We start from the raw sequence: 57,671 nt of genomic DNA, 5'->3' as shown, positions 1-57,671 counted from the left end.
CCTGCGCCTGCAACTCGCCCGCCTTGGCGACGTTGATCAGGTTGGGCTTGAAGCTGCCCCAGCCGGCCACGATGCTGTCGGCCTTTATTTTCGGGTTGGCAGGATATTCCATGTTTTTGTCGGCATAGAGGTTTTGCGCCTTGTTCGAGGACAGCCATTCGATCAAGCGGATGGCGCCCTTCTCGTTCCTGGCATGGCGCGTCACGCCCGCACCCGACACGTTGACATGCACGCCGCCGGCTTTCTGGTTGGCCCAGAAGATGCCGACCGGCAGGTTCGGTTCCTTGGCGATCATCCGGCCGTAGTAGTAGGTATTGGCAATCCCCACCTCGCACTGCCCGGCGGCAACGGCCTTGAGCATCGCGGTATCATCGGAGAATGGCGCGGTCGCCAGGTTGGCCACCCAGCCGCGCACGATCTGCTCGGTCTTTTGCTCGCCGTGCTGGGCAATCAGCATCGCCACCAGCGACTGGTTGTAGACCTTCTTGGAAGTGCGCAGGCACAAGCGGCCTTTCCACTTCGGGTCTGCCAGGTCTTCATAGCTGCTCAGACTCGCCGGCTGGACGCGGACCTTGTTGTAAAACATCGTGCGCGCGCGCACCGACAATCCGAACCATTCGCCATTCGGATCGCGCAGATGGGCCGGGATGTTGCTCTCCAGAACAGCGGACTTCACCGGCTTCAACACGCCCTGATTGGCCGCCAGCCACAGGTTGCCGGCATCGACCGTCAGCAGCATGTCGGCCGGCGAATTGGCGCCCTCGGCCTTGAGCCGCGCCAGCAAGGCGCCTTCGGTGCCGGTCACGAAGCGCACCTGAACGCCCGTCTCCCTGGTATACGCATCGAACAGCGGCTTGATCAACTGCTCGTTGCGCGCCGAATAAACGGTCACGGTTTCGGCTTGCGCCAGCGCGCCAACAGACAACAACACCGACAGCAACACTTTGGTTTTCATCTGGGAACTCCTCAAACTGAATGGCTATGAACCCCACTCTACATGCAAATGAGAATTAGTGTCAATTGCTCGATAGCTGTAGCGCCCCGCCCGGTTTGCCCGTGACTACGGCCACGCCTCACCGACTCTCGCCACACCTGCCTTTACCTGCCCCGGACTCACGCCGAAGCAGCGCCGAAAGGCCGTGGAAAAGTTGCCCTGACTGCTGTAACCCGCCAGCTCGGCAGCCAGGCCAATGCTGATTCCCTCCCTTTCGATCCGCTCCGCCACCCGGCGCAAACGGCTTTCCCGCAAGTATTCACAAATCGTCTTGCCAAATACACGCCGGAACCGGCTCTGCAGCGTGCTGACATTACTGCCTGCATGGCGGGCGATGTCCGCCAGTTGCATGTCATCGGCATCCCCGCTGTCCAGAAAGTCCTTGAGCATCTGCAGGCGGGACTGTTCCGCCGGCATTACTGCGACAGAATCCGTTGCCCCGCGCTGCTCGATCAAATCAGCCACGATACTTAACAATAGAGCTTCCACGCGCAGAGACAACACCTCCGCGGCCACCTCCGGCCGATCCATCCATGCCGCCAGCCCCCGCACCTTCCCCTGCAACACGGGATCGAGCGCCTCGGTCAACAACCCCGCTGGCCATTTTTCTGCCGGCAGCCCCCTCTCCCCGAGCCACGCCCAAGGCAAGACAAACACCAGCAGCTCGTTCACCTGCCCCGGCGGGGATGCCGACAAAGAAAGTCTCACCGAATGCATCTCCGGAACATAAGGCCCACACACCAGCGCCGGCGACGATCCACCCGTCCGGAAGGTGTCGCCACTCACCGATAGCCCGTACCTGCCGTCCAGTTTGAAAAAAAACCGCAGCGCGGGCGCAAGCATCAGGTGAAGCATTCCGCCGCCCCCCTCCCAGCGCACACGAAAGATGCCTGCCCCCTGGCGCAAACCAAGGTAATCCGACTCACCGGAAAAAGCCGGAAAAAGCGGCGTCGAATCCAGCTCCAGCTCGGCCATCGACGCCAATGGGCTCCAGAGCCGGGAAAAATCGTGCGGGCTTTCCAGTTTATTCATTCTCGTCTGCATCCTTTCTCGCGGGCCGGAGAAGTGAAACATTCCCCCTCCTGGCAAACAAAACCCGCCAAATCGCAAAAAACAAACTTCATTTCTCAAACATGCAACCGGGCCGGGCATGGCATAATTCGCCGAAATTTTACATGAGAACGATTCTCTTTTTCATTAATTTACGCGGTAAATCTGGAACCCCTCCTCATGAAACCAGTTCACACACTCCGCTCAAGCGCCCCACCTACGCGCCTGACAACGCTGGCCCTGTTGCTTATCGGGCTGGGTTGCAGCGGCAATGCCCTGAGCGCCCCCGAGTCAACGGCCACACCTGCGAGCGATACGGTGCTGCCCGCTACCGTCGTCGAGGCCAGTACGGAACCTCCGCCCGGAAAGGAAACGCTGCGCGCCACGACCACATCGATCGGCAAAGGCAAGCAGGCACTGCGCGACATCCCGCAGTCCGTTACCGTCGTCACGGAAAAGCTGATCGACGATCGCAACCTCGACACCATGAAAGAAGCCCTGAAGAACACCTCGGGGGTGAGCTTCCAGGCCGCAGAAGGCGGGGAAGAGGACATCCGCCTGCGCGGCTTTTCGCTGCAATCGTCCGGGGATGTCTTCATCGATGGCATGCGCGATCCGGCCTTCTACGACCGGGACAGTTTCAACTGGGACCGCCTCGAAGTACTGCGGGGCTCGGCCTCGATGCTGTTCGGGCGCGGCTCGACGGGTGGCGCAGTCAATCAGGTCACCAAGAAGCCCCTGCTGAATACCCAGCATGAAGTCTCGCTGACCGCAGGAACGGGCGATTTCTTTCGCACAACGGGCGACTTCAACTTCAAGACAGGCGAGTCGGCAGCGCTGCGCATCAACGCCATGGCCAACACCGCAGACAATGACGGCGCGGGGATAAAGAAAGGGGGGATCGCCCCGACCTTCAGCTGGGGCATCGGAACGGCAGACGAGTTCACGCTCGGCTTTTACTACCTGAAGAACGACAACGGCATCAATTACGGCCTGCCCTGGCTGACGCCGGGCAAATCGGGTGGCAATTACCTCTGGAACACCGACCCCAGGAATTACTACGGCATGGCCAGCGACTACAACGTCACCGGCACTACCCAGTACAGCGCCAGCCACCTGCATCGCTTCATGAACGGGGATGAACTCAAGACCCAGTTGCGCATTGCCAGTTACCAGCGCGACCAGCGCGCCAGCGCCATCCGTTTTGCCAATGCCAGCCTGCAGCCTGATGGCAAGACCGTGACCTCCGATACCTTTGGCGATTCCACGGTTCTGACCCGCGGCACCAACATCAAGATCATGGACATGGATACGCAGTACCTGCAGAGCGATTACAGCGGAAAATTCAAGGTGCAGGGAAAAGAGCATGCCGTACTGGCCGGTGTGGACATGGCTCATGAAAGTTTCAGCAACTCTGCCACCAGCCTGCCAAGCGGCGTCACCCTGACCAAACCCACCACCACAGTCGGCACGCCGGATGACGGGGCATCGGTCAACGAATCGCTGCGCATCGTCACCGAAAACCGGCGCTTCGATTCCAGGGCGCTGGGCATCTACGCCCAGGACACCATCCAGATCGCGCCGATGTGGAAAATCCTCGGCGGGCTGCGCTGGGATCTGTTCAAGGGCAGCTATGAAAACCTGGCTTCGACCGCCACGTCGAACAACAATTGCGGCGTGGCGGCCAAAGCAGAAATCGGCCGCACCGACAGCCTGCTCAGCAAGCGCTTCGGTGTGCTGTTCCAGCCAACGAGCCGGCAGTCCTACCACCTCTCTTACGGTACGTCGTTCAACACTTCGGGCGATGCCTACCAATATGACGCCGGCACGGTCAAGGTCGATCCCGAGTCCAGCCGCAACATCGAACTGGGCGCCAAGCTCGATTCCAGCGATGGCCGGTTCACGACCCGCCTGGCGCTGTTCCACGCCACCAAATACAACGAACGCAACCGCGATTCGGATACCGTCAATGCCTGCAACTACGTCCTGTCTGGCGAAAGACACGCAGCCGGGGCCGAGATCGATCTTGCCGGCCGCCTGACGCCCGCCTGGGAAGTATTTGCCTCCTATGCCTACATCCCCGTGGCCCGGGTAGACAGCTCAACAGGCGCAACCGGAACCGAGGCCGTCGGCTCACGTCCCGGATTGACACCCCGTCATTCCGGCACGTTCTGGACGACCTACAAACTCACCTCCGAACTGCGCATCGGCGGCGGCATCAACTTCCGCAGCCGGGATACCCCGGCGGGCTCGACGATTCAGGCGCCCGCCTACGTCACCGGCGACCTGATGGCGGAATACGATCTGGGCAGCCATGCCTACAAGCTGAACATCACCAACATCACCAACGAGCACTACGCGGACTACCTCTACCGCGGCCATTACGTCGCGGGCAAAGCGCGCGCGGCGCAGCTCACCGTCTCGTTCCGTTTTTAAGGAGACAACACCATGCAACGACGACAATTCATGCAAGCCCTGATCGGAACGCTCGCTTGCAGCGCCATGCCGGCCTGGGCAACAGGCGCGCCCACCCAGGCCACCGCGACCTCATCCACACGCACCCGCATCGGTGCGGCATGGCGCGGGCTGGCGGCAACCAGCCCGCAAAAGGTCGGGATTCTCGACATCGACTGGATCAATAAAAAGGTGGATATCGCAGCCACGGTCACCGTACCCAGCCGGGCGCACGGTTTCCTCGCCGAAGCCGACGGCAATCTGCTCGCCATGGCCTTCCGCCCCGGCCCCTGGCTGTTGCGCATGAGCCCGACCGGCCAGCGGCTGAACTTTGTCCAGATCGCCGACGAATCGTCACAGCGCCGTTTCAGCGGCCACATGATCCACAGCGCGGATGCTGCCGTACTGCTGACCACCGAGTACGAGCCGCGTACCGGCGCAGGCTGGATCGGGGTGCGCGATCCGAGCACACTGAAGAAACTCGACGAGTGGCCCAGTCACGGCAAGGATCCGCACCAGCTCCTGCTCACCCCGCAGGGCGACATCGTCATCGCCAACGGGGGGGTACCACGCAGCCTCGATGGCCAGACCAAGCTGAGTCTGGCCGACATGGATTCCTCGCTGGTTCTGCTCGACGGGCGCAACGGCGCGCTGCGCGGGCAGTGGCGTTTGTCCGACTCTCGCCTGAGCCTGCGGCACATGGCCTGGAATACGCTGCCGGGACAGTCCGCGCCCGTGCTCGGCATCGCGCTGCAGGCCGAACACGATGACCGGGAAAAACGCCTCAAGGCGCCGATCCTGGCACTGTGGAATGGCCAATCCCTGACCATGCCAGCACTCACCGCCGATGCCGGAGGCTATGCCGGCGATATCGCCCCGGCCAAGGACGGCTTCATCCTCAGCGCCCAGACCTCCCACCAGGCGCTGTGGTGGCAACACGGCGCACCGGAAAAGCTGCAGGTCATCGCCCGCATGCAGGAGGCCTGCGCACTCTGCCCGACCCAGGCTTTGGCTGGCGGCGTACTGATCGCCGGCGCACGCGGCATCGGCCGCTGGCATGCGCAGGAACCCGCCAACCTGCTGCCCTGGCCGGAGCCCATTGCGCTCGACAACCACTGGGTCACCTTGCCGCAGGCTTGAGTGGCGAGCCTTACCATGCAGATCAACATCATGTCGCCCTCTTCCCCCATTCAGACAGCCCTGTTGCCCCGTTTTTCCCGTGCGGGGCTGGTTACGGCGCTAGGGCTGCATGCAGCGGCCCTGTCCGTTCTGTTTCTGGAACCGTTCCGCAGCGTACCGCCAGTCTTGCCCCAAGCGGCATCGGTGCGTGTCATCGTGTCCCAGCCGGAATCGCCGTCTTCCGTCACATCCGCCGCCCCGCGAGCCACTCCAATCAGTCAGCCGGCCAAGCCGGCGCCTGTCAGGCAACAACCCACATCCACAGCCCAGCCTGCGGAAACAGGAAAAACCGCAGCCACGCCGTCACAACCTTCGCCGTCGACAGGCATCGCGGCGCAGGCGCCTGCCACTGCGGCGAAAACCCATACCAGCCCGGCCACCGGCGCCTATACCGAGCCGCGCTTTGATACGGCGTACCTGCGCAACCCGGCGCCGGCCTATCCGCCTTTGTCCCGGCGCATGGGCGAGGAAGGGAAAGTGCTGTTGCGGGTCTTTGTCGAGAGCAATGGCCTGCCAAGCCAGGTGCAGATCAAGACTTCCAGTGGTTCACAGCGTCTGGATCAGGCAGCCCAGGATGCCGTACGGCGCTGGACATTCACCCCGGCTCGGCGCGGGGATACGGCACTCGCCGCCTGGGTCATCGTTCCCATCGTTTTCAACCTCAGAAACTGATTCATACAAGGAGTCATCATGGAAAACTCGCTGGGCTTTGCCCACTTTCTGCAACACTCGGACGGCGTGGCCCGTTTTGTGCTGGCGCTGATGCTGGTCGCCTCGGTCGGCACCTGGTATCTGATCGTTACCAAGGGCGTACGCCTCTATCGCCTGCGCCAGCGCAGCGAACAGTTCCTCAAGGCATTCTGGGATGCGCCCAATCTGGAAACCGTCGCCAGCCAGATTCGCGAAACCGGGGCCACGGAGCCGTTCTCGCACCTGTTGCACCACGGCTTTACCGCCATCGAACAGCAGAACCGCCCGACCAACGCCGCCCGTCTGGTCGACACCGGCGCGCCCGACGATCTGCTGACCCGCGCCCTCAAGCGCGCCATCGACGAAGACCGCCACCAGCTTGAGTTCGGACAGGCATTTCTCGCCACGGTCGCCTCCGCTGCGCCATTCATTGGCTTGTTCGGTACGGTTTGGGGCATTTACCACGCCCTGGTCGCTATCGGGCTGTCCGGCCAGAGCACGCTCGACAAGGTCGCCGGCCCGGTGGGCGAAGCCCTGATCATGACCGGCATCGGTCTGGCCGTCGCGATTCCGGCCGCGATTGCCTACAACACCTTCGCCCGGGCCAACCGCAACCTCATGGCGCAGCTCAATGCCTTTGCCTATGACGTCTTCGCCTTCCTCTCCACCGGGGTCAAAACTTCCCCGATGCGCGCCGACGCACGCGCAACCAGTGAGAAAGTCATCGCGCTGGCCCGCGCCCAGCGCCAAGGCTCGCTGGCAGGTCAAACATCCAATTAATCCATCAGGAGTTTTGTCATGGCTTTTGCAAGCATGGAACAGGGCGACGACAACGAACCGCTCGCCGAAATCAACATGGTGCCGCTGATCGACGTGATGCTGGTGCTGCTCATCATCTTCATGGTCACCGCTCCGCTGCTCACTCATTCGGTGAAACTGGATCTGCCGCAGGCCAGCTCCACGCCCAATGTCAGCAAAGCCGAAAACATCCAACTGGCGATCGACGCCCAGAACCGGGTGTTCTGGAACGGCAAGGCCATCGGGGCGGACGACCTTGCGGGGCATTTCAACGCCGCGGCCAAACAAAGCCCGCAACCGGAACTGCAACTGCGCGCGGAACGCAGTACGCCTTACGAAAAGGTGGCACAGGTGATCTCGCTGGCGACACAGCAGGGGCTCCACCGGATCGCTTTTGTCACCGACCCGAGGCCGCAGTGAGGCTCGTGACCCGGCCAAAAAATCCAGCTCGGCCAGCGATTCGCCCGTTCTGCTTATTGACGTTCGGAACGGATGCCAAACAGGTAGCCGATGAAGCGCATCTGGAATAACGGTTCTGGATCGACGGCCGGTCGTCTGCTATCGGCGCGGCACAGAAGTGCGGTGCGTTCCCGGGTGAAATCAAAGGGGGGGAGTGACCGGGGCTCATGCGCTGCCCGGAATCCGCATTTATCCGCATAAACGCCGGTTCCTGCGCGGCGCATCACCCCGCTGACGGCGTCCGCAACAGCGCGGGAACAGGTTCTCAGGGCCGGGCAATCCCCGGCCGTTTTTCCTGCATCAGCCGCCCTTCAACCCTTCAATGCCGCCGTTCAACCTTAAAAACAAGACAGCATCTTGTATTTTTCAGGCCGATATCTATAAGTAAAAGCTAATATAAATTCTTGCCAACGCGTAAGAATTGCGCCGAAATCGGGTCTGCAGGCAACAGGTGCTGACCGACAATCAACCATTTCCACTCCGGGAGCGAACGACATGCCGCTCAAGACCAAATCCGTTGCCACAAAACTGCTTCTATCGTCCTGCTTTTCGGCGGTCATCGTCATTGTTGCCATCGTGACCTTCATCAAGGCATCCATGATTCCCCAGCTCACCGACAAGGCGCTGGAAACCCAGACCCGCACCATGGCTTATGCATTGAAAGGCCTTTACGGGGATGCCACCCAATGGAGCAAGGATCAACTTGCCAAAGGGCATGCGCTCGAATCCTTCAGCGCCGGCAGCCAGAACGTTGCCACCCTGTTTCTTTATCAGGGCGGGCGCTATGTTCGTGCCGCCACGACACTGAAAAAAGACGACGGGACAGAAGCCACCGGCACCAGCCTCGATCCGAATTCGGATGCAGCCAGGTCGCTGCTCTCCGGACAAGCGTATTCAGGCCCCATCACGCTGTTCAAGCGCCCGCACATGGCCACCTACCTGCCCGTGATCTTCGATGACGGAACACGCGGCGCAATCTTCATCGGGGTCGACTACACTTCTGCCGCCCCGATGCTGGCACTGGCGCGCCAGATGGACTATGTCGTCATCGGCGCGGGGGTCTTGGGTATCATTCTGCTGACCATCGGGCTGGCATTTTCCATCCGCGTCGAGCGCGCGCACCGGGAAACCGAAGACATCATGCGAACCATGCAGGAAGGGATCTTCCTGCTCGATCACGATCTGAAAATGGGATCGCAAACCTCGCATGCGCTTTCCGGCATTCTGGGCTTCGATGTCAAACCCGGAGACAATTTCCTGGAACTGCTCAAGCCTTCCGTATCGCCCAAAACCTACGACACCGCCAAGGAATACATCGATCTTCTGCTGCGCCACGACGTCAAGGAAAAACTCGTCGCCAGCCTGAACCCGCTCGACTGCATCGAGATTTCCTGCATCCGTCCCAACGGCGGCATGGAGTCGCGTTTCCTCCAGATTCGCTTCAACCGCGTCATGAAGGCAGAGAAAGTGACTCACCTGCTCGTCACCGCCAACGACATCACCCGCCAGGTCAAGCTTGAACGCGAACTCAGGGAAAGCGAGCGCAAGGTGCAGGACCAGATGGGCATGATGGTGCACATCCTGCAGGCCGATCCCCGCCTGTTGCAGGATTTTCTGGTGCGCGCCACGACGAGCCTGAACCAGTTGAACAATGAACTGCGCACCAGCAACCCCAAAACCGGCATCACGATTCAACAGCTCGAAACCATGCAGCGCGAAGCGCACCAGCTCAAGGGCGATGCCTCCGCCCTGCAGCTCGATGCCATTACGCAATCGCTGCATCAACTGGAAACACAACTTCAGAGCCTGCACGACCAAAAGGAACGCAAAGGCGAAGACCTGCTTCCCGTGGCCGTACGCGCCAAAGCGCTCTATTCGGAAATCGGCGCCATTCAGGAAGTCATTGCACGCATCGGACAGGTACGGGGTCTCGTCAGTGTCGAACCGCCCAAACCGCCACGCGCCAGCGGTACCGAACCACCTCAACCACTCGTACGGCAATGGCATGGTTTTGCCCAGCAACTGGCCGAACGGCATGAAAAGCAGGTTGAACTGAGCTATCAAGGGCTCGACCTGGGCATCCTGGCCCCCAACCTGCGCGAAGCGTTGAACAGCATGATCAACCAGTTCATCCGCAATGCGCTGGTTCATGGCGTGGAAACGCCGCAAGAACGCAAGTTGCATGGCAAAACCGAAACTGCCCACCTGTCCGTCTACATCTCGGACCAAGGGGACGACTCGGTTGAATTGAGTTTCCGCGACGACGGGCGCGGCATCGATCCGGAAAAAATCCGCACAGCCGCGGTCCGCTCCGGGAGATTCACACCGGAGTTGGCACAAGCGCTCAGCCCGCGCCAATTGACCATGCTGATATTCGAGTCCGGCCTCTCGACCCGGGAAACCGTGGACGAAGATGCGGGCCGGGGAATCGGTCTGGATTCCGTCAAGGCCATGGTGGCGCGCATGGGCGGGCGCATCCGGATCGGGACCACACGCGGCGAATACTGCCATTTCCGCGTACAGCTTCCCTTGAAGACCGCACAAGAAACCACGCACAACCGAAACGACTCGCTTGAGGAGGCCGCCTGATGCCCGTCAAACTGATGATCGTGGATGATTCGAACATCATCCGCAGCAAAATCACCCGCACGCTCTCGCAACACGAGATAGAAATCGTCGCCGCCGCCAGCGACGGAGAAGAAGCGATCCGCCTGTTTGCCGCAACCCGGCCCGACGTCGTCACCATGGATCTGACCATGCCCAGAATGGACGGGCTGGAATGCATCCGCGCGCTGCGCAAACTCAAATCCAACGTCCGGATTCTGGTGGTATCCGCCCTGGCCGACAAAGCCACGGCCATCCAGGCGCTCAAGGAAGGCGCGCAAGGCTTCCTGTGCAAGCCGTTCACCGAAACCGAACTCACCGATGCAATGGAAGAATTACTGGGAGGGGCCTGACATCATGGACGAACAGGAACTGCGTATTTTCATCGACATCGTCAGCCAGTATTTCGAGAACCAGACCGGGCGCCCGCCGGAAATCGGCAGCCCCTATCTCGGCGACCACAGCGAGCTGCCGATTTACGAATTCACCGGCGTAATCGGCATTTCCGGCACCCGGCAAGGCTGCGTGTACTTCACCGCGCACCGTGACCTGCTGCGCCAGCTATTGCTGCACGTCGGCGAACCGGATGTATCGGACAAGAACCTGAAAGACCTGGTCGGCGAAATCGCCAACACCATCTCCGGCAACGCCCGCCGCCACTTCGGCCCGGATTTCATGATCTCGGTCCCCGTCGTCGTCGCCGGCAACGCCGACTCCATCCAGGTCCCGCGCAACGTCAAGGCCTACATCCTGCCGCTGCGCTGGCACAAGATGGATGCAGTATTAGTGGCGAGTTTGCAGTAGCCCACAAGGGACGCGGTATGCGCTGCAACGCCCTCGCCTTGCAGAGCTACCGTATGCACACAAGTCAAACCAAGCCGTTCGTGCCAATTTGTCGAAGCATGAGCCGCTTGATTCAAGTTCAAGCGCCTGCGGCGCGTCGTGCTTGATGCCGGGAGTTCTCCCCGGCGGGCGAGTTTCTTTTCTTGCTTCGCCAAGAAAAGAAACCAAAAGAAGGCGACCCCGCCTTGCGGCCCTCCGGGCTGCCCTCGGTCGGTCGCGAGCCTGGGTCTCGCTCCGCTTCCTCGGCGCTGGCTGAGGGGATAGAAAATCGTCTGCCATGGCAAGGATATGTGGGAGCGGATGTAATCCGCGAAGGGCGGCTAAGGCAAGCAGCACGGGAAAGCGCAGCGTCTTCGGCTTGTCCAACCTACAGCGCTACCGCCCCCCATCTTTCGAGATCGGCGCTCCTCTTTGCAATCCATACCTACGGACGGGGAGTCGCGTGAGCCGAAGGCTGCACGAATTTGATGACGCTTTCGACCTCTTCGAACGTCGTATTGAACCACTCCGTACCTGGAGCGTATCGCTTTGAGCCACGAGCTTCCAGTGTCGAGTGGATAGCATGCTCCATCGCCGCGACCCGCAGAACCTCCCAAGTCCCGAGTACGACGGGATATTCGAAGCAGCAAGTCGTCTTGCACTGCTGCATCACGCGGGCGTCAGCATCACCAGTCGTCGTCAAACCTACTTTGATAGGGAAGCGATTTCCATCCTTGCGAACGATGGTCGGAAACGAATAGGCGTAAATGATCCCCGCATCATCAGACTCCACGTCAATCGCTGCGGCATCCGCTTCCGCCATTTCTTCTTCGAGAGAAATGTTCCTGAACATCCCTCCGCCCAAGTTCTCGAAGACTTTCAGGTTCTCCGCGAGGAACGGGATGTAAAAACCGAAGATTGTGCTCATTTTCTCCGAGGCATCGCTCTTCGCCTTCTTGACCTTGATTTCCAACTGCTCGGGAGAGTAGGTCTCGGTGAGTAGCTTCTTCGATATTTCCCGCAAAAGGAACGGCTCGTCGCCGAAGCCTTTCGCGACCTCGGCAATGCGGGGCAACAATTCATAACGCGCTGCGTTGTAGACGTAGGAGCGTGAAGCCTCGAATGGAATGGTCATGGTTTTGCTCTGGACATGCGGAATTTGCAATTATGGCAGAGCATCGTTCATTATGCTTTGGGGCAACTACCCCAGCTTCGCCATCAACCCCGCCAGCATCGCCCGCCCTTCCTGACGGGTAACGGCGGATTGGTTTTTATCTCCGGATAACCGGCCCGAGACGCGAATCTCGTCCGGCGGCAGCTCTTTCAGGAAACGGCTGGGTTCGCAGATCTGCCACTCTCCGGCGCGGCGGCGTTTGCCGCAGTAGGTGATCGTCAGGCTACGCTGGGCGCGGGTGATGCCGACGTACATCAACCGCCGCTCTTCCTCGACCTTCTCGCCTTCCATCGATTCGCGGTGCGGCAGGATTTCCTCTTCGCAGCCGATCAGGAACACATGCGGGTATTCCAGCCCTTTGGAGGCGTGCAGCGTGGTCAGCTTCACGGCATCGACTTCTTCTTCGTCGCGGTTTTCCAGCAGGGTCATGAGCGCGATGGTCTGGCTGATCTCGATCAGATCCTTGCCGTCTTCTTCGCCCTTCTTGCCAATCCAGCCGACCAGATCAAGAACGTTCTTCCACTTGGTTTCCGCCGGACGCGGTTCGTCATTTTCGTAGAGCCAGGCCTCGAAATCGATGCAGGTCAGCAGTTCTTGCAACAGCGGTCCGGCCGCCTCGCGCGGAGCGCGTTGCTGCATGTGGTTGATGAAATCGCAGAACTGGCGCAGCGGGGTGTATTGCGCGGGCTGAACCTGATGGATGAAGCCTTCCTCGAACGCGGCCTCGAACAGCGAAATATGGCGTTGCGCCGCCCATGCTCCCAGCCGTTCCAGCGTGGTATTGCCTACGCCGCGCTTCGGGGTGGTTACAGCACGGATGAAAGCGGGATCGTCGTCTTCGTTCGCGATCAGGCGCAGGTAGGCCAGCACGTCCTTGATTTCAGCCTTGTCGAAGTACGACTGCCCGCCGGAAATGCTGTAGGGAATTTTGCTGTTTCTGAATTGCTGCTCGATGATCCGCGCCTGGTGGTTGCTGCGGTAGAGAACAGCGTAATCGGCAAATCGCGTACCGGCTTCGAACTTGTGCGCCATCAGCTTCATTGCCACCAGTTCGGCCTCGTGCTCTTCGTTCTTGGCTTCGACCACTTGGATCGGCTCGCCCACGCCCAGATCGGACCAGAGCTGCTTTTCGAACAGCTTGGGATTGTTGGCAATCACAGCGTTGGCGCATTTGAGGATGCGCGCTACGGAGCGGTAGTTCTGTTCCAGCTTGATCACGTGCAGCTTGGGGAAATCCTGCTGCAGCAGCTTGAGGTTTTCCATGTTGGCGCCGCGCCAGGCGTAGATCGACTGATCGTCGTCGCCCACGGCGGTGAACATGCCGGTCGGCCCGGTCAGGAGCTTCACCAGCTGGTACTGCGTGGTATTGGTATCCTGGCATTCGTCGATCAACAGGTAGCGCAAGCGGTTCTGCCACTTCTGCAGCACTTCCGGGTTGGCCTCGAACAGATCGGCCGGTACGCGGATCAGATCGTCGAAATCCATGGCCTGATAGGCCACCAGCGTATCCTGGTAAGCCCGGTACAGCCTGGCGAGTTGCATTTCGCCTTCCGAATCCGCCATGCGCAGCGCCTGGTCGGGCGAAACGCGGTCGTTTTTCAACAGGGAAATGCGCGAAACGGCCGCGCGGATGGCCTGTTTGTCGGTGGTCGCGAGCTGGTCGGCGATGATCTTCCACGCGTCGGCGCTGTCGAGAATCGAAAATTTGGGCTTGTAGCCGATGTGTTGTGCCTCTTCGCGCAGGATGCGCAGGCCCAACGAGTGAAAGGTGCTGACCGTCAGCCCCTTGCTGCGCTCGGACGGCAGCAACTCCCCCACCCGCTCCGCCATTTCCTTCGCGGCCTTGTTGGTGAACGTGATCGCCGCGATGTTGCGCGCGTCGATGCCTGCTTTTTCGATCAGGTAGGCGATTTTTTGCGTAATGACGCGCGTCTTGCCCGATCCGGCGCCGGCAAGGACCAGACAGGGGCCGTCGAGATAGCAGACGGCAGCACGTTGGGGGGCATTGAGAAGGTGGAGCATGGGGACACAACAGCAGGATGCAGGGGGCGATTCTATCACGCCTTGGATGCAGGGCAGGACTCACGAAAATACAACAACCGTATATCCGGAGAGGAATGGACTTGGAAGCCTGTCAGACTTGGTATATAAGTGCAAGAATGACGCGCCCGATTCTCATTCCTCTCGACCGCAGCGAGATCCCGCAGGGAGAACCGCTCCCCTATCCGGTTTTTGATGCCGATTACACCCTGCTTTGTGCGCAGGGGCATATCGTTGCGAGCAAACCCGAACTCGATTCGTTGCTTGAGATCGGTCTTTTCCGCCAGCCGGACTGGCAGTCCCATTCTTGCCAGCCCCAGCTTCCCAACCTCCCCCCCCTCGGCCATGCCGACGAGCCGCCTGCCAGCTTCGAACAGGTTGGGCTGCAACCCGGGACCATACTGCATGTCCGCAGGGCCGGCGGCGAATTGCTGGCGTTCGATACCGTCAAGCTGGTTGGCTGGGTCAAGGACGAGGATTTGCTGATCAGCCCTGTCAACCAGTACGGCGAACCGCTTCCGTACCGGGCAGGAGACCAGCTGGAAATCAAGCTGTTGGCCGGTAAAGGCATCGTCAGCTTTTTCAGCGAAATAACGGAATTCGGCAGCGAGCAGCACGCCTACCTGCACCTGAAGTACCCGGAAAAAATCGAATACCGGCGATTGCGCAAGAATCTGCGTGTCGACGTTGGCCTCTTGGTCAGCGCCAACGGCCAGACAGACACGCTCGACCATGAAGGCCGGCTCAGTAACCTCAGCGCTTGCGGCGGCTTGCTGGAACTGAACCAGCTCATCGCTCTGGTCGACGAAGACATCCAGCTGACACTTTCGTTGTCCGCCGCCGGCATGCAGCACTCGCTGCAACTGCATGCCCGGGTTCGCAACCTCTATACCGACGAAAGAGGCGACGTTCCGCAGGTGCTGTACGGTCTGGAATTTTTAGATGTTGCAGCTCCGGAACGACTGGTACTCGAACACTACGTGTTCCAGTCGCTGGTTGAACACACCCTCTGACCGCATCCGAAAACAACAACGCCCCGCTTCCATGCGGGGCGTTGTTGTTTGGGGGGCTCACATCACAGCGCAGCAGTCACCGTCATCTCCACCTTGTAGCGCGGGTCGGCCAGACGGGCTTCGACCGTGGTGCGTGCCGGCGTATGGCCTTGTGGTGCCCAGACCGACCAGGCTTCGTTCATGGCATCGTAGTCATCCATGCTGGCGAGGTAGATCGTCACCGACAGGATGCGCATCTTGTCGGACCCCACCTCGGCAAGCAGGCGGTCGATTGCGGCCAGCACCTCTTCGGCCTGGCCCTTGGCATCCTTGTCGAGCACTTCGGCGATCTGTCCGGCAAGGTAGACCGTATTGTTGTGAACCACGATCTCGGAGAGACGGGGGCCAACATGGTAACGCTGGATGGTGGACATGTTCTTTTCCTTGTCAGTTGTGGGGAATGATTGATGAGGCGGACCCGGCCTGCACGATGCGCAGTTCGCGCTGCGGGAACGGAATCTGGATTCCATTAGCCTGGAAAGCATGCCAGATCGCCAGATTGATTGCGGAACGCACCGACAGCACGCCGTTTTCCGGGTCCTTGATCCAGGCACCGAGCTCCAGCTCGATTCCGTTGTCGCCGAAATTCTTCAGGAAAGCTTGCGGCGGCGGATCGGCAACCACGCGGGCGGACTCGACGCCGGCCTTTTCCATCAGGCGCATTGCCAGTTCGACATCCGTGCCGTAGGCGACCTGCACCGTGGCACCCACGCGAATCAAGCGGTCGGTATAGGACTGGTTGACCACCGTCGAGGTGATCAGCGTTTCGTTCGGGATCAGCGCTTCGTTGCCATCGAGCCCTCGCAGCACGATGTAACGCGAGGTGAGTTGCGCCACCACGCCATGACGGGTATCGATCTGCACCAGGTCGCCGATCTTGACCGAGCGGTCCATGAGGATGATGAAGCCGGATACATAGTTGGAAGCGATCTTCTGCAAGCCGAAGCCCAGCCCCACGCCCAGTGCACCGCCGAAAACCGAGAGCACGGTCAGATCGATCCCGACCAGCGGCAGGGCGATCAGCACCGAAGCGACGACCAGCAAGGCCCGCGTCACCTTGATGATCATGACCCGCACGTTGGGCTCCATGGCTTCATAGCCCATCAGGCGACGCTCGACCTCGCGGCAAAGCCACAAGGCAGCGAGCACGGTCAGCACAACCGAAACAGCTGCCTGCAGCACGCCCAAGAGGGAGATTTCGCTCTTGCCGACATGGAGCTGCACGGCATCGAGCATCTCCCAAAGCTCCGGCAGGATGCCGCTCACGTGCAGCGCATAGCCCAGCCAGATCGTGGCCGAGATCAGCTTTTCCGAGCGACGGACCCACTCGGCCTCATGGAAGATGTAGCGCAAGAGATAGACCAGCAGCCGGATGCTGAGCATCGCCATCAGCAGCATGCTGGCCAGATCGAGCAGGTGCAGTTGCGGCGCAAACCAGCGCCGCAGCACGCTGCCGCCCAGCAGGGTCAGCACCAGCGCCGTCAACGGAAACAAGACCCGCGCCAGCCCTTCGCGCCCGATACGCGCCGGCATCGAGCTTTCCTTGCCGGCTGCGCCTTGCTTGAACGCGCGGTTGAGCAGCCACGCCAGCCCCAGCGCCAGCACGATCAGCGTCAGTTGCGCCAGCTCCTCGGGCCGGCCGAACCCGAAACGGGAAAGATCCCGATAGAAATCGACCACCAGACTGTGGCGAGCGCTCATGCCTGTCCCTCGGCTTTCCTGATTTTTTCCAGTGTAGCCGTGGTCGAGGTCTGATGCAGGAAGGGAATCGAATGCACGGCCCCGCCCCAGCCCAGCACTTCACGACTGCCGACGATCTTGTCCACCGTCCAGTCGCCACCCTTGACCAGCACATCCGGGCGCGTTGCCAGAATCAGCTCCAGCGGCGTATCGGCATCGAACCAGGTCACGAGGTCGACGCACGCCAGCGCGGCCATGACCGCAGCGCGCTCGGGCAAACGGTTGATCGGCCGGTCATCGCCCTTGCCCAGACGGCGTACCGATTCGTCGGTGTTCAGCGCCACAAGAAGGCTCGCGCCCTGCGCGCGCGCCTGCGCCAGGTAGGTCACGTGACCGCGATGCAGGATGTCAAAGCAGCCGTTGGTGAACACCAGCGGACGCGGCAGGCTGGCAATGCGCCCGGCCAGTTCCTCCGGCGGGCAGATCTTGTTTTCGAAATCGGGCAAGGCGTAGGGGGTCATGGTGCGGCCAGTTGTTTCCGGTAACGGTTGAGATCGGACGGCGTTTCAAAGGTCTGGCCAAACAGGCTCGACAGGTTGCGCAGGATGCCGCCGATCACGCGCATTTCCTGCTCCTTGCCGAATTCTATCTGGGTATCGAGCCAGCGTTCCAGCCAATCCGGATCGGGCAGCCGGCTTTGCACGGTATCGCGCGGATAAAGCGCCTTGTTCACGTGCAGGTTGGTCGGGTGCATCGGCTTGCCGGAACGCCCGCTGGATGCCATCAGGAAACCGATCTTGGCGAATGCCTGCCGTGCTTCGTCGCCGGAGCGCTCGATCGCCTGCTTCATGTACTTGAGATACGCCCCGCCATGGCGGGCTTCATCCCCCGAAATCGTCTTGTAAATTTGCTTGATCACCGGCTCGGTGTGCCACTCGGAGGCACGGCGATACCACTGCGTCAGGCGCACTTCGCCGCAGAAATGCAGCATCAGCGTTTCCAGCGGCGGCGCAGGATCGAATTCGAAGCGCACTGCGTGCAGTTCTTCCTCGGTCGGCAACAGGTCGGGGCGGAAACGACGCAGGTACTCCATCAGCACCAGCGCATGTTTCTGCTCCTCGTAGAACCAGACCGACATGAACGCGGAAAAATCGCTGTCGTGGCGGTTGTCGCGCAGGAACATCTCGGTGGCAGGCAGCGCGGACCATTCGGTCACGGCGTTCATCTTGACCGTGAGCGCCTGCTCGTCGGTCAGCAAGGCTGCATCGAAATCCTGCCAGGCAATATCGTCCGCCATATTCCAGCGGGCCTTTTCCAGTTCGGTAAAAAGTTGCGGATAAAGCATTTGTCATCTCCAGAGGCTAATATTTGTTTTTGTTGCGGGTTACACCCACCCAAGATGGTATCAGCAATCATTCTCAACAATAAGGTCGGCAAAATGGCAGAATTCCAGCTCTTCATAATCGGCGACGAGATTCTTTCCGGACGGCGGCAGGACCAGCACTTCCCGGTCATGCTGCAAAAACTCAAGGCGCGCGGGCACAAACTGGCCGGAGCGCGCTACCTGCCCGACCATCGCCCGACGCTGGTCGAAGCCTTCCGCCTGACGCTCGCGGCCCGACAAAAGGTCATCTCCTGCGGCGGCATCGGCGGTACGCCGGACGATCACACCCGCCAGGCGCTCGCCGAGGCACTGGAACTGCCGCTGGTACCGCAACCCGAGGCGCTGCGCATCATCGAGACGAAATTCGGCGACGCCGCCTATCCGCACCGCGCCAGGATGGCCGAGTTTCCGCAAGGCGCGGAACTCGTTCCCAACCCGGTCAACCAGATCGCCGGTTGCAGCATCCGCGAGCACTATCTGTTGCCCGGCTTCCCGGAAATGGCCTGGCCGATGGCCGACTGGCTGCTCGACACCTATTACCCGGCCGAGGAGCCGCCCGTGACGCGCTCGATCATTTCCCCCAATGCCAAGGAAGGCGACCTGATCGACGCCATGGAGGCGCTGACCCAACGCTGGCCCGATGTAGCCTTTTCCAGCCTGCCGAGCTTCGGCAATAACCGCCACCCCGGCCTGCACATCGAGTTCAGCGTCACCGGCACACCGGAGGCCACCGAAGCCGCGATGCATTTCCTACAGGAAGCGCTGGCGCAACATGGCCTGGCCTGGTCAAACTCTTAATTTAATATTTTAAATCAAAGTGTTAAGTCACTTTTTGTGGATTTAAAACCCCGAAACGGGTAGAATGCGCGCTTTGTTTCAACGCACTTACCGGGAGATCACCTGTCATGATGAAGCTTTACTCCGGCACCTCCTGCCCGTTCAGCCATCGCTGCCGCATCGTTCTGTTCGAAAAGGGCATGGATTTCGAAATTCTTGACGTCGACATGCACAGCAAACCGGAAGACCTCGCTGTCATGAACCCGTACAACGAAGTGCCGGTTCTCGTCGAGCGCGATCTCACCCTGTACGAATCCAACATCATCAACGAATACATCGACGAGCGTTTCCCGCATCCGCAACTGATGCCCGCCGATCCGGTCATGCGCGCACGCACCCGCCTGATGCTGTTCAATTTCGAGCGCGAACTGTTCATCCACGTCAAGACACTGGAAGACGCGAGTTCCAGCAAGAAGGATCTGGAAAAAGCCCGCGCCACCATCCGCGACAGCCTGACCCAGATTGCCCCGATTTTCGCCAAGCAGAAATACATGCTGGGCGAGGAATTCTCGATGCTCGACGTGGCCATCGCCCCGCTGCTGTGGCGCTTCGAGCACTACGGCATCGAATCGACCAAGGCCATGGCGCCGATCCTGAAGTACGCCGAGCGCCTGTTCAGCCGCCAGGCCTTCATCGATTCGCTGACGCCGAACGAGAAAGCCATGCGCAAGTGATCTATGGTAAGGGGTGAAGGGCCGCACAAACCCTTTACCCCAACCAACCTCACGAGGTTCCCATGCAGCAAATTGTTTCCACCAAGCCCTATCTGATCCGAGCCATCCATGAATGGTGCTCGGACCAAGGCTACACGCCCTATCTGGTCGTGGCCGTGCGCAGCAAGATGCAGGTGCCGATGGAATACGTGAAGAACGGCGAAATCGTGCTCAACATCGGTTACAACGCCACCCGCAACCTCACGCTAGGCAACGACTTCGTCACCTTCTCGGCCCGCTTCAACGGGGTTTCGCGCGAAATCGCGATTCCGGTCGGCGCTGTGGTTTCGATCTTCGCCAAGGAAAATGGCGAAGGAATGGGCTTCGAATATGAGATCAGCCCCGAGATGGACACCCACGAGATCAGCGAGGAATCACCGATCGGCATCACCCCGCAACCGGAACCCGAACCGCCCAAACCCGGCGGCGGACGCAGCCATCTGCGCGTGGTGAAATGACAAAGGGGAGCGTTGGCTCCCCTTTTTTTCATACCGGCTTTCAAGAAGCCATGCACCGTATCAAACGTATACGTCGATCCGGTTTTGCTGCTCGCTTTGCATGGCAGAAATCTGATTTTTCTTCTGCAACTGCTCCAGTCCGGCCATCGCGATGTTCTCTTTCGTGCTCGTCAGCCGCTCGGCCTTGCGCTGCACGTCATTCATCACCTGCTGGGTGGCCTGCTGCAGGGTTTTCGACATATCGACCGAGAACGATTTTACAGAGCTGATTGAGGACATGGCGCACCCCGAAAACACGACGTATTGATACAAGACATTATATCAGCGCTCGAACAAAACAAGAAAAAGCCGGCGCACCGTATGTCGCCGGCTTTTTGCATTGCGCGATTATTGCCGGGAAGCAAGGTTCGTAACGAACCTTGCCCTCCCCCAGCATCACATCTGGCTGCGCGGATCGGTTGTCTTTGTCCCGCTCTTGGCTTTTTGCTGGCGCTCCCTTTCGGCCTTTTCCTTGGCGGCGATTTCCTGACGCGCTTTTTCCTTGCGTTCCCGCTCAGCCTTTTCCTTGGCCGCAATTTCCTGCCGGGCCTTTTCCTTGCGCTCTTTCTCGGCCTTTTCCTTGGCGGCGATTTCCTGGCGCGCCTTTTCCTTGCGCTCCTTCTCGGCCTTTTCCTTGGCGGCTATTTCCTGGCGCGCTTTTTCCTGACGCTCCTTCTCTGCCCGTGCCTTGGCTTCGCGTTCCTGGCGTTCCTTCTCGGCACGGGCCTTGGCTTCGCGCTCTGCCTTGGCTTTGGCTTCACGCTCGTGACGTTCCTTCTCGGCGCGGGCCTTGGCTTCGCGCTCTGCCCTGGCCTTCGCCTCACGCTCCTGACGCTCCTTCTCGGCTCGCGCCTTGGCTTCGCGCTCGTGGCGTTCCTTTTCGGCTTTGGCCTTGGCTTCACGCTCGGCCCGGGCCTTGGCCTCGCGTTCCTGGCGTTCCTTCTCGGCCTTCGCCTTGGCTTCGCGTTCCAGGCGTTCCTTCTCAGCCTTCGCCTTGGCTTCGCGCTCCAGACGCTCCTTCTCGGCCTTCGCCTTGGCCTCGCGTTCCTGGCGCTCCTTCTCAGCCTTGGCCTTGGCTTCGCGCTCCTGGCGTTCCTTCTCGGCCTTGGCCTTGGCTTCGCGTTCCTGGCGCTCCTTCTCGGCCTTGGCCTTGGCTTCCTTCTCGCGCCGCTCGTTTTCCGCCCGGACTTGCTCCATGCAGCTGTTGTAGGCGGCCTGCGCTTGCGGCAGACGCTGGTTCATCTGGCGGCCGGCTTCGGCATGCTCGTGCGCCAATTGCTGCCGTTGTGCGCGCAACTCGTTGTTCTCTCGTTGCAGATGCGCTTTGCGGGCCGCTAGTTGGACAACCACCCCGCTTACCTGCCCATTGCTGATACGCTGGATTTCGGCTTCATTGGCATTGATTCGGGTTTGCAAGGCATCGGCGCGGCTTTTGATTTGCGCCTGCTTGGCTGCGCCCTCGTTTTTGGTTGCAGCGACATTGGAATCGTAATCCCGCTTGCAGTCCGCTGCGGTCTTCGCATGAACGGCCATGGGCAACGCCAGCACCAGCATGGCGGTCAGGCAAAGGCTTTTGGTTCTTTTCATCTTGCTCCCCTCTCTTTGTGCAAAAACCCCGTCAATAGAACGGGATTTGCAAGTTTTACCAATATCCATACCCTCTTGACAACCTTTTCTCCTGTCCAATCGACAAGCGCAACGGTTACTTCGTCTTGCCTGCAGCCTTCTTCGCAGCAAAATCCCCGGCAAAAAACAGCGAGAATGCATCCTGCGAAATGTGCCGTTTCAGCGCAGCATGGATTTCGCCCGGAGCTAGCCGGGCCAGTTTTTCTTCCAGCGCGGCAATGCGCGATTGATCCTGTCCGTAGTACAGATCGGAAGCGAGCATCCGGGCCAGGTTCGCATCGCGCGAACGTGCCATTTCACCGCTTTGCCGCAGGGCATTCTGGGCATCCTTCACTTCTTGCGCAGTAAAACCGTCGCGCAACACGCGCGCCAGCTCTTCGCGGAAAGCCTGCTCCACCCTGGCTCGGAACTGCGGCGCATAGATGGCATAGGCAGCCAGTACACCGCTGTTTTCTTCGCGACTGGCATTAAGATCGGCGCCCACACTGTAGGAAAGGCCCTCCTGCTGCCGCAGGCGATTGGCCAGGCGCGAGCTGATAAAGCCGCCGCCGAAGATATGGCTGGCCACGAGCAGCGCAGGATAATCGGGATGCGCTTCACCGACGGGAATGCGCAAAGCCGCGTGGAACACGGCATTCTGCTTGTCCGGGGTTTCCAGTTGCCGCACGACCGGCGCAACGCGCTTGAACGGCAGCGTCAAGCGTTGCCAGGCTACGGGAGATTTCCAGTCGCCGAACAACTCCGCCATCAGTTGACGGACGGCCGGCGCATCGAAATCGCCCACGGCAGCAAACCGGGCATGATCGGCACCGTAGAAACCGGCATGGAAGCGGCGCAGGTTTTCAAGCCTGATTGCATCCAGCGCCTGCAATTGTTCCTCAAAGCTTGCGTGGTAACGGATATCGCCCTTCGGATAGCGGTTGAAATGCTGCGCCAGCGCCTCGCCGGCCTTGCCTGCGGGCTCGATGCGCGCGGCCTCGATTCCGGCTCGCGTCTGCTTCAGTAGTTGTTCGAACTCATTGCCAGGGAACGCCGGCTCGCGCAGGATCTCGCGAACCAACCGCAAGGTAGCCGGCAGACTCTCCCGCACCGATTCAACCGTAACCGTGACGAGCGGGCCGTCCGCACTCACCTGAAGCTGGCTGCGCAGCCGGTCGAGCTCGCGCGCCAGTGCTTCACGGTCGTGCTGCCGGGTTCCCCGCATCAGCATCGCGCCGGTCAGGGCAGCGGTTTGACTCTGGCCAAACAGGTTTTGAGCATTGCCGAACTCCAGAGTCAGCACGGCGCGAACCGTCTGGCCTCGGGTCTTTTTGGGCAGCAGCGCCAGTTGCATTCCGTTGGCCAACGTCGCTTTCTGCGTGCGTGCTTCGATACTGAGCGGAGAAGGATCGAACGCTTCTCCGGCCGCCACGCCCGGCTTGCCGGCATAGCCCTTGAGTTGCCGAGCCAGATCGGGGGTTGCGGGTATCTCGACGCGGGTCGGTTCACTCACCGGGGCGAATTCGCCGAGCGTACGGTTGGCTGCACGAAAATAGCGCGATGCCACGCGATTGACCTCGTCAGCATCGATCCTGGCCAATTGGTCACGCTGCCAGAAGAACAGGCGCCAGTCACCCAGGACTGCGGCATTGGTCAGCGCCCGGGCCAGGCTTGCGGGATCGTTGAGTGTTTTCTCGATCGCGCTCTGCACGGCTCGCCGCGCGGTTTCGACCTCTTCTTTCGTCACCGGCTGGCGGGCCACGCCTTCCAGCGTATCGATCAACACCCGCCGGACTTCCTGTGGCGAGTCGTTCTTGCGCATGTGCACGCTGTAAAACGCATAACCGGGATCGAACAAATCGGCATTCCAGGCCCCCACGGCTGTCGCCTTGCCTGTTTGCACCAGCGACTTGTGCAGGCGTCCGGAAGGTGTATCGGCCATCACCAGCGTGAACAGCTCAAGCGCGACAAAGTCGGAATGGCTGCCTGATGGCAGATGGTAGACCACGTCCAGAATGCGGTTTTCCCCCAGGCGCTCCAGACGAACCGTGCGCGCGCCTTCCTGCGGCGGCTCGACGGTGTAGAGCGGAGGCAGGATGCGCGCCGGTTTTGCAATGGCTCCGAAATGGCGCTCGACCAGCTCCAGTGCGCGCTTGGGCTCGAACTTGCCGGCCAGCACCAGCATTGCGTTGTCCGGCTGGTAATAGAGGCGGTAAAACGCCTGCAGATTGGCGATGCGCACGTTTTCCACGTCGGAGCGTGCACCGATCACGCTGCGGCCGTAGTTGTGCCACTGGTAGGCCGAAGCCAGCACTTTCTCGCGCAGCACGTTGGCCGCGCTGTTTTCGCCGCGCTCCATCTCGTTGCGCACCACGGTCATCTCCGAACGCAGGTCTTTTTCCGCGACGAAAGAATTGACCATGCGGTCGGCTTCCATGCCCAGCGCCCAGTCGAGGTATTCATCGCTGGCGGCAAAGGTTTCGTAATAGGAGGTGTAATCGTTACCGGTTGCCCCGTTGGGGCTCATCCCGCGCCGCGACAGCTCCTGCGGGATATTGGGATGTTTGGGCGTTCCCTTGAACAGCAGATGTTCCAGCAGATGCGCCATGCCGGTCTCGCCATAGTTTTCATGCCGGGAACCAACGAAATAGGTGACGTTCAGCGTGATGGTCGGTCGCCCCGGATCGGGCACCAGCAAGACCTTGAGGCCGTTGTCGAGCCGGTATTCGGCAACGCCTTCGACTTCGGTGACTTTCACCGGAGCCGAAACGGAGATCGCGGCCACAAAAACAAAACAAAGAGCCAGTAAACGCTGAGAGAATTTCATGTTGGATTTTCCAGAAACATCGGAAGCGAGAAAAAACGGGGATTACGCACCAAGCGAAGCATCGCCCGGCACTTCCGGATGAAAAACACATACCCTGTTGCGGCCTTCATGCTTGGCTTGATAGAGCGCCTTGTCGGCCTGATTCAGCAAAGTATCCATACTCACGGCACCCGCGGTCAGCGTGGCAACGCCAAGCGATACGGTCACGCACAAAACTTCACCGCTGTTGAGGGCTATCCTCGCCGCCGAGATCGTCCGCCGCAAACGCTCTGCGACCTCCTGCGCCTGCGCTCCATCGGTTTGCGGCAGCAGGATGGCGAACTCTTCACCTCCCATCCGGCCGACGAGATCGATGTCCCGCAAGGCTTCCCGGCATGACTGTCCCATTTTCTGCAGAACCATGTCACCGGCCTTGTGCCCATGGTTATCGTTGATGTGCTTGAAATGATCGATATCCATCATCAGCACGGAAAGGCAGCCTCCATAGCGGGCCATTCGTGACAGTTCGAGTTCCGCGAGTTCCAGGAAATGCCGGCGATTGGCAAGACCGGTCAGCGAGTCGGTGCGAGCCAGCCGCTCAAGCTCCTTTTCGATTTTCTTGCGCTCGGTGATATCGGTTGCCACGACGACCACGGCCGAACATTCCCCGTCTTCATCGACCACCGGATAGTAAGTGGTGGAATAGTTTCTGCCACCTCGCACATCCTCGACCGTCTTGGCAGCCATTGTGGCATAGACCTCAGTGACTGCAGCCCGCCGAACCTGACCGACTTCAAGGGGAAACAAGCTGAAGAAATTGCGCCCGATCAAATCACTTGGGGACTTGCCCAAACGCTGTGCTGCGGTGGGATTCGCAGCCATGACCATGCCATTGATATCGAGCAGGAAAATGCTTTCCGTGATCGAGAGTCCGATAGCCTGGAAAATTTCCTTGCTCTGGCGTAGGTCGTCCTCGATCCGCTTGCGTTCCGAAACCAGCCGGTTGAAACTCGCCAGCAAACTGCCGATCTCGTCATCGCGCCGGACCGGCAAATCGTGCAGTGCTGCCTTGCCGGTCACCATATCCTGAATAGCGACCGTCGCTTTTTTCAGAGGGCGAAGAGCATTGCGCAACAGCCACCAGGCCAGAAAAACCGCCAGTAACGATAGTGCACCGGCAATCTGGTAACTCCGGCGCTGCAGTTCCCGTATCGGGGCGAAGGCTTCCTGAACGGGCAGGATCAGCTGCACGATCCAGCCCGTCGAAGGAATGCGTTTGGCCGAAGTCAGAACCTCTACCCCTCGCGAGTTGACCGCGACTCCCGCCCCTTCGTACCCCCCGACGAACCTGTCCAGCATCCTGTTGACTCCGGGAGCCGCCATCGGGGTCAAAATGCGGGACGGATCGCTGGCCGTAACGATCAACCCGTGCTTGGGATCATCAATAACGACATAACCGCTTTTGCCGAAGCGGGCACTTTCCACATGGCCGAACAGGGAGGGGTCAGAAAAAGTTGCGAACCCGACCAGAACCGCAATGACAGCGCCGGTTTTATCCTTGACCGGAGCAGCAAAAGAAACACCGGGCAATCCCGAAAAATCGCTGATCACCGGCTTGCCGATAACCACATTTCCGGATTCCAGCACGTCCTTGAAAAACGATGTTTGTACGAAATTTCCGCCCTGCCGACCGGAAACAGGCGGATAGTCCGCAATGCCGATGCCGTCGCGCGAAACCAGCGTCACCCCGCCCTTGAACAAGGCCCCCAGCGTCTGACGGGTCGAGAGATGAATACCCAGTTTTTCCGGGTGGGCAAGGTGCTCTGCAGTGATGATGGCCGCATTGGCCTTGAGCGCCTCGATTCTGAACTTGATCGCCTCGTCGACACTCTTTGCAATATAGGAAGCGGTCGAATACTGCTGGGCGGAAAGCAGTTCGACCATATCGCGCTCGATGAGCTTGGCATTGACATAGGCCAGCAACCAGAAACCGCCCGCCAGAAGCAGCAGCATCAGGCCGATCACCTTGGTCTTGAGGTTCAGCGCAGAGAAGAAAGCGTTTTTTCCCACGAAAAAATAAGTCGTCGATTGCAACCACTGCAAGTCTAGCCTTGCGGGAGCAAGCTTGCAGCGTTTTCAGGCAACGGTTCTTTTCACGGGACAGCATACCAGTAGCGCCGTCTGGCCTCGCGCCAGCGTTTCACGCCGATCTCGTCGCCCACGTCGAACACCAGCGCGCCGCTCTCGTCGGTGCGCAGAGTAATGGCACCCGCTGCTGCATAACGTTCGAGAATTTCCGGGCGCGGGTGGCCAAAACGGTTGCGATAGCCTGCCGAGAACACTGCATAACGCGGCCGGGCCGCCTCCACGAACGCCAGCGACGACGAGCCCTTACCGCCGTGATGCGCGGCAACCACGATATCGGATTGCGGCAGACCATTGGCCACCAGTCGCGCCTCGGGCCGACCGCCCAAATCCGCAGGAATCAGCAGGCGATGCCGGCCGTTGTCGACCAGCAGCACGCAGCTCATGCTGTTCTTGTCCTTGCGCATGAAGCCTTCCGGCGGCCAGAGCAGGCTGAAACGCACGCCGTCGCGCTCCCAGCCCTCGCCTGCCCGGCAGCGACGCTGTTCCCTGACCGCTTCCAGCCACGGCAGGTCATCGGGCAGGCTATGCACCACCCGCCCGACCGGAAACTGCATCAGCACCGCCTCGGCCGAACCGACATGGTCGTTGTCGTTGTGCGAGAGCACCAGCTCGTCGAGCCTCCCGCGCCCGGCCGCGCGCAAGGCAGGCATTCCCACCCGCTCACCGTTGGGCGCCAAGCCGGTATCGAACATCAGCGCCGAGTTGCGGGTTTCGACCAGCACCGACAAGCCCTGCCCGACATCCAGCACCGTGGCCCGATAGGTCCCTTCGGGCAAAGGCTCGGGGCGCAGCACGAAAAGCGGCAGCAGGAACACCCCGCCCAGCATCCGTCCCGGCACGCCGCGCGGAGCGAGCAGCAAGATCACACCCAGCGCAGCGGGTGCCAGCGCCCATAACGGCGGGGGCGTGACAGTCCACAGGCTGTGCGGAACGGCCGCGCACTGGATCAGCAACCAGTCCGTCGCCGCATACAGGCGCTCGGCCAGATACAACAGAATCCCCGTCGGATCGAACAACCCGGCGAGCGCCAGCGGCGTAACGCCGATACTGACCAGCGGAATGGCAAACCCGTTGGCCAGCGGCGAAACCAGCGGCAACTGGCCGAACACCACCAGCAGGATCGGCGCTGAACCCAGCGTCGCCGCCCACTGGGCACTGATCCAGCCATGCCACTTCACCCCTTCGCCCAAGCGATGGCCCCCGACCCAGAGCAGCACGCCCACGGTCAGGAACGACAGCCAGAAGCCGACCGACAGCACGGCGAACGGATCGAACAGCACCACCACAGCCAGCGCACAGGCCCAGATGGCGCCGGTCGCTGCCGGGCGGGCGCGCCACAGACAGAACGCAGCCGTTCCCAGCATCAGCAGGGTACGCTGCGTGGGCACCGCCATGCCAGCCAAAGCGCTGTAGACCAGCGCCGTTGCCACGCCGGCCAGCAACGCGGCGCGCGGGGCACCAAACCGGGCAGCCAGAAACGGGATCCGCCGCCAGCAGAAATTCATCAACCAGGCCATCAGCCCCGCCAGCATGGTGATATGCAGGCCGGAAATGGAAATGAGGTGCGTAACGCCCGTCGTGGCATAGCGCCGCCATTGCTCCTGCGGAATATTGCCTTGGTCGCCCACGGTCAGCGCCACGATCACCCCGGCATAGGGCGCATCCGGCAAGGCTGCATTGACCCGGTCACGCAAGGCCGAGCGGATGCGCGCCAGCCACGCAGCGGCAGCCAGCCCTTCGAGCTTGTCGCCGGTGCGCACCGAAGCCGTCGCGCCGATTCCCTGCTGCAGGAACCAGCTTTCCAGATCGAAACCACCGGGGTTGATCTGCCCGTGCGGGCGTTTGAGCCTCAGCGTTAGCCGCCAGCGCTCGCCCGCCTGGACACGATCTTTCGGCCCGTACCAGTTCACCTGGATTTTAGCCGGCAACGGCATCTCCGCTTTCGTTGGAGAGAACAGGAAGCGCGTGCCATGGCGCGTGGCCTGCGGCAGATCGGAAACGTAGCCCTCGACAACGACGGGGCGGCTTTCCAGTTCCAGCGGCAGCCACCCGGCCAGACGCCGTTGCGCGCACCAGTCGGCATAGCCGAATCCGGCACAGAACAGCACCACCGCAAACAATGGAGTGCGCCAGCGAATGATCTTCCAGGACAATGCAGCCCCCGCTGCCGCCGCCAGCAGAAACGGCCAGCTCGGCGGCAAGGCCGGCTGGCGTTGCAGCAGGCATACGCCGGCTACAAAACTGGCAATCAGGATCAGGTAGCGCAACAGCACCCGTCCGCCCCCTCAGGCAAGTGCAAACATCCGGGATTCTTGCACCTGACGAAAGCAAAAGCAAAGGGCGTTCGAGAGAGTCCGTCGATTTGCTAGAATGAATGCGATCCGTCCCCTGCGAGAAAAAATCCATGAGCCCGAAAAACGCTTTCTACGCCCAATCCGGCGGCGTCACCGCCGTCATCAACGCCAGCGCCTGCGGCTTGATCGAAACCGCGCGCCAGCATCCGGACAAGATCGGCAAGGTCTTCGCCGGGCGCAACGGCATCATCGGCGCGTTGCTTGAAGAGCTGATCGATACCAGCCAGGAATCCGCCGAGGACATCGCCCGCCTGCGCCACACCCCTTCCGGCGCGTTCGGCTCCTGCCGCTACAAGCTCAAGTCACTGGAAACCCATCGCGGCCAGTACGAGCGCCTGATCGAAGTCTTCAAGGCGCACGACATCGGCTACTTCTTCTACAACGGCGGCGGCGATTCCGCCGACACTTGCCTGAAGGTATCGCAGATTTCCGCAGCGCTCGGCTACCCGATCCAGGCCATTCATATCCCGAAGACCGTGGACAACGACCTGCCGATCACCGACTGCTGCCCCGGCTTCGGCTCGGTCGCCAAATATGTCGCCACCTCGATCCGCGAAGCCGGGTTCGATGTGGCCTCGATGTCGCGCACCTCGACCAAGGTGTTCATCCTGGAAGTCATGGGCCGGCATGCCGGATGGATCACCGCGGCATGCGGATTGGCAGCAGAACAGGAAGGCGAAGGGCCGCACATCCTGCTGTTTCCGGAAATCGAGTTCGATGAAGAAAAATTCCTCGCCAAGGTCAAGGCGACGGTCGAGAAATACGACCACTGCGTGATCGGCGTATCGGAAGGCATCAAGGACAAGGAAGGCAACTTCCTCTCCGAAACCGGCCTGCGGGACGCGTTCGGCCATGCGCAACTCGGCGGCGTGGCTCCGACCATCGCCCAGCTCGTCAAGGACAAGCTCGGCTACAAGTACCACTGGGCCGTGGCCGACTACCTGCAGCGTGCCGCGCGCCACATTGCCAGCAAAACCGATGTCGAACAGGCGTATGCGCTGGGCAAGTCCGCCGTGGAAATCGCGCTCGCGGGCAAGAACGCCATCATGCCGGCAATTCGCCGTCTGGCTGATACCCCCTACCGCTGGGACATTGCCGAAGCGCCGCTTTCCGAAGTAGCCAACGTGGAGAAATTCATGCCGCGCGATTTCATCACGGAGGACGGCTTCCACATCACCGAAGCCTGCCGCCGCTATCTCTCGCCGCTGATCGAAGGAGAAGACTACCCGCCGTTCAAGAATGGTTTGCCGGATTATGTGCGGCTGAAGAATGTGGCCGTGCCGAAGAAGCTGGCGGGGGAATTCAAGCTGTAACTGGCCTTTTCATGAACCAGTTCCATGACAAAGGTAATGCCGTTCACTTGAGCCAAGTGAGCGGCATTTTTCTTGAACAGCGCGGCATGCAGCACGCCCCGCCCTGGAAGTTGCCGAGAAGCACAGCAAGGTGCGGGAATTCGGCGAGCACTGTTTGAGGCCTCAGGCCGAGTTGCGCAGCCGCCGCGTCTTGCGAGCATTTCAGGGAACCCCGCAGAGGCGCTGGAGTGGACTCGCTTGGGGGTGAAGGAGATTGGGCGAGACAAACCCCTTCCCCGTCTGCCGAGCGGAACCGGCCCTAACGCCGAAGGCACATGAAAATTCTTAAGTTGAACGGCACTACCATGACAAAGGGGCCTTTCGGCCCCTTTGTCACGTCAGGTCTGTTGCATTATTGACCCTGACCACGACCTCATTGCCCGATCCGTGGTATTCCATGCTGTCGAACGACAGCATGCGCGCCACCGAGATGCCCCGGCCATGTGCATCGAAAGCCCGTTCGGGCGAGAAATCCAGAAAGGGGCGCCAGTCGAATCCCTCACCCTGATCGATGATGGTGATCGTGACGCCGCCATCTTCCCGACGGAAAGCCACCTCGACGAAACGGTCACTGTAGCAGTCTTCTGCGAGCCGGCGCTCGACCTCTTCCTGCCAGCGCCCTTGCCGCAACAGGCGGCTTTTTTCCGAATAATCGATTTCCAGATTACCGTGCTCGACCGCGTTGACCAGCAATTCGGACAAGCCCAGCGCCACCCGCTTGGGATTGGGCGATGCCTGCGACAACAACAGCGTCAGGCGGCGAGCCTCTTCGAGTGTGCGGAAACGGAAATCGCCGTTGATCAGCATCCGGCAGGCATGCGCCTGCTCGGTCACCAGGCTTTCAAGACGGAGTTTTTCGCGCCGGAATCCGACCGCGGCGCCGACGATGGCCACCAGCATGTCGCGCTGGTAAGGTTTGACAAGGTAGTAATACGCGCCGGCAGCCAGCCCCTCGCGCACGTTTTCCGCTGCGCCGATGGCCGTCTGCATGATGACCGGCAGGTTTATGAACTCCGGATGCTGGCGGATGCGCGCCAGCACCTCCATGCCATCCATGCGCGGCATCATGCGGTCCAGCAGCACCGCATCGAAGCTCGCCCCATCGTGTTGCAGTGTCTCCCAGGCTTCTTCGCCGTCACGAGCCGCCACCACCTGGTAGCCCGCATCGGTCAGATGCTCGGTCAGGATTTCCAGATTGAACGGCTCATCGTCTACGACCAGTACACGGGGAAGGGAAACGGTCTGCTCGCGCTGGGTCTCCATGATCTTTACCTCATCAGCTCTTGGTCAACTCCGAATACAGCGCGGAAAACTCCTGGGCGATCTTGTGCCGTGCATCCAGATTGACAAGCGGGGTCGCGCGTTCATGCGATTCGCGCACCTTGACCGAGCTCGACAGACGGCTTTTCAGCACCGGCAACCCCTGGTCTTCCAGCTCCGCGACCAGACGCTGAGGCAGGCTCGCGCGCGGCTGGTACTGGTTGACGACAATGCCTTCGACATGCAGATCGCGGTTGTGATCGGACTTGATCTCCTCCACGCGCGCCAGCAAGCCCAGCAAGGCATCGCGGGAGAAAGTATCGCAATCGAACGGAATCAGGCAGCCGGTCGCGGCAATCAGTGAGGAGAGCGTGAAGAAGTTGAGCGCCGGTGGCGTGTCGATGTAGATCTCGTCGAACTCGCTGGCGAGCTCTTCCAGGCTTTCCTTGAGCTTGTAGATCTTGTAGCGCGACTCGAGTTTGACCTGCTGCTCGGCAATCGCAGGGTGCGACGGCATGATATGAAGATTCGGGAACGGCGTGGCATGAACAAAAGCCGAAACCGGTTTGGCGTAGAGACTGAAATTCAGCACCTGATCAAAGAAATCCGCCAGCGTAGGCGTCGCGCCATCCAGGCGTTCGCCCAGAAGGTAATGACTGGAATTGCCTTGCGGATCGAGATCGACGACCAAGGCCCGCTTGCCCTGACTGGCAGCCACAGCCGCCAGATTCACCGTGATGGTCGATTTGCCGACCCCGCCTTTCTGGTTGAAAACCACACGCCTGACCATGAGCCGCCTCCTGTTGCAAACAGATTTCAATATAACACGCATTCCCTGTGCATTTCTGCAACCTGCCGCACCGCAGCAATCCAATCGACATCGAATGACTTGAAAGCCCTACCGCCGACCCCATTATTGGCTACCTGTCGTTTTTCCAGCTTTTCTAAAAGGAGCCATACCAAGATGACCAAGGAAACACTGGGCTTTCAGACGGAAGTCAAACAGCTTCTGCAACTGATGATCCACTCCCTGTATTCCAACAAGGAAATCTTCCTGCGCGAACTGATTTCGAACGCATCCGACGCCTGCGACAAGCTGCGCTTCGAAGCGCTGCACAACGAAGCTCTGTTCGAGAATGACGGCGAGCTGAAAATCCACGTCGCGTTCGACAAGGATGCCCGCACGCTCACGATTCGCGACAACGGCATCGGCATGAACCGCGAGGAAGTCATCAAGAACATCGGCACCATCGCGCGCTCCGGCACCAAGGAATTCTTCAGCCAGCTCTCGGGCGACGCCAAGAAGGATGCCAACCTGATCGGCCAGTTCGGCGTCGGCTTCTACTCCGCCTTCATCGTCGCCGACAAGGTCACGCTGACCACGCGCCGCGCAGGACAGGTTGCCAATCAGGGCGTGCGCTGGGAGTCGGCCGGCGATGGCGAGTTCACGATTGAGGAAGTCGAAAAAACCGATCGCGGCACCGAAATCGTACTGCATCTCAAGGAAGGCGAAGACGAGCTCCTGTCCGACTGGCGCCTGCGCAGCATCATCCGCAAGTATTCCGACCACATCACGCTGCCGATCCTGATGAAGAAGGCGCCGGGCTACGACAAGGACGGCAACGTCGAAGCCTCCGACGAGCTCGAAACCGTCAACAAGGCATCCGCTTTGTGGGCACGCAGCAAAAGCGAGATCAGCGACGAGGAGTACAACGAGTTCTACAAGCACGTCGCCCATGATTTCGAAGACCCGTTGACCTGGAGCCACGCCCGAGTCGAAGGTCGCCAGGAATACACCGAACTGCTGTACATCCCGCAACGCGCACCGTTCGACCTCTACGACCGCGAGCGCCGCCACGGCATCAAGCTCTATGTGCGCCGCGTGTTCATCATGGAAGACGCCGAAAAACTGCTGCCGCAATACCTGCGCTTCGTGCGTGGGGTGATCGACAGCAGCGACCTGCCGCTCAACGTCAGCCGCGAAATCCTGCAGCACAGCAAGGACATCGAACAGATCAAGGCCGGTTGCGTGAAGAAGGTGCTGGGCCTGCTGGAAAGTCTCGCCACCTCGGAAGACCAAGCCGACAAGGACAAGTACGCCAAGTTCTGGCAGGAATTCGGTCGGGTGCTCAAGGAAGGCATCGGCGAAGACTTCGCCAACAAGGACAAGATCGCTGCGCTGTGCCGCTTTGCCTCGACCCATGCCGACACCCCGGAACAGATCGTCAGCCTCGCCGACTACATCGGCCGCATGAAGGAAGGCCAGGACGCGATCTATTACATCACCGCCGAAACTTTCGCCGCCGCCAAGAACAGCCCGCACCTCGAAGCGCTGCGCAAGAAGGGCATCGAAGTGCTGCTGCTCGCCGACCGTGTCGATGAATGGGTGGTCGGCAGCCTGCACGAATTCGAAGGCAAGAAGCTGCAATCGGTCGCCAAGGGCGAGCTCGATCTTTCCAAGTTCGAGGACGAGGCCGAGAAAAAACAGCAGGAAGAAGCCGCGGTCGAGCTCAAGGACGTGATCGAGAAAATCGGCGAAACGCTGGGCGAAAAGGTCAAGGAAGTACGCGTTACCCATCGCCTGTCGGAAAGCCCGGCCTGCCTCGTCGTGGAAAACAGCGACATGAGCGCCAACCTGGAGCGTCTGTTGAAATCCGCCGGCCAGGACGTGAAGACCGTCAAGCCGATCCTGGAAATCAACCCGACTCACCCGCTGACGAAAAAGATCAAGGCCGAACTCGGCAAGGAACGCTTCGCCGACTGGACCGAGATCCTCTTCGATCAGGCCACGCTGGCCGAAGGTGCCCAGCTCGACGACCCTGCCGGGTTCGTCAAGCGCCTGAACGGGCTGATGCTGGATATGGCCAGCTAGTATCTATCCGTTCTGCCAGCCCCACAAAAGACCTTCCCCGCGAAGGTCTTTTTTTTGCGCGCCATCAGACAGCACCCAGTATGGGGGGCCATGGCTTTGCCAGCCAGGTACACCCAATGCTAGAGTCTTTATTCCCCAATCTCCTGACGCATGCCGTTCATTGAGGCAGGCCTACCGGCATGACCACTTTCTCAGCGCTACTGAACAATGCCGCCTTGCTGATTGCCCAGGTTGTCGTTCTGGATCTGGCAACCAGCCACTACCGGCTCAAAGCCTGGTGGCCACAGATCGTCACCGGCGCCACGCTGGGCGTCATGGGAATCGGCCTCATGCTTGCGCCGCTGGTGTTGCAACCCGGCATCATCTTCGATACGCGCTCGGTACTGCTTTGCCTGTCCGGGCTGTTTTTCGGCCCCCTCCCCACCGCCATCGCCATGCTGATGACGGCCAGCTACCGCCTGAGCCAAGGGGGCGCCGCGGCAGTTGCCGGCGCGCTGGTCATTCTGGCCTCGGGATGCATCGGCATTTTCTGGCGCCACCAACACAAAAAACCGCTGGAAACCATCGACTGGCGCAGCCTTTATGTACTGGGCCTGATCGTCCATGTTGTCATGCTGGCCATGATGCTGACGCTGCCTTGGGAGACCGCCCAAAACGTCCTTTCCAACATCGGCGGGCCGGTCATCGTCATCTACCCGCTAGCCACAGCCGCCCTCGGCCTGCTGCTTGCCCATCGTCTTGAACGGCAAAAAGGAATCTCGGCGCTCAGGGACAGCGAAGAACTCAAGCGCGCCATTCTGGATTCGGTGTCGTCGCATATCGCCGTGCTCAACCGCGAAGGCGTCATCGTCGCCGTCAATGCGCCGTGGCGACGCTTCGCCCTGGAAAACAGCAACGAACCGGGGAAGCCAGCCAAAAACACCGACATCGGCGTGAACTATCTGGCTATATGCCGGGCGAGGTTTGACAGCACTTGCCAGGAAGCGCAAAAAGCGCACGACGGCATTCTGATGGTACTCGAAGGCTATTTGCCGGATTTCACGCTGGAATACCCTTGCCTTTTACCGACCCAGCAACGCTGGTTCACCATGACAGTAACGCCTCTGCGCGTGGAAAACCTGGGCGTAGTCATCACCCATACCGACATCACCGAGCGCAAGCTGGCCGAAGAGACGCTGCTGGAGAGCGAAAGCCGCTTCCGTGAAACCTTCAACGCCGTCAGCGATGCCATCTTCATTCACGACGCGGAAACGGGGCATGTGATCGACGTCAACCGCCGCATGTGCGAGATGTGGGGCTGCACCCGCGAAGAAGCCCTTGCCGCAAGTATCGACGGGCTTGGCGAAGGCTCGCCCCCCTATTCCGCGGTTGAAGCCAGTGAAAAGCTTCGCCTGGCGCGCACCGAAGGGCCGCAAATCTTTGACTGGCTGGCTCGCGCGAGTGACGGGCGCCTTTTCTGGGTCGAAGTCAGCCTGAGGCTGGCCTCCATCGGCACCCAGAAACGGATTCTGGCCATGGTCCGCGACATTACCGAGCGCAAGGAGCATGAAAAACAGCTCATGCACATCGCCCATTACGACGTGCTGACCACACTCCCCAACCGGGTACTGCTGGCCGACCGGCTGCAGCTAGCCATGACGGAAGCCGCTCGCGACAATCGACCGCTCGCCGTTGCCTACCTGGACCTCGACGGCTTCAAGACCATCAACGACAAGCATGGGCATGAAGCGGGCGACCAATTGTTGATTGCGCTGGCCGCACGCATGAAAAAAACCTTGCGGGAAGGCGATACGCTCGCCCGCCTCGGCGGCGACGAATTCGTTGCCGTATTGCGAGGCCTGCCCGACAGCGAATCCAGTATCCCGCTGCTTACCCGGCTGCTCGGTGCCGCATCGCACCCCACCCAAGTCGGCGAATATGCACTCCAGGTCTCGGCCAGCCTGGGCGTGACCTTCTACCCGCAAACCGAAGAAGTCGATGCCGACCAATTGCTGCGCCAGGCGGACCAGGCCATGTATCAGGCCAAGCTGGCCGGAAAGAACCGCTTCCACTTCTTTGACACGGCCAATGATCGCAGCCTGCGCGAACACCATGAGTCACTCGAACATATCCGGCGCGCCTTGCGCGAACGAGAGTTCGTGCTCCATTACCAGCCCAAGGTGAACATGTGCACCGGGGCGGTTATCGGCGTCGAAGCATTGATCCGCTGGCAACACCCGGAAAAAGGACTGCTCTCCCCGGCAGCATTCTTGCCGGTCATTGAAGATCATCCGCTGAGCATCGACATCGGCGAATGGGTGATCGAAGCCGCGCTGACCCAGATGGAACACTGGCATGCACAGGGATTGAATATCCGGGTCAGCGTCAACATTGGCGCCCGGCAGTTGCAGCAAATGGATTTCACTCAACGGCTGGGCGAAATTCTGGCAAACCATCCTGCCATCAGTCCGAAGGATCTGGAACTTGAGGTGCTGGAAACCAGCGCGCTGGAAGACCTGCAGCAAGCTTCGCAGGTCATTGAATCCTGCCGGGCGCTTGGCGTTACGCTGGCACTGGACGATTTCGGAACCGGCTATTCCTCGCTGACCTACCTGAAACACCTTTCGGTTTCCACCATCAAGATCGACCAGAGCTTCGTGCGCGGCATGCTCAACAATCCGGATGACATCGCCATCCTGCGCGGCGTGCTCGGCATGGCTACAGCCTTCCACCGCGAAGTCATCGCCGAAGGCGTGGAAACCGTCGAGCATGGCGAACTGCTGCTGCAAATGGGTTGCGAGCTGGCGCAAGGCTACGGCGTCGCCCGCCCCATGCCGGCAGCCGATCTCCCGAGCTGGGCCGCCGCTTGGCGCCCGCACCCGACCTGGAGCAACAGGCAAGCCTGCGAGCAAGACCCAACCACGCCGGCCATGGCTGAATAAGCGCTACGAGCAAGCACCAGCAATTGGCCACGCGGTCAGCGCCTTGATGCCGTTAATCAGTTCTTTGATGCCTGCCCCCTCACACTCCCCCCCGCCGCAGCTAGATTGGAACAATCTCCGTTACCGGAAGGAAATATCATGAAGATAAAACCCGTATTTTTTAGCGCCCTGCTCGGCGCCGCCCTGCTGACCTTGCCCGGCATTTCCTCGGCACAAGACCCCGTCGAGATCACACCCCAGCGCTCCCCCGCCGGCATTGAATATGTCATGAGCAGCGTGGGCGAAGACCAGCAAAATGCCATGGCAGCCATTCGCAAGGACTACAACTTCCACCTGACATTCGCCCGCCCCAAATCCGGCGAATTCCTGGCGGATGTCAAAGTGACGGTGGAAACAGTGAAAAAGGAAAAAGTGCTGGAAGTGGTATCCGAAGGCCCCTACCTCTTTGCCAAGCTGCCGGCAGGCACTTACAAAGTCACGGCGGAATTCGAAGGAAAAAGCCAGACCAAGACCACTACGATCCGGAAAAACCGTTCCAGCGATCTGGTTTATTACTTTGCTGAGCAATAAGGGTTTGCACAGGCGAACCAGCGCAGCTTATTCGGCAAAACAGCAAACAAAAATCGGCATCGGGGTGGTGCCGATTTTTGTTTGTATGGCTTGCCGCCCCATGTGGTTGGCGTTTTTGTTCTTGCACGATGCTCCACTAACGTACCAGCTACCACCCGCAACGAATCAGAACCAGTTCACGATCTGTCGCGAGAAGCCGTCAGCGGGGTGAAGAGCAGCGCAGGAACCGGAGTTTATGCGGATAAATGAGGATTCCGAGCAGCACATGAGCCCCGATCACGGTTTCGCAGCAAGAGCGTGAACAGGTTCTCAGAAACACCCTCTTGTTGGTGCGCTATGCTGAACAAGACCGTGCATCGCTTACAAGGCAAGGCTTTCCATGAAATATCCCGATTTTTTCCGCGACGTTCCCCGCCTTCAGGTCTACGAACCGTTGGCCGCATTCCTTGGGGCGGCTGAAAATGGCTTGCTGGAATACGGTTACGAAGATGCGGTCAAGCTGGCCGGGCACTCGTGTCCGACCGTAGCATCGGCCTATGCGCTCGGCTGTCGGGCGCTTGCCATGCTTTACCCGGACAGGCTGCCTGAGCGTGGCGGAGTGCGGATCGAATTTGCAAATAGCCAGGAGGATGGGGTCACTGGCGTCATTGCCAGCATCTTGACGCTCCTTACGGGCGCAGCTACGGGCGGCGGATTCAAGGGAATTGGGGGGCGTTTTGTTCGACGAGACCCGCTGCATTTTGCGGTCAAGCTGCCCATGTCTCTACGTTTCACCCGCATCGATAACGGCGCCGCAGTAGACGCTGCCATCGATCTGGCCCGGGTTCCTCCTGATACCAAAACCGCAGAGTTGATGGCGCGCTGCCTGCAGGGGAAAGCCGATGCCGCCGAGCAGCAACAGTTCGGCGAATTGGGGCAAAGGCGAGTTGCCAGGATATTGCTCGAACACTGGAATGACAACGAAGTGTTTCAGCTCCGCCCTGTGCATCCGCAAATATAGGGAATCAATCATGAACATCGAAAACAAGTCTCCACGCCCAGCGCCTGAAGTGCTCAATCTAAAGCAATTGCTTCAATTCCAGGACAAAGCTGTGGTCAGCCGCATGCTGGTAAAAAACACCGGAGGGAGTGTCACCTTGTTCGCTTTCGATAGCGACGAGGGCCTCAGTGAGCATACGGCACCGTTCGATGCACTGGTGGTCGGTGTCGAAGGCCAAGCTGAAATCCTGATCGGTGGGGTGGCCTACACGCTCGCCGAAGGCGATACGCTGCTTATGCCGGCGAATGTGCCGCATGCGGTGAATCCGCAAGGCCAATTCAAGATGCTGCTGGTGATGATTCGCGGGGATGCGAAAAACCAGGCCGCACAGCCCGCTTGATCACTTCATTTTTCTCAGAACCTGTCCACGATCTTCCTACGAAGCCGTGATCGGGGCTCATGTGCGGCTCGGAATCCTCATTTATCCGCATAAACTCCGGTTCCTGCGCTGCTCTTCATCCCGCTGACGGCCTCTCGCGACAGATTGTGAACAGGTTCTCCGCCTCTCCGGGATGATTTTGCGCTACACTGGTAAGTAACTTATTACCTACCAAGCACCATGCCGAGCAAACCACCGCGCCAGTCTACCGAAACCCGCCAGGCCGAAATCGTTTCGACGCTGCTCCGGCTGGCGGCCGGGCGCAGTGCAGCTGAAATCACCACCACCGACATCGCCAAGGCGATGCACCTGACGCAAGGGGCGCTGTTCAAGCATTTCCCCAGCAAAGAGGCAATTCGTCTGGCGGTGATGGATTGGATTGAAGAGGCGCTGATGCAGCGCCTGCTTGAGGCCAGGCAGCAGGCCGCCACGCCGGTTGCCGCTTTGCGCGCCATGTTCATGGCGCACGTTGCTTTCGTTATCGAGCATCCCGGCGCGCCCCGCCTGGTGTTCGGCGAGTTGCAGCAGCCTGACGATTCGCCGGTCAAGCAGCGGGTTTGCCAATTGATGCAGCGCTACCGCGCCATGCTCTCTGCAATACTGGAAGAAGCGACGGCTGCCCGCCTCATCCGTCCCGACATCGACCGCCCCGCTGCCGCGGCCTTGTTTCTGGGCGCGATCCAGGGCCTGGTGATTCAATCCATGGTCGCAGGAACGGTGCAGCAGCTCAAGGCGCAGGCCCCGGCGGTTTTCAACCTTTACCTGAACGGATTGGAAGCGACACCATGAAGCTACCTGCTCTCTCTTCGAAGCAACTGGTTCTGATTATTTGCGGTGTCGTGTTGCTGGCCGGATTCGCCATGGTGGTTTCCCGCTCCGGCCCGCTGGCGCCAATACGGGTCACGGTTGTCCGCGCCGAAACCCGAACCCTTGCCACCTCGCTCTTTGGCATCGGCACCATCGAAGCGCGGCGCAGCTATTTCATCGGCCCCACGGCCGCCGGCCGGGTTCGCTCGATTCAGGTCGATGTCGGCGACAGCGTGAAGGCGGGGCAGGTTCTGGCCGAGATCGATCCCGTCGATCTTGATGAACGCCTGCGCTCGCAAGAGGCCGCGTATACCCGCGCACAAAGCGCGGTGGTAGCCGCCGATGCCACGCGCAAGGATGCACAGGCGCGGAAGGAACTTGCCGAGATCAACGCCAAACGTTACCTGGATCTGGGCGAAAAACGCTTCGTCAGCCCCAGCGCAGTGGAAGGCAAGCAGCAGGAGTTCACCTCGGCACAAGCCGCGCTCGAATCCGCCGCGGCCAACCTGCAGGGGTCTCGCCAGGAGCTCACTCGCCTGCGGGCCGATCTGGATGGGCTGCGCCAGCAGCGGAAAAATCTGCGCTTGCTGGCGCCGCGGGACGGCATCGTCACCAGCCGCGATGCCGAGCCGGGCTCCACGGTCATCGCGGGGCAGTCCGTAGTCAAGCTCATCGAGCCGGACAGCCTCTGGGTCAAGGTTCGGCTGGATCAGGGCCGTTCGCGCGGCTTGGCCGTGGGGCTGCCAGCCGAAATTGCCCTGCGCGCCAACCCTTCCAGCAAGCTCCCGGGCAAGGTGCTCCGCGTCGAGCCGGTCAGCGACAGCGTAACCGAAGAGCGCATTGCCTTTATCGCGCTGGACAAGCTGCCCGCCGGCTTGACGGTCGGCGAGCTCGCGGAGGTCACCCTCAACACCGCACCGGGAGAGGCGTTGCCCACCCTTCCGAACGCCGCCATCAAACATACGGCGCAAGGGCCGGGGGTCTGGCTGTTGCAGGACGGCAAGCCCGTTTTCACCAGGGTGAGCCTGGGGGAAAGCAGCCTGGATGGATATACCCAGATTCGCGCCGGCCTCAACGAGGGGGCTCAGGTCATCGTTCATCGCGAGAAGGAGCTGTCCGACGGCGCCCGCATCAAGGTCGTCGAGCGGCTGGCCGGGAGCAAGCCATGATCAGCCTCGCCGGCCGCGACATCCTCCACTCCTGGTCGAAGTTCGTCTTCACCGGGATTGGCCTGGGTTTGCTGATTGGCGTCACGCTGTCGATGGCCGGCATCTACCGGGGCATGGTCGACGATGCCAAGGCGCTGCTGAACAACAGCGGCGCCGACTTGTGGGTGGTGCAGCAGGACACGCTGGGGCCGTATGCCGAATCGTCGAGCATCCGCGACGACGTCTATCGTTCCATGCTCGGTTTGTCGGGCGTGGCACGGGCAGCCAATGTCACCTACCTGACCATGCAGGTGCGCAAGGGCGAATCCGATGTCCGCGCCATGGTCGTGGGCTTCGAGCCGGGGCAGCCCGGTCAACCGGAATACCTCGTCGCCGGGCGCCAGATCACCCGCAATCACTACGAAGCCGTAGCCGATGTCAAAACCGGGTTTCAGATCGGGGACGTGATCCGCATTCGCCGCCACGATTTCACTGTGGTGGGGCTCACGCGCCGCATGGTGTCTTCGGGGGGCGATCCGATGGTCTTCGTGCCGCTCAAGGATGCCCAGGAGGCGCAGTTCCTCAAGGACAACGACGCCATTCTGAACGAGCGGGCGCGGACAGCCGCCAACCCGTCGCTCAACCGGCCCGGCGTGCCGGGGCTGCTGGAAGCCATCCAGGCATCCCAAACCAGCAACCGGAACGTCAACGCTGTGCTGGTTCAGGTAGTACCGGGCACGTCGCCGGAAGCCGTTGCCAACGAGATCAAACGCTGGAAGCACCTGCAGGCCTATACCCGCACGCAGATGGAAGAAATTCTGGTAGCCAAATTGATTGCCACCTCGGCCAAACAAATTGCGATGTTCCTGGTCATTCTTGCCATCGTCAGCGCCGCGATTGTTGCCTTCATCATCTACACCATGACGCTGAGCAAGATTCGGGAAATCGCCGTTTTGAAACTGATCGGCACACGCAACCGAACCATCGCCGGCATGATTCTCCAGCAAGCGCTCGGGCTGGGGCTCATCGGTTTTCTGGTGGGCAAGACCGCGGCCACGTTCTGGGCGCCCATTTTCCCCAAATACGTACTGCTGGAACCCGGCGATGCTATCCGGGGCTTCATCGCCGTGATGCTCATTTGCGCCATTGCCAGCACGCTGGCGATTCGGGCGGCGTTGCGCGTCGACCCGGCAACAGCGATCGGAGGCTGAATGAACGGGCTTGGCATTCATATCGAAGGCGTACGCAAGCGCTACGGCGAGGGGGATACGGCGGTCGACGCCTTGAAAGACGTCAACATGACCGTAGCGCCCGGCGAAGTGGTCGGCCTGATCGGCCCGTCCGGCTCCGGCAAAACCACGCTCCTGAAATGCCTGGGGGCCGTCATCGAACCCAGCGCGGGGCGCATGACGCTGGGCAGTGAAATCATCTATGACGATGGCTGGAAGATTCCGGACCTGCGCGCGCTGCGGCGCGACCGGATCGGTTTTGTTTTCCAGGCGCCGTACCTGATCCCCTTCCTGGATGTCACCGACAACGTAGCCCTGCCGTCGATGCTGGCCGGGCGCTCGAACAAGGATTCCAGAAAGCGGGCCATGGAGCTGCTCGAAGCGCTGGATGTGGCCCATCGCGCCAAGGCGCAGCCCTCGCAGTTGTCGGGCGGAGAACAGCAGCGCGTGGCCATCGCCCGCGCCCTGATCAACCAACCGCCCGTCATTCTTGCCGACGAGCCCACGGCGCCACTGGATAGCGAAAGGGCTTTAAGCGTTATCCGTATCCTCAACCAGATGGCGCAGCAATATCAGACGGCCATCATCGTGGTTACGCATGACGAGAAGATCATCCCGACCTTCGAGCGCATTTACCACATCCGGGACGGGAAGACATTTGAAGAAAACGGTGAAGGGAAAAAACCATAGCCGCATGACACACCATTCCGAACTGGCTAATGCGGCCTCAGAAACGAAAACGGACACTGCAACGGTGTCCGCTTTCATGTGTGATACCCCATCAATCCCTGGTGTTTTCACATATTAAGCGTCGTTTCTGCGAAATCGCAGTTATCGTGCAAGGTGGGCCACTTCGCTGGGGAAGCGATTCCAAACTCACCCCGTCGTCGATCGCACAAAGTCAACAAGGTCAAGCTTTGGCTTTTTCCTGACCAGAGGTCGCCGTTCAGCGAGCAGCTCCCATCCGCTGGTAGCAACTGATGGCGGCCAGAGTCAGCCAAACCGGTTTATCTGTAAAACTAGGTCGCTGGACATTGCTGTATTGCAGCAATACAATGCGAATGTTTCTCATTCGCATTGGTGTAGCAATGTCATCTTCTTTTATAAAAAAAACCGATCAGCCAGCAATCTCGCGAGCGAATCGCGGCACTTCTTCCGAACGCGCGCGCCTGCTGTCAATTGATGCACTTCGTGGTTTGATGGTTCTGTTCATGTTACTGGACCATGTGCGCGAAACCTTCTTTCTGCACCATCAGGTTCCAGATCCCATGATTATCGGATCCACGCCTCCCGATCTCTTTTTCAGCCGTGTACTGGCCCACCTCTGCGCTCCCGTGTTCGTGTTTCTCACTGGGCTCTCGGCCTTTCTTTATGCTTCGGGCAAGGGCGACAACGCCCGTTCTGCGGCAAGCGGATTTTTGTGGCGACGGGGGCTGTTTCTTGTCTTGCTTGAAGTGACCGTAATCAATTTTGCCTGGACCTTCCAATTTCCCCCGGCCAAGGTTTTTCTGCAGGTCATCTGGATTCTGGGCTTGAGCATGCTGGCTCTTTCCGGATTGCTATGGCTGCCGCGCCGCTGGCTGATTGCGCTGGGCGTGGCAGTTGTGGCGGGGCATAACCTGCTGGATGCCGTTCATTTCTCCGGCGGGCCGCTGCAGGTGATATGGGCTGTGTTGCATGAGCGGGCCTGGATCGTCATTTCTGAAACCATGAAGGCACGGACGTCGTATCCGCTCCTGCCCTGGATTGGCTTGATTGCTTTGGGCTATGCAGCAGGCCCTTGGTTTTTAGCGCAGATCCAAGCGGCGTGGCGCCTGCGGAATATCCTGCGGGTTGGCGTTGGCTTGCTTGTCTTTTTCTTTGTGCTGCGCGCATTGAACTTTTACGGAGACAAGCCGTGGATTACCGGGGAAAGCCCCCTGCTGACACTCATGAGCTTTTTCAATGTCACCAAATATCCGCCTTCATTGCTGTTCTGCTCGCTCACGCTGGGCGTGGGTTTTCTGCTGCTGGCAGCTCTGGAGCGTGTCCAGCATGCGCGCTGGCTGACATGGATAGCCGTGTTTGGCTCTGCTCCGATGTTCTTCTACATCGTGCATCTTTATGTGCTCAAGTTTTTGTATCTGGGTGGTGAGGCTATCTGGGGTCTCAATCAGGGCAAGTTTTTTGGTTTCGCCTCGATGGGGGCTGTGTGGGTAACGGCGATTGTTCTTGCCTTGCTGCTTCATCCGTTGGTGCGGGCGTTTGCAAATCTCAAAGCGCGCCGCCGGGATATCACTTGGCTCAAATATCTGTAAGGAGAGCAGGATGCAACAGTTTGTTTTGGGCCTTTTGTTTGCTGCCGCTTTCATGGTGAACGGTGTGGTACATGCACATGGCCTCTGGTTTGCGCAGCGTTCAGGGGAGCTGGCTCTTGTCTACGGGGAGGGCGGTGACGATCTTGATATGGTCAAGCGTCTGTCTCTGGTCAACTCCCTGACTGGGTACGATTCGGCAGGCAAAACCGTTCGCACGGGGGTGAAAGCCGACGGCCGGCTGGCACTGGTAAATGTGCAGGCGCGCCCTGTTGTCGTTGCCGCCGTGCTTGATAACGGCATCTGGACCAAATCTGCAGATGGGCGCTGGCACAAAAAGCGCCGGGATGAGGTTCCTGACGCCATAAGCAGCAGTCACAACTTAAAGTACGCCGTTCATCTGCTAGAGCCATTGGACCAGAAGCCACCGATTTTGCCGGAGCATGCCTTGCAGATCGTTCCGGTTACTAGGGTGCCGGCGAACATGGGGCAATCGTTGCGCGTACAGGTTCTGTATCGCGGCAAGCCTGCCGTAGGCGTCGAGATTATCCCCGATCTGGTCAACGATCCCGACGGAAAGCCTTTTTTTACGGGACAAGATGGCATGAGCACGATACCGGTGCGTAACCAGGGGCTCAATGTGATCGCGGCCAAATTGATTGAGCCTTCCGCGGATACGGCGGCGACCGGGCATGTCGAACATTTGGCCACACTCTCGTTCCGTTTGGCGCACGCCCCGGAATAAGTGCTTTTCACTACCAAATCGAGTTTAAGAGGTTGTTATGTATTGGAATCGCAGGATGACAAGTCAAGGCGTTGCCATGCTATTGGGGTTTTGGAGTTGCATGAACAGTGCGGGAGCAGAGGTCGATACGCCGGTACTTGGGGGCTTTTTGGACGACGCGCGCTGGAGTGTCTTGAATCGGACGGTTTATGAACGGCGAGATTACCAGCATGGAGACAAAAGCAATGGCGGCCGCAACGCCGTTCTTCCGAAGGCTCAGCGCAGTGATTTTGCCGAAGAGTGGGGATATGGACTGATCGGCAATTTTGAATCGGGCTACACCCGAGGACTGGTTGGTTTGGGGCTGGATGCCCAGGCCTATCTGGCACAAAGCCTCATGGCCGATGATTACAGCGTCGGGAAAATCCGCATGCTTCCAGTAGACAGCAATGGCTATGCACAGGACGACATTGCTCGCGCCGGAGTCGCATTCAAAGCGCGGATATCTTCCACGGTTCTCAAGATCGGCGAACAGCGGGTCAAAACCCCGGTTTTCAGCTCATCCGACAGCCGTCTCTTGCCGGAAAGCATGCGCGGCGCCCTGCTGACAAGCAATGAATTCGACAAGCTGACCCTGCAGGCAGGTCACTTTACGGGATCAACCGATCGCAATTCTCGCAGTACGAATAACGCGCTGACGATCAATTATCTGAACCCGAAAACCGCTCGTGGCGATGCCTTCGATCTGGTTGGGGGCATCTGGAAAGATAGCCAATTCTCGGTTTCGGCCTATATAGGACGCCTTAACGATACCTGGTATACCCATTACCTTGGGGGACAGTACACGATTCCCCTGAAAGACAAGCGTGCGCTGGCTTTCGATGTACAGGTCTATCACTCCAAAGATACTGGCCAGGCTCTGGCCGGCGAAATCGACAATACCACGACCAGCGTCATGGCCAGCTATAGTCATGGACCTCACCGCGCGGACATTGGCTGGCAGAAAGTATTTGGCGATACGCCTTTCGACTATGTCTCCCGCGGGGCAATCTGGCTGGCCAATGCAGCGCAACTCTCCGATTTCAACGGCCCCAACGAGCAATCATGGCAAGTGCGTTATGAATTGAATACCCAAACTTTGGGTGCTCCGGGTCTGAATTTGGGGGCAGCATATATTCGAGGCAGCGGCACGGATGGCAGCAAGATATCCTCCAGCAGCGGTTACAGCTGGCTAGGATATGGAACGGGGGGCAAGCACTGGGAGAGGGACATCTGGGCGCGCTATACGGTGCAAAGCGGCCCGGCCAAAGATCTGGCTTTTCTTCTCCGGTATGGGGTTCACCGAAGCAACAAGGCGCAGGCTGAACTCAATACGAACCAGATCCGGCTCTCACTGGAATATCCAATAGGTGGAAAGGGACTTTGATTTTCTGGAGAAATTCCTGCCGGCAAGGCACTTCCTTGCTGGCGCGGAGCTTTTTTCGCAGTCGGAACTGGCAAGCATCAAGCGCGAACGGGAATGCCATTGAAGCGGTTCAACTCCAAGCTGATCAAGCGATTCTGCGCCGGACCAAGGGAAAGACCGTTCAACGACCACACCCTTGCCAAGCAATATTTGCAGCTTGGGGAGAGTAAAATTCGGGCGAACAAGAAAGGCGCGGAGACAAAGGGGGGTCATGCCCAACTAGCTAACGCGGCCATCAGAAACGAAAACGGACACCGTGACGGTGTCCGTTTTCTTGTAACTGGCGTCCCCACGGTGTTCCGCACTGCTGGCTGGTTGCTATCGAACGGCTGCGACCTACGGTCTTGTTGCTTGAGATCAGCTGATTACTTGGCTTACAGATAGCGGCGAGCGAACAAATATTTGGATGGATAACCCCGAGAGGGCACATCCATACGGGGGAAGCAGACACTACTGCAATCCCTGCACCAGATCGTCGATGAGATCTTAGACAGCCTCGATCCCGACAGAGAGCCGTACCATTGAATCGGTCACACCCACGATTTTCAGGCTGCTTCAGGCTAAGAAATTACCGTTTGCCTGGGTCATATGAGGCTGCCTCCGCGCAACTCAGGGTTATTCCCGATTGGTTTAGAAAATAGAACTTTCAAAAAAACTGCTTGGCGGCACGCCAAGCTCACGCTTGAACATCGTGGAAAAAGCCGTAGGACTCTCGTACCCAAGTTCCAGTGCTACATCAATAACTTTCCTGCCGATCGCCAGTTGTTCAAGCGCGGCGATCAAGCGTGCTTGGCGTTGCCAACGGCCAAAAGTCAATCCCGTTTCGCGAACGAATCGCCGCTGCAGAGTGCGCACATCTATCCCAAGTCGGGTCGCCCAGTCGTATGTCGAAGTCGTGTCTCCTGGAACTGTGCGCAATTTCTCACAAACTCCGACCAAGTCAGCCGATTGCGGCATTGGCAAAGCAAGCGGCAACTCCGGCAATGTGCGGATTTCGTCGAGCAGCAAGCGCATGACACGACCGTCTCGCTGGCTTTCAGCATACGGATGGCGAATAGCCACTGCAGCAATAATAAGTTCTCGCAACAAAGGCGAAATAGCCAACACACAGCAGCTTTGCGGCAAGCCCAGCAACGCATCTTCGCGAATAAAAATACTTCGCATATGCACAGCTGTGACCATTCGCACGCTATGCCAAGTGCCGATCGGCAGCCAGACTCCTCGCGTCGGCGGCACGATCCACTGCCCAAGATCGGTCGTTACGACCATCACACCTTCAACTGCATACAAAAGCTGCGCGGTCGGGTGCCGGTGGAACGAACTTATTTGTCCGGCCGGATGATCACGCACCAAGGCAATTACCGCAGAGTCGCCACGATCGAATTCGTGAACGCTATGGATCTCATCCATTTCCGCCTCTTTTGCAAAGCATGCCGCCCCATTATCGCAGGACGGTCACAAATCAGCACGATATAGTTTGTCCATCCGGCTTCAGGATTGACCGACATGAATACAGTTGCCATCCCCCGCGCTAGTCGCCCGCATGTCCGGGTTTTGGGCGCCATCAGTTTTTCGCATTTCATGAACGACATGCTGCAATCGTTGATTGTCGCGATCTATCCGCTACTGAAAAACAATTACCAGTTGAGTTTTGCACAGATCGGGCTGATTACGCTTGCTTACCAGTGCACAGCCTCGTTGTTGCAACCGATGGTCGGGCTCTACATTGACCGCAGACCGCTGCCATATTCGCTGGTTGTCGGCATGGGACTGACATTCTGCGGATTATTGCTGCTGGCTCAAGCCCAGAGCTTTGGCTTGATCCTGATCGCGGCGACATTGGTCGGAGCTGGTTCGTCGATTTTTCACCCGGAATCTTCACGTGTGGCTCGCATGGCTTCAGGCGGCCGGCATGGACTTGCACAATCGGTTTTTCAGGTCGGCGGCAACGCCGGCACGGCCACTGGGCCACTGCTCGCAGCGCTGATCATATTGCCGTTTGGTCAAGGCAGCCTTGGCTGGTTCGCTCCAATGGCGCTTCTTGCCATGTTGATACTGTGGCGTATTGGTGATTGGTATGCCCATGCACACCGTAACGACGTACGTCATATACTTGCCAAGCCGCCTTTTTCTCATTGCAAGGTGATTGGGCTTGTCTGCCTGCTGATGCTGCTCGTCGCCTCCAAGCATCTCTATCTGGCCAGCCTCACGAGTTATTTTACCTTCTATCTGATTCATCATTTCGGTACCAGCATGCAGGTTGCACAGCTGCATTTGTTCGTATTTCTTGCCGCTGTAGCAGCCGGCACGGTACTTGGCGGGCCGATCGGTGATCGCATCGGGCGCAAACGCGTGATCCTGTTTTCGATTCTTGGCGTTGTACCGTTCACGCTCGCTTTGCCATATGCCAACCTGTTCTGGTCCGGGTTGCTTGTTGTGCCAATCGGCTTCATTTTGGCTTCGGCCTTTTCAGCGATTTTGGTCTATGCACAGGAGCTCATGCCGGACAAGGTCGGGATGGTGTCCGGGCTTTTTTTCGGTTTTGCATTTGGTGTGGGTGGACTCGGAGCTGCAAGTCTCGGACGGTTGGCTGACTATGCGGGTATCGAGTTCGTTTACAAAATGTGTGCTTGGCTACCTCTTGCCGGGATTCTTGCCCTGTGGCTACCGGATCTGAAGGGAAATCAAGACGGCAAGAACCAAGCTTAAAGAAACATGTATCAACGATAACGTTGATGCCAGCTAAAGGAGCAAATCATATGTCTGAACGCATAGATGCCTGGACTCATATTTTCCCTCCCGCCTTTTTCGCCCGTCTGCAAACCATGGCCTCAGCAACCGGGCCGCTACGTCGCTGGTTGGAATTGAAATCGCTTTATGATCTTGATCATCGTTTCCGACTGATGGATGGCTTCGAGGGATACAAGCAATTGTTAACACCGTCGATGCCACCAATTGAAGAGCTTGTCGAAGGAGCACAGGCTATTGACCTCACGCGTCTTATGAATGACGGCCTTGCCGAACTAGTGGACAGACATCCCGATCGGTTTCCCGGATTTGCGGCAGCCCTACCCATGCACAATATTGAAGCTGCCGTAGATGAGATCGCGCGTGTCGATGCCATGGGAGCGGCCGGGGTCCAGCTTCCCAGCCATATCCGCGGCATACCGCTGGACCATGCTCGTTTTATTCCCGTTTTTGACGAAATTGCGCGCCGACGACTCGCCATATGGTTGCACCCGGTTCGCGGCCCCGTTCCAGACTATCCGACGGAGGAAAAATCACGCTACGAGATATGGTGGTGCTTTGGGTGGCCGTATGAAAGCAGCGTTGCCATGGCACGATTGGTCTTTTCCGGATTATTCGACCGGCATCCCGATTTGAAGATCATCACGCATCACATGGGCGCCATGATCCCCTACTTTGCTGGTCGCATTGAGCAAGGCTGGGGACTGGAAATGGGATCGCGCACCCCTCCCGCAGATGCAAATCTGCTACCAGGAAAACTCAACAGGTCGGTCGAGGACTATTTCCGCATGTTCTACGCCGATACCGCACTGTCCGGAGCCGAGGGGGCAACTCGTTGCGGTCTTGAATATTTTGGAGAGGGGAAAGTACTTTTCGCAAGCGACTTCCCTTTCGATGCGGAGGGCGGAAGCTACCTTGTACGGGAGACTATTAAAGCGCTGGATAACCTTGGCTTGGCCGATCCGGTTCGCCGCCGGATCGACAGCGAAAACATTCTGGCGATCATTCGCCGCGATACCACTCGTCATGGGCCGGTTGCTCCAGCGTGAGTCACGCTTGACCTTTTCTCTTCCGTTTTCATGGACAAAAAGCGGAAGGGATTGCCCAGATCGATGCCGTGCACTTAGGATTAAGTGGACGGCGTTTTTTTATTGACAGAGCACCCGCCATATTTTGCCAATTTTCGGCGGCGAGTCACTCTACATTGACACCGTCATGTTTTTGTTATACGGTCACCAACAAACGCGAAAATATTTTCGCATTACGAAAAAGGAAGTATTTCGACTATGGTTTTTCCCGGAAAACCTCCACGAATGTCGCCAGTCACACCCCAAGCGACGAAACCGCTGGACCCCAAAGAGGGGAAAAATTCGGTTCAATCTCTAGCCAAGGGATTGCGAGTTCTTGAGGCATTCTCCAGCGGCGCAGAAGAAATGACGTTGAGCGAAATAGCTTCCGCTGCCGGGCTGGATGCCGGCACGACTTTCCGGATGGTCAACACTCTGGTAAATGCCGGTTATGTTGTACGCATTCCGGACAGCACCCGGTTCCGTCTTTCCCTTAAAGTTCTTGACCTCGGCTTCAACGCTATCGCCCACACGGATCTTCGCGCGCTTGTTCGTCCACTCCTGCATTCGCTGGTCGATCAGGTAAACGAGGCAGCCAGCTTTGCAGTCCTTGAAGGCGGAGACGTACTTTATATTGAACGGGTACGTGCAGGCTTTACTCGACTCGGCGCCGACATTCGCATTGGTACTACGATCTATGCGCCGATCACCTCAATTGGACGAACGATCCTCGCCTTCCTGCCAGAAAATCAACTTGAGCGAGCACTTGCTGCTGCACCACGCCACCCAACACCGGCCGTGCAAGCACCAGACCGGGCCACGTTGGATGCCATGTTGGCCGCGATCCGGAAAGACGGCTACCTTGTTGGAGAGTCTTCAATCACCAAAGACCTGCGCCTACTTGCAGTTCCTGTGATTGGCACCGACGGTTGGGCTATCGGCGCCATCAGCGTGGTCGTACCGTCCATTCACTCGACCGATGAGGACTTGAAAGCACGAGCCCTTGCCCCGATGCAGCAGGTGGCTCGTCAGATCGCTCGTGTCCAAGAAGCTATTGGCGGCGCCAACATCGTCTCAACCAACTGAGTTGGAAACCGGGAGCTTTCATGTACCCCTCCCGGTTATTCGTTGGGACATAAAGAGATGTACGAGACATACGCGGGTTTTCATCATGAGGCCTAGCCACTGGCGAATTTTTCAAGTCGGCAAAGCCCCATCAGTTGAATTTTTGTAGTGCTCAGTTTTACAGGTGCCGAGATTGGTCACCTGCAATTTCCACTTGTTGTTGACATACAAAAAACCGGAGACTCTGATGAGACTGAAAACCCGCATCTCGATCATTATCTTGGCCACATTACTCGGCCTGTTGACACTCTCCGGGGTGGCACTGTTTTCTCTGCGCAGCACTTTGCTCAACGAACGCGAAGCCCAAATCCGCACGCTGTTGGAACTAGCCGTGCAAATGACGGCGCAATACCACCAGCAGGAATTATCTGGGAAACTGACCCGAGATGAGGCGCAAAACAAGGCTAAAGAAGCCTTGAACGGCCTGCGACGGGGTGATGATTACATCTTTGCCAGAACTACCGACAATATCCGCTTGGTCCACCCCAACAAGGAAACTGTTGGCAAGCTGGACATGGGGGTAAAACTTCCAAATGGCCGTACTTCGGTACAGGCGATTGCAGATGCCCTTGCCAATGCCAAGTTGGGATTCATCAAATCTTTGATTCCCAAACCCGGCCAAACCGAGCCACAGCCGAAATTGACCGGTGTTGCCCTGTTTGAGCCCTGGAAATGGGTGCTGGGTATTGGCTTTTATGTGGACGACATTGAAAAAGCATTCTGGAAGCAGGCTGGCATTCTGGTTATCGTCAACCTTCTTCTCCTTGCCGTGGTCACGGTCCTCATCGTACGGATGACCCGTCAGATCCTCAGCCAGCTCGGCGGCGAACCGCAATACGCCGCCGAAATCGCCCAAGGCATCGCCAACGGCGATCTCTCGCGCAGCATTGACGCCCACGGCAAGGCCGACAGCCTGCTCGGCTCCATGCGCGTCATGCAGCAAGGGCTGCACGACATCGTCGCCCGCTTCAACCAGGCCTCCACCACGCTCGCCACCTCCTCGGAACAAATGACCCAGGAAATGGAGCAGATTAGCCGCGGTAGCCAGCAGACCTCCGAAGCCACCGCCTCCACGGCTGCTGCAGTGGAACAGATGACCGTCAGCATCAGCCACATCTCCTCCAGCGCCCGGGAAACCGAAAGCAACTCCCGGCATGCCGCCGAACTCGCCACCCACGGCGAACAGCTTGCCAAGGATGCCGCCGAAGAAATCCGCCGCATCTCCAGCGACATCAGCGCCGCCTCCGACCTCATTCGTGGCTTGGTCGACCGCTCGCGCGAAATCGACGGCATGAGTGCCGTCATCAAGGAAATCGCCGACCAGACCAACCTGCTCGCGCTCAACGCCGCCATCGAAGCCGCCCGCGCCGGTGAACAGGGAAGAGGCTTTGCCGTCGTCGCCGACGAAGTACGCAAATTGGCTGAGCGCACCGGCGGCGCCACCCAAGACATCACCCGCACCATCCGCGCCGTCCAGAGCGACACCGACGTCGCAGCCGCCCGCATGGAAGGCGTGCGCGACCAGGTCACGCTCGGCGTCGAACTCGCTGAAAAGGCCGCCCAGGCCCTGCGCGACATCAACGACGGCGCCCGCGCCACCCTGGAAAAGACCCGCGAAGTCGCCAATGCCGCGCAGGAACAAAGCCAGGTCAGCAACAGCATCGCCGGCAACGTCGAACGCATCGCCCAGATGGTCGAAGAATCCGACGCTGCCGTGCAGGCTGCGCACGATCAGGTGCGCCAGCTCGACGAACTGGCGCGCGAGCTTAATCAGGTGGCGGCAAAGTTCAGATTGTAATAGTCATGACTGACTGAATTGAGTGAAGCCACAGGCTGAGGGTAGAAACAATGCGGATCCGAACAAAAATCTGGGGAATGGCCTTAACAGCATTGCTTGGATTGTTTGTGATTGCTTTTGCCGGGCTTTACTCCATGCGGCAAAACATTCTGGACGAACGTCGAGCACAAATCGTGCAGCTTCTGGATTTTGTAGAAGCAATGGCGGACCACTACTACAGCTTGGAAGTCAGTGGAAAACTGACTCGTGAAGAAGCTCAAGCCCGAGCAAAAGAAGCGATTGGCGCGCAGCGACAAGGCGAACATCATTATTATTTTGTTCGCAATTGGGATGACGTCATGCTGGTTCACCCCGTCCCCAGCAGGATCAACAAAGCCGATGACGGCGGGAAAATGCCGGATGGCAGAACCGTGGTTGAGGCATACAAGAGCGCGCTCAAACAAAGCAAAACCGGCAAGGCTGTATATTGGTCAGCATCGCCCCAACCAGACAAGGAAAAAAATAAAAATTATCCAAAATTGAGCGGCATCGTTGAATTCAAGCCTTGGGGCTGGTTGATAGGCACAGGCTTTTTCATGGACGACGTCGAAACTTTATTCTGGAACCGCGCCATAGTTCTGCTTTTTATCGGCGCTGCACTGGTTGTTGTGTTTACAGTTTGGACCTATATCGTGTCTGACCGTATTGCGAAACCCATCGTGGAAGTCGTAGATGTTCTCGGCGATATGGCAAATGGCAATTTCACGCGCGAAATAAATCCTGATCAAGCGAAAAAGACAGATGAGATAGGAAGGCTTGCCTCCGGAATAAACCAGTTCACTCAAAAAATGTCGGCGATGCTTTCCGGCATTGTTTCAACTGCCGGCCAGTTGGCCTGCGGCTCCAGCCAGATAGCCCAGACCGCAGAATCACTCTCGCAAGGTTCAATGCAGCAAGCTGCGAGCGTGGAAGAAGTATCGGCTACTACCAAAGAAATGGCTGACTCCATTCAGCAAAACGCCAACAATGCCAGCCAAACGGAAGCAATTAGTCGCAAAGCAGCAGAAGATGCGAAAGACGGCGGGGAAGCCGTCAGCGAAACAGTCGCAGCAATGCAAGAAATCGCCGACAAGATCAGCGTTGTCGAGGAGATCGCACGTCAGACCAATCTGTTAGCGCTCAATGCGGCAATCGAAGCGGCAAGAGCCGGCGAAGCCGGCAAAGGTTTTGCAGTTGTCGCATCGGAAGTACGCAAACTTGCCGAGCGCAGTCAAAAGGCGGCCGGAGAGATTTCCAGTCTGTCGGTACATTCGGTGTCGGTAGCGGAAACAGCAGGAAATCGCCTGCAACGGATGGTACCGGACATCCAAAAAACCTCGGTCCTTGTACAAAAAATATCTAGCTCAGGCCGCGAACAGGCCTGCGGTGCCGAACAGGTATCTTCCGCAGTTGCACAATTAACAACGGTTATCCAGCAGAACGCTGCTTCCAGTGAAGAACTGGCATCAATGTCGGACCAACTTTCTGCGCAAGCCGCATGGCTCAAAGAATCGGTTGCTCCGTTCAAATTGAAACAGTGACCTCACCCAGAACCGGGAACAAACTCACATTTCCCGGATTCACATCCTCTCTAAATTTAAAAAAAAGGGTGGGAAATCCCACCCTTAAAAGCTCCCTTGAGGAGAGGAACGCAATTAGAAGCTGGTTGTTACGCCGGTAGCGATGGTAGTAACTTTCAAACCAGTGGCAGCAGCCGGATAGGATGTGCCGAGACCGGTAACATAGGTTGTTCCCATGCTGTACGAGGCAAGCTTATCGTTTTTAACGAGCCCGACCGAAGCGTGCATATAAGTCTGCTTGCTCAACGCATACTTGTATTGGCCTGCAACAAAATAGGCGCCGGTATCCGGATTCGTATTACCTGTACTCATGTTTTTGCTCTCGCCTACCTTGCCATAATGCAAGCCCACGCCATGTTTGCCTGTGACATAGTTGGCACCGATGGCCCAAGCATCCTGGCGAATCTCAGCTGCGGCAGCACTGGCCTTGGTCTTCTTGCGATCCCACGATACAGAAACATTGAGGCCGTCAATCGGGGTCAGCGTGGCACCGACGAGGTAGTTTTTCAGGAAAGCTTCGGCAACCGGGGTGACCGTGCTATCAACCAGAGCGCCAGTTTGCTGACCAAACGTGCTGGTATCGTTGTTTTGCTTGTAGGTCGCGCCCACGTTCAGCATGTTGTACTTGTAGTTGGCTGCGACCTGAAAGCCTTGATAATTGGCAGTGGAAGTCTTCGCGCCGAAATCATACAGAGCCTTGACACGCGCGCCGCCGAGGAACACGGGCGAGGTATACTGAGCCACATTACTCAGGCGCGCCTGGCTTTGGTTGGTCACACCCTGCACGCCATTGATGATTTCGTTGTAGTTGATCAAGCCTTGCAAGTAATCGAAACGAGCCTGGAACGGCAGATCGAACATTGCAGAGCCGACCACGACACGGCCGAAGTTGCCTTCGATACCCACAAACGTATCACGCGTATTGAATCCGCGGCTTTGATCACCCGTACCGATATAAACGCGGTTTTCAACTTGCCAGAGCAGTTTCAGGCCATTATCAAGCTTGTCGGTCCCCTTGAAGCCAATGCGGGACAGGCTGTCAACCAAGCGTACCCTCGTCAAATCTGGATAAGTTGTAGAATTTGTTGCGTCGGTAATCTTGGAATACTCAATGGCCGGAGCGGCCACCCCATATACAACGACTTCGGCCATTGCTGCCGGAGCAACAAATGCAGAGGCTACTGCCAGGGCAATTACTTTCTTCATGGGTGCTAACTCCTCATTATCAAGTGGTACAACCTGTAGAGGAAACGGAATAAATAATTATCCGCTCCGCTTGTTTAGTGCAAACCCTGCAATGTATCTTTTGCGGCAATTACGCCAATTTATATACAACTTTTTTGTAAAACTTTATTTATTAGTTTAAAAAACAACAATCATGCATTTACGCATACATTCGTAGACTCGTCGTTTGTATTCCTATTAACCTGACCTGCAACAGGTTATACAGCCATTACAAGCATTTCTTCGCAAACAGCTACCTTGCACTCCTTGCCGTCAACCATCACCACGCTATCGCCAACAGCCACCTTGAAGTCTTTGCTGTTGATGTTGAGAACGTAGTTTTCCGGGGTGCTGGCCTTCTTGGCTGCTGCCGGAGCTGCAGCGGCCGGGGTCTGGGCATCGAAGCTGACCGGGCCGTTGGCGCGGGTTTCGAAGAACTTGAGTGCGATCTGCGGGAACATGGCGTAGGTCAGCACGTCGTCGATGTCGACGGAGTCGGCGCCAAGCTTGCGCTTGAGTTCTTCTTCGATCTGCGGCAGTTCGTTCGGGATCAGGTCGGCCGGACGCTCGGTGACCGGGTGTTCCATGTTGAGGCTCTTGAGGGCCATCTGGACCAGTTCGGGATCCGGGGCAACCGGGGTCTTGCCGTAGTTGCCGACGAGCAGGTTCTTGGATTCTGCGGTCAGGTTCTTGTAGCGGCCCATCAGCACG

47 protein-coding genes and 2 pseudogenes (1 of these 49 running past the window's edge) are annotated in these 57,671 nt (G+C 58.9%); 30 read left to right on the top strand and 19 right to left on the bottom strand.

Translation table 11 applies throughout. The features are described from left to right. Both BMZ36_RS12280 and BMZ36_RS12275 read right to left on the bottom strand, forming a co-directional pair. A protein-coding gene (locus BMZ36_RS12280) for a Fe(3+) ABC transporter substrate-binding protein (protein ID WP_091197017.1) crosses the window boundary here: on the bottom strand, positions 1–955 show its 5' portion. It extends 35 nt beyond the left edge of the window; the window shows 955 of its 990 coding nt (coding positions 1–955); it begins with the start codon at positions 953–955; the stop codon falls past the left edge of the window. A gap of 105 nt (positions 956–1,060) precedes the next feature. Further along, positions 1,061–2,026, bottom strand: coding sequence for a helix-turn-helix transcriptional regulator (locus tag BMZ36_RS12275; protein ID WP_177187880.1), 966 nt, complete (start codon positions 2,024–2,026; stop codon positions 1,061–1,063). Positions 2,027–2,224: 198 nt separating this feature from the next. Here BMZ36_RS12275 and BMZ36_RS12270 point away from each other — a divergent pair, with 198 nt between their 5' ends. The 5 genes from BMZ36_RS12270 to BMZ36_RS12250 are packed head-to-tail and all read left to right on the top strand — an operon-like array spanning position 2,225 to position 7,585. Next, positions 2,225–4,480 carry a TonB-dependent receptor gene (locus tag BMZ36_RS12270; protein ID WP_091197008.1) on the top strand — a complete coding sequence of 752 codons (2,256 nt, stop codon included), beginning with the start codon at positions 2,225–2,227 and terminating at the stop codon, positions 4,478–4,480. Positions 4,481–4,492: 12 nt separating this feature from the next. Next, positions 4,493–5,638 (top strand): DUF1513 domain-containing protein, encoded by a 1,146-nt coding sequence (locus tag BMZ36_RS12265; protein ID WP_091197005.1) that lies wholly within the window; start codon positions 4,493–4,495, stop codon positions 5,636–5,638. Then, positions 5,639–6,349 (top strand): energy transducer TonB, encoded by a 711-nt coding sequence (locus tag BMZ36_RS12260; protein ID WP_218142731.1) that lies wholly within the window; start codon positions 5,639–5,641, stop codon positions 6,347–6,349. Between the two features lie 18 nt (positions 6,350–6,367). Next, a complete protein-coding gene (locus BMZ36_RS12255; protein WP_091197001.1) occupies positions 6,368–7,147 on the top strand; it encodes a MotA/TolQ/ExbB proton channel family protein in 780 nt (259 codons plus the stop codon). Positions 7,148–7,165: 18 nt separating this feature from the next. Next, positions 7,166–7,585, top strand: coding sequence for an ExbD/TolR family protein (locus tag BMZ36_RS12250; RefSeq protein WP_091196997.1), 420 nt, complete (start codon positions 7,166–7,168; stop codon positions 7,583–7,585). 56 nt (positions 7,586–7,641) lie between these two features. Here the strand turns inward: BMZ36_RS12250 and BMZ36_RS14910 are convergent. Continuing rightward, positions 7,642–7,770, bottom strand: a pseudogene (locus BMZ36_RS14910) (transposase); the annotation flags it as partial. A gap of 349 nt (positions 7,771–8,119) precedes the next feature. Here BMZ36_RS14910 and BMZ36_RS12245 point away from each other — a divergent pair. From BMZ36_RS12245 to BMZ36_RS12235, 3 genes are read left to right on the top strand one after another with little or no spacing between them, the layout of a single operon-like run. Beyond that, positions 8,120–10,213, top strand: coding sequence for an ATP-binding protein (locus BMZ36_RS12245; RefSeq protein ID WP_091196994.1), 2,094 nt, complete (start codon positions 8,120–8,122; stop codon positions 10,211–10,213). Then, the gene (locus tag BMZ36_RS12240) at positions 10,213–10,581 is read left to right on the top strand and encodes a response regulator transcription factor (protein ID WP_091196990.1); all 369 of its coding nucleotides are present in this window, start codon (positions 10,213–10,215) and stop codon (positions 10,579–10,581) included. Before BMZ36_RS12245 ends, BMZ36_RS12240 begins: the two co-directional genes overlap by 1 nt. Further along, positions 10,550–11,032, top strand: a complete 483-nt coding sequence (locus BMZ36_RS12235) for a chemotaxis protein CheX (protein ID WP_218142730.1) — start codon at positions 10,550–10,552, stop codon at positions 11,030–11,032. Before BMZ36_RS12240 ends, BMZ36_RS12235 begins: the two co-directional genes overlap by 32 nt. Before the next feature lie 463 nt (positions 11,033–11,495). Here BMZ36_RS12235 and BMZ36_RS12230 read toward each other — a convergent pair whose 3' ends face one another. Both BMZ36_RS12230 and BMZ36_RS12225 read right to left on the bottom strand, forming a co-directional pair. Continuing rightward, on the bottom strand, positions 11,496–12,185 hold the full coding sequence (locus BMZ36_RS12230) for a GIY-YIG nuclease family protein (protein WP_091196984.1): 690 nt from the start codon (positions 12,183–12,185) through the stop codon (positions 11,496–11,498). 66 nt (positions 12,186–12,251) lie between these two features. Beyond that, entirely contained in the window at positions 12,252–14,246 is a 1,995-nt protein-coding gene (locus BMZ36_RS12225; RefSeq protein WP_091196980.1) for a UvrD-helicase domain-containing protein, read from the bottom strand. A gap of 137 nt (positions 14,247–14,383) precedes the next feature. On the opposite strand from BMZ36_RS12225, the gene BMZ36_RS12220 reads away from it, so the two are divergent. Beyond that, positions 14,384–15,277, top strand: a complete 894-nt coding sequence (locus BMZ36_RS12220; RefSeq protein ID WP_177187879.1) for a flagellar brake protein — start codon at positions 14,384–14,386, stop codon at positions 15,275–15,277. A gap of 62 nt (positions 15,278–15,339) precedes the next feature. Here BMZ36_RS12220 and BMZ36_RS12215 read toward each other — a convergent pair whose 3' ends face one another. The 4 genes from BMZ36_RS12215 to BMZ36_RS12200 are packed head-to-tail and all read right to left on the bottom strand — an operon-like array spanning position 15,340 to position 18,341. Next, positions 15,340–15,690, bottom strand: a complete 351-nt coding sequence (locus BMZ36_RS12215) for a RidA family protein (protein WP_091196974.1) — start codon at positions 15,688–15,690, stop codon at positions 15,340–15,342. Positions 15,691–15,703: 13 nt separating this feature from the next. Continuing rightward, positions 15,704–17,017 carry a mechanosensitive ion channel family protein gene (locus BMZ36_RS12210; protein WP_091196971.1) on the bottom strand — a complete coding sequence of 438 codons (1,314 nt, stop codon included), beginning with the start codon at positions 17,015–17,017 and terminating at the stop codon, positions 15,704–15,706. Continuing rightward, the gene (gene rfaE2, locus BMZ36_RS12205; protein WP_091196968.1) at positions 17,014–17,517 is read right to left on the bottom strand and encodes a D-glycero-beta-D-manno-heptose 1-phosphate adenylyltransferase; all 504 of its coding nucleotides are present in this window, start codon (positions 17,515–17,517) and stop codon (positions 17,014–17,016) included. Before rfaE2 ends, BMZ36_RS12210 begins: the two co-directional genes overlap by 4 nt. Beyond that, positions 17,514–18,341 carry a ferritin family protein gene (locus tag BMZ36_RS12200; protein ID WP_091196966.1) on the bottom strand — a complete coding sequence of 276 codons (828 nt, stop codon included), beginning with the start codon at positions 18,339–18,341 and terminating at the stop codon, positions 17,514–17,516. The genes rfaE2 and BMZ36_RS12200 overlap by 4 nt, the downstream gene beginning before the upstream one ends. A 93-nt stretch (positions 18,342–18,434) precedes the next feature. Here BMZ36_RS12200 and BMZ36_RS12195 point away from each other — a divergent pair, with 93 nt between their 5' ends. The 3 genes from BMZ36_RS12195 to BMZ36_RS12185 all read left to right on the top strand — a co-directional run bounded on the left by BMZ36_RS12195 (position 18,435) and on the right by BMZ36_RS12185 (position 20,388). Next, positions 18,435–19,178, top strand: coding sequence for a competence/damage-inducible protein A (locus BMZ36_RS12195; RefSeq protein ID WP_091197034.1), 744 nt, complete (start codon positions 18,435–18,437; stop codon positions 19,176–19,178). 107 nt (positions 19,179–19,285) lie between these two features. Further along, on the top strand, positions 19,286–19,891 hold the full coding sequence (locus tag BMZ36_RS12190) for a glutathione S-transferase N-terminal domain-containing protein (protein ID WP_091196964.1): 606 nt from the start codon (positions 19,286–19,288) through the stop codon (positions 19,889–19,891). Positions 19,892–19,953: 62 nt separating this feature from the next. After that, positions 19,954–20,388, top strand: a complete 435-nt coding sequence (locus BMZ36_RS12185) for a ClpXP protease specificity-enhancing factor (protein WP_091196960.1) — start codon at positions 19,954–19,956, stop codon at positions 20,386–20,388. A 60-nt stretch (positions 20,389–20,448) separates the two neighbouring features. On the opposite strand, the gene BMZ36_RS12180 is transcribed toward BMZ36_RS12185, so the two are convergent. From BMZ36_RS12180 to BMZ36_RS12160, 5 genes are all read right to left on the bottom strand, one after another. Then, on the bottom strand, positions 20,449–20,667 hold the full coding sequence (locus BMZ36_RS12180) for a hypothetical protein (protein WP_091196957.1): 219 nt from the start codon (positions 20,665–20,667) through the stop codon (positions 20,449–20,451). Between the two features lie 156 nt (positions 20,668–20,823). Then, on the bottom strand, positions 20,824–22,014 hold the full coding sequence (locus BMZ36_RS14565) for a coiled-coil domain-containing protein (protein ID WP_091196953.1): 1,191 nt from the start codon (positions 22,012–22,014) through the stop codon (positions 20,824–20,826). Between the two features lie 115 nt (positions 22,015–22,129). Then, a complete protein-coding gene (locus tag BMZ36_RS12170; RefSeq protein WP_091196949.1) occupies positions 22,130–24,859 on the bottom strand; it encodes a M16 family metallopeptidase in 2,730 nt (909 codons plus the stop codon). 42 nt (positions 24,860–24,901) lie between these two features. Next, entirely contained in the window at positions 24,902–26,908 is a 2,007-nt protein-coding gene (locus BMZ36_RS12165) for a sensor domain-containing diguanylate cyclase (RefSeq protein ID WP_143086052.1), read from the bottom strand. A gap of 83 nt (positions 26,909–26,991) precedes the next feature. Beyond that, positions 26,992–29,259: a DNA internalization-related competence protein ComEC/Rec2 gene (locus BMZ36_RS12160; protein ID WP_091196941.1), complete on the bottom strand. Its 2,268-nt coding sequence runs from the start codon at positions 29,257–29,259 to the stop codon at positions 26,992–26,994. A 131-nt stretch (positions 29,260–29,390) separates the two neighbouring features. Between BMZ36_RS12160 and BMZ36_RS12155 the strand changes: the two genes are divergently transcribed. Next, the gene (locus BMZ36_RS12155) at positions 29,391–30,653 is read left to right on the top strand and encodes a 6-phosphofructokinase (RefSeq protein WP_091196937.1); all 1,263 of its coding nucleotides are present in this window, start codon (positions 29,391–29,393) and stop codon (positions 30,651–30,653) included. A gap of 372 nt (positions 30,654–31,025) precedes the next feature. On the opposite strand, the gene BMZ36_RS12150 is transcribed toward BMZ36_RS12155, so the two are convergent. Further along, positions 31,026–31,955, bottom strand: coding sequence for a response regulator (locus tag BMZ36_RS12150; RefSeq protein ID WP_091196934.1), 930 nt, complete (start codon positions 31,953–31,955; stop codon positions 31,026–31,028). A 13-nt stretch (positions 31,956–31,968) separates the two neighbouring features. Continuing rightward, a complete protein-coding gene (locus tag BMZ36_RS12145) occupies positions 31,969–32,742 on the bottom strand; it encodes a ParA family protein (RefSeq protein ID WP_091196930.1) in 774 nt (257 codons plus the stop codon). Positions 32,743–32,916: 174 nt separating this feature from the next. On the opposite strand from BMZ36_RS12145, the gene htpG reads away from it, so the two are divergent. From htpG to BMZ36_RS12085, 12 genes are all read left to right on the top strand, one after another. Continuing rightward, entirely contained in the window at positions 32,917–34,824 is a 1,908-nt protein-coding gene (gene htpG / locus BMZ36_RS12140; RefSeq protein ID WP_091196926.1) for a molecular chaperone HtpG, read from the top strand. Positions 34,825–35,003: 179 nt separating this feature from the next. Then, on the top strand, positions 35,004–37,745 hold the full coding sequence (locus BMZ36_RS12135; protein ID WP_218142729.1) for an EAL domain-containing protein: 2,742 nt from the start codon (positions 35,004–35,006) through the stop codon (positions 37,743–37,745). A gap of 138 nt (positions 37,746–37,883) precedes the next feature. Then, positions 37,884–38,315, top strand: a complete 432-nt coding sequence (locus tag BMZ36_RS12130; RefSeq protein ID WP_091196922.1) for a carboxypeptidase-like regulatory domain-containing protein — start codon at positions 37,884–37,886, stop codon at positions 38,313–38,315. Positions 38,316–38,694: 379 nt separating this feature from the next. Continuing rightward, positions 38,695–39,315, top strand: a complete 621-nt coding sequence (locus tag BMZ36_RS12125; RefSeq protein WP_091196918.1) for a hypothetical protein — start codon at positions 38,695–38,697, stop codon at positions 39,313–39,315. Positions 39,316–39,325: 10 nt separating this feature from the next. Further along, entirely contained in the window at positions 39,326–39,694 is a 369-nt protein-coding gene (locus BMZ36_RS12120) for a cupin domain-containing protein (RefSeq protein ID WP_091196914.1), read from the top strand. A 219-nt stretch (positions 39,695–39,913) separates the two neighbouring features. Beyond that, positions 39,914–40,522, top strand: coding sequence for a TetR/AcrR family transcriptional regulator (locus tag BMZ36_RS12115; protein WP_091196911.1), 609 nt, complete (start codon positions 39,914–39,916; stop codon positions 40,520–40,522). Beyond that, a complete protein-coding gene (locus BMZ36_RS12110; protein ID WP_091196907.1) occupies positions 40,519–41,709 on the top strand; it encodes an efflux RND transporter periplasmic adaptor subunit in 1,191 nt (396 codons plus the stop codon). Before BMZ36_RS12115 ends, BMZ36_RS12110 begins: the two co-directional genes overlap by 4 nt. Then, complete coding sequence (locus tag BMZ36_RS12105) at positions 41,706–42,899, top strand: ABC transporter permease (RefSeq protein WP_091196902.1); 1,194 nt, start codon at positions 41,706–41,708, stop codon at positions 42,897–42,899. Before BMZ36_RS12110 ends, BMZ36_RS12105 begins: the two co-directional genes overlap by 4 nt. Further along, positions 42,900–43,607, top strand: a complete 708-nt coding sequence (locus tag BMZ36_RS12100; RefSeq protein WP_091196898.1) for an ABC transporter ATP-binding protein — start codon at positions 42,900–42,902, stop codon at positions 43,605–43,607. Between the two features lie 290 nt (positions 43,608–43,897). After that, positions 43,898–45,214 carry an acetyltransferase domain-containing protein gene (locus BMZ36_RS12095; protein WP_218142728.1) on the top strand — a complete coding sequence of 439 codons (1,317 nt, stop codon included), beginning with the start codon at positions 43,898–43,900 and terminating at the stop codon, positions 45,212–45,214. A 10-nt stretch (positions 45,215–45,224) separates the two neighbouring features. Further along, positions 45,225–45,956: a DUF4198 domain-containing protein gene (locus BMZ36_RS12090; RefSeq protein WP_091196891.1), complete on the top strand. Its 732-nt coding sequence runs from the start codon at positions 45,225–45,227 to the stop codon at positions 45,954–45,956. A gap of 100 nt (positions 45,957–46,056) precedes the next feature. Further along, positions 46,057–47,361, top strand: a complete 1,305-nt coding sequence (locus BMZ36_RS12085) for an OprD family outer membrane porin (protein WP_218142727.1) — start codon at positions 46,057–46,059, stop codon at positions 47,359–47,361. A 669-nt stretch (positions 47,362–48,030) separates the two neighbouring features. On the opposite strand, the gene BMZ36_RS12080 is transcribed toward BMZ36_RS12085, so the two are convergent. After that, the gene (locus BMZ36_RS12080; RefSeq protein WP_091196886.1) at positions 48,031–48,810 is read right to left on the bottom strand and encodes an AraC family transcriptional regulator; all 780 of its coding nucleotides are present in this window, start codon (positions 48,808–48,810) and stop codon (positions 48,031–48,033) included. A gap of 96 nt (positions 48,811–48,906) precedes the next feature. Here BMZ36_RS12080 and BMZ36_RS12075 point away from each other — a divergent pair, with 96 nt between their 5' ends. The 5 genes and pseudogenes from BMZ36_RS12075 to BMZ36_RS12055 all read left to right on the top strand — a co-directional run bounded on the left by BMZ36_RS12075 (position 48,907) and on the right by BMZ36_RS12055 (position 55,697). After that, positions 48,907–50,109, top strand: coding sequence for an MFS transporter (locus tag BMZ36_RS12075; protein ID WP_091196882.1), 1,203 nt, complete (start codon positions 48,907–48,909; stop codon positions 50,107–50,109). Positions 50,110–50,159: 50 nt separating this feature from the next. Beyond that, on the top strand, positions 50,160–51,197 hold the full coding sequence (locus BMZ36_RS12070; RefSeq protein WP_218142726.1) for an amidohydrolase family protein: 1,038 nt from the start codon (positions 50,160–50,162) through the stop codon (positions 51,195–51,197). A gap of 264 nt (positions 51,198–51,461) precedes the next feature. Further along, on the top strand, positions 51,462–52,301 hold the full coding sequence (locus BMZ36_RS12065) for an IclR family transcriptional regulator (protein ID WP_091196874.1): 840 nt from the start codon (positions 51,462–51,464) through the stop codon (positions 52,299–52,301). A gap of 325 nt (positions 52,302–52,626) precedes the next feature. Next, positions 52,627–54,138 (top strand): annotated as a pseudogene (locus tag BMZ36_RS12060) (methyl-accepting chemotaxis protein); the annotation flags it as partial. Positions 54,139–54,188: 50 nt separating this feature from the next. Next, positions 54,189–55,697 carry a methyl-accepting chemotaxis protein gene (locus tag BMZ36_RS12055; RefSeq protein WP_091196869.1) on the top strand — a complete coding sequence of 503 codons (1,509 nt, stop codon included), beginning with the start codon at positions 54,189–54,191 and terminating at the stop codon, positions 55,695–55,697. Between the two features lie 114 nt (positions 55,698–55,811). On the opposite strand, the gene BMZ36_RS12050 is transcribed toward BMZ36_RS12055, so the two are convergent. Together BMZ36_RS12050 and BMZ36_RS12045 are read right to left on the bottom strand one after the other, a co-directional pair. After that, positions 55,812–56,942 (bottom strand): porin, encoded by a 1,131-nt coding sequence (locus tag BMZ36_RS12050; RefSeq protein WP_091196866.1) that lies wholly within the window; start codon positions 56,940–56,942, stop codon positions 55,812–55,814. A 236-nt stretch (positions 56,943–57,178) separates the two neighbouring features. After that, the coding region (locus tag BMZ36_RS12045) for an acetyl-CoA carboxylase biotin carboxylase subunit family protein (protein ID WP_444542566.1) at positions 57,179–57,671 on the bottom strand (493 nt) is incomplete at its 5' end.

The sequence above is a fragment of the Formivibrio citricus genome, from assembly GCF_900115065.1.
GTDB classification, from domain to species: domain Bacteria; phylum Pseudomonadota; class Gammaproteobacteria; order Burkholderiales; family Chitinibacteraceae; genus Formivibrio; species Formivibrio citricus.
The sequence above is the reverse complement of the archived record's forward strand: the minus strand, read 5'-3'. Positions and strand labels throughout refer to the sequence as shown.

What these genes read in the sequence shown, in the direction of transcription:
- BMZ36_RS12235 (WP_218142730.1), top strand. Translation starts at nt 10,550, where the DNA reads ATGCAATGGAAGAATTACTGGGAGGGGCCTGACATCATGGACGAACAG.
- BMZ36_RS12130 (WP_091196922.1), top strand. Translation starts at nt 37,884, where the DNA reads ATGAAGATAAAACCCGTATTTTTTAGCGCCCTGCTCGGCGCCGCCCTG.
- BMZ36_RS12145 (WP_091196930.1), bottom strand. Translation starts at nt 32,742, where the DNA reads ATGGTCAGGCGTGTGGTTTTCAACCAGAAAGGCGGGGTCGGCAAATCG.
- BMZ36_RS12200 (WP_091196966.1), bottom strand. Translation starts at nt 18,341, where the DNA reads ATGCTTTATCCGCAACTTTTTACCGAACTGGAAAAGGCCCGCTGGAAT.
- htpG (WP_091196926.1), top strand. Translation starts at nt 32,917, where the DNA reads ATGACCAAGGAAACACTGGGCTTTCAGACGGAAGTCAAACAGCTTCTG.
- BMZ36_RS12110 (WP_091196907.1), top strand. Translation starts at nt 40,519, where the DNA reads ATGAAGCTACCTGCTCTCTCTTCGAAGCAACTGGTTCTGATTATTTGC.
- BMZ36_RS12170 (WP_091196949.1), bottom strand. Translation starts at nt 24,859, where the DNA reads ATGAAATTCTCTCAGCGTTTACTGGCTCTTTGTTTTGTTTTTGTGGCC.
- BMZ36_RS12220 (WP_177187879.1), top strand. Translation starts at nt 14,384, where the DNA reads ATGACGCGCCCGATTCTCATTCCTCTCGACCGCAGCGAGATCCCGCAG.
- BMZ36_RS12095 (WP_218142728.1), top strand. Translation starts at nt 43,898, where the DNA reads ATGGCGGCCAGAGTCAGCCAAACCGGTTTATCTGTAAAACTAGGTCGC.
- BMZ36_RS12240 (WP_091196990.1), top strand. Translation starts at nt 10,213, where the DNA reads ATGCCCGTCAAACTGATGATCGTGGATGATTCGAACATCATCCGCAGC.
- BMZ36_RS14565 (WP_091196953.1), bottom strand. Translation starts at nt 22,014, where the DNA reads ATGAAAAGAACCAAAAGCCTTTGCCTGACCGCCATGCTGGTGCTGGCG.
- BMZ36_RS12270 (WP_091197008.1), top strand. Translation starts at nt 2,225, where the DNA reads ATGAAACCAGTTCACACACTCCGCTCAAGCGCCCCACCTACGCGCCTG.
- BMZ36_RS12115 (WP_091196911.1), top strand. Translation starts at nt 39,914, where the DNA reads ATGCCGAGCAAACCACCGCGCCAGTCTACCGAAACCCGCCAGGCCGAA.
- BMZ36_RS12050 (WP_091196866.1), bottom strand. Translation starts at nt 56,942, where the DNA reads ATGAAGAAAGTAATTGCCCTGGCAGTAGCCTCTGCATTTGTTGCTCCG.
- BMZ36_RS12075 (WP_091196882.1), top strand. Translation starts at nt 48,907, where the DNA reads ATGAATACAGTTGCCATCCCCCGCGCTAGTCGCCCGCATGTCCGGGTT.
- BMZ36_RS12150 (WP_091196934.1), bottom strand. Translation starts at nt 31,955, where the DNA reads ATGGAGACCCAGCGCGAGCAGACCGTTTCCCTTCCCCGTGTACTGGTC.
- rfaE2 (WP_091196968.1), bottom strand. Translation starts at nt 17,517, where the DNA reads ATGACCCCCTACGCCTTGCCCGATTTCGAAAACAAGATCTGCCCGCCG.
- BMZ36_RS12155 (WP_091196937.1), top strand. Translation starts at nt 29,391, where the DNA reads ATGAGCCCGAAAAACGCTTTCTACGCCCAATCCGGCGGCGTCACCGCC.
- BMZ36_RS12265 (WP_091197005.1), top strand. Translation starts at nt 4,493, where the DNA reads ATGCAACGACGACAATTCATGCAAGCCCTGATCGGAACGCTCGCTTGC.
- BMZ36_RS12105 (WP_091196902.1), top strand. Translation starts at nt 41,706, where the DNA reads ATGATCAGCCTCGCCGGCCGCGACATCCTCCACTCCTGGTCGAAGTTC.
- BMZ36_RS12250 (WP_091196997.1), top strand. Translation starts at nt 7,166, where the DNA reads ATGGCTTTTGCAAGCATGGAACAGGGCGACGACAACGAACCGCTCGCC.
- BMZ36_RS12080 (WP_091196886.1), bottom strand. Translation starts at nt 48,810, where the DNA reads ATGGATGAGATCCATAGCGTTCACGAATTCGATCGTGGCGACTCTGCG.
- BMZ36_RS12255 (WP_091197001.1), top strand. Translation starts at nt 6,368, where the DNA reads ATGGAAAACTCGCTGGGCTTTGCCCACTTTCTGCAACACTCGGACGGC.
- BMZ36_RS12065 (WP_091196874.1), top strand. Translation starts at nt 51,462, where the DNA reads ATGTCGCCAGTCACACCCCAAGCGACGAAACCGCTGGACCCCAAAGAG.
- BMZ36_RS12090 (WP_091196891.1), top strand. Translation starts at nt 45,225, where the DNA reads ATGCAACAGTTTGTTTTGGGCCTTTTGTTTGCTGCCGCTTTCATGGTG.
- BMZ36_RS12135 (WP_218142729.1), top strand. Translation starts at nt 35,004, where the DNA reads ATGACCACTTTCTCAGCGCTACTGAACAATGCCGCCTTGCTGATTGCC.
- BMZ36_RS12100 (WP_091196898.1), top strand. Translation starts at nt 42,900, where the DNA reads ATGAACGGGCTTGGCATTCATATCGAAGGCGTACGCAAGCGCTACGGC.
- BMZ36_RS12195 (WP_091197034.1), top strand. Translation starts at nt 18,435, where the DNA reads ATGGCAGAATTCCAGCTCTTCATAATCGGCGACGAGATTCTTTCCGGA.
- BMZ36_RS12120 (WP_091196914.1), top strand. Translation starts at nt 39,326, where the DNA reads ATGAACATCGAAAACAAGTCTCCACGCCCAGCGCCTGAAGTGCTCAAT.
- BMZ36_RS12225 (WP_091196980.1), bottom strand. Translation starts at nt 14,246, where the DNA reads ATGCTCCACCTTCTCAATGCCCCCCAACGTGCTGCCGTCTGCTATCTC.
- BMZ36_RS12230 (WP_091196984.1), bottom strand. Translation starts at nt 12,185, where the DNA reads ATGACCATTCCATTCGAGGCTTCACGCTCCTACGTCTACAACGCAGCG.
- BMZ36_RS12185 (WP_091196960.1), top strand. Translation starts at nt 19,954, where the DNA reads ATGCAGCAAATTGTTTCCACCAAGCCCTATCTGATCCGAGCCATCCAT.
- BMZ36_RS12190 (WP_091196964.1), top strand. Translation starts at nt 19,286, where the DNA reads ATGATGAAGCTTTACTCCGGCACCTCCTGCCCGTTCAGCCATCGCTGC.
- BMZ36_RS12245 (WP_091196994.1), top strand. Translation starts at nt 8,120, where the DNA reads ATGCCGCTCAAGACCAAATCCGTTGCCACAAAACTGCTTCTATCGTCC.
- BMZ36_RS12180 (WP_091196957.1), bottom strand. Translation starts at nt 20,667, where the DNA reads ATGTCCTCAATCAGCTCTGTAAAATCGTTCTCGGTCGATATGTCGAAA.
- BMZ36_RS12085 (WP_218142727.1), top strand. Translation starts at nt 46,057, where the DNA reads ATGAACAGTGCGGGAGCAGAGGTCGATACGCCGGTACTTGGGGGCTTT.
- BMZ36_RS12275 (WP_177187880.1), bottom strand. Translation starts at nt 2,026, where the DNA reads ATGAATAAACTGGAAAGCCCGCACGATTTTTCCCGGCTCTGGAGCCCA.
- BMZ36_RS12210 (WP_091196971.1), bottom strand. Translation starts at nt 17,017, where the DNA reads ATGAGCGCTCGCCACAGTCTGGTGGTCGATTTCTATCGGGATCTTTCC.
- BMZ36_RS12070 (WP_218142726.1), top strand. Translation starts at nt 50,160, where the DNA reads ATGTCTGAACGCATAGATGCCTGGACTCATATTTTCCCTCCCGCCTTT.
- BMZ36_RS12215 (WP_091196974.1), bottom strand. Translation starts at nt 15,690, where the DNA reads ATGTCCACCATCCAGCGTTACCATGTTGGCCCCCGTCTCTCCGAGATC.
- BMZ36_RS12125 (WP_091196918.1), top strand. Translation starts at nt 38,695, where the DNA reads ATGAAATATCCCGATTTTTTCCGCGACGTTCCCCGCCTTCAGGTCTAC.
- BMZ36_RS12055 (WP_091196869.1), top strand. Translation starts at nt 54,189, where the DNA reads ATGCGGATCCGAACAAAAATCTGGGGAATGGCCTTAACAGCATTGCTT.